The 57671-nt window shown below is 42.3% G+C and carries 50 protein-coding genes, 1 tRNA gene and 2 pseudogenes; 23 read left to right on the forward strand and 30 right to left on the reverse strand.

What is annotated here, in order from left to right; all coding sequences use genetic code 11:
• Positions 1-141 (forward strand): annotated as a pseudogene (locus V7L07_RS12235) (transposase); the annotation flags it as partial.
• A gap of 103 nt (positions 142-244) precedes the next feature.
• Here the strand turns inward: V7L07_RS12235 and V7L07_RS12240 are convergent.
• The 3 genes from V7L07_RS12240 to V7L07_RS12250 all read right to left on the reverse strand — a co-directional run bounded on the left by V7L07_RS12240 (position 245) and on the right by V7L07_RS12250 (position 2963).
• The gene (locus V7L07_RS12240; protein WP_335058098.1) at positions 245-619 is read right to left on the reverse strand and encodes a hypothetical protein; all 375 of its coding nucleotides are present in this window, start codon (positions 617-619) and stop codon (positions 245-247) included.
• A 256-nt stretch (positions 620-875) separates the two neighbouring features.
• Positions 876-2666: a translational GTPase TypA gene (gene typA, locus V7L07_RS12245; RefSeq protein ID WP_335058100.1), complete on the reverse strand. Its 1791-nt coding sequence runs from the start codon at positions 2664-2666 to the stop codon at positions 876-878.
• Between the two features lie 51 nt (positions 2667-2717).
• Positions 2718-2963, reverse strand: coding sequence for a hypothetical protein (locus V7L07_RS12250; RefSeq protein ID WP_335058102.1), 246 nt, complete (start codon positions 2961-2963; stop codon positions 2718-2720).
• Positions 2964-3066: 103 nt separating this feature from the next.
• Between V7L07_RS12250 and V7L07_RS12255 the strand changes: the two genes are divergently transcribed.
• Positions 3067-3477: a hypothetical protein gene (locus V7L07_RS12255; RefSeq protein ID WP_335058104.1), complete on the forward strand. Its 411-nt coding sequence runs from the start codon at positions 3067-3069 to the stop codon at positions 3475-3477.
• A gap of 896 nt (positions 3478-4373) precedes the next feature.
• On the opposite strand, the gene V7L07_RS12260 is transcribed toward V7L07_RS12255, so the two are convergent.
• Positions 4374-5477 carry a septal ring lytic transglycosylase RlpA family protein gene (locus tag V7L07_RS12260; protein WP_335058106.1) on the reverse strand — a complete coding sequence of 368 codons (1104 nt, stop codon included), beginning with the start codon at positions 5475-5477 and terminating at the stop codon, positions 4374-4376.
• Positions 5478-6388: 911 nt separating this feature from the next.
• On the opposite strand from V7L07_RS12260, the gene glsA reads away from it, so the two are divergent.
• The 6 genes from glsA to V7L07_RS12290 all read left to right on the forward strand — a co-directional run bounded on the left by glsA (position 6389) and on the right by V7L07_RS12290 (position 13200).
• The gene (glsA, locus tag V7L07_RS12265) at positions 6389-7372 is read left to right on the forward strand and encodes a glutaminase A (RefSeq protein ID WP_335058108.1); all 984 of its coding nucleotides are present in this window, start codon (positions 6389-6391) and stop codon (positions 7370-7372) included.
• An 801-nt stretch (positions 7373-8173) separates the two neighbouring features.
• Positions 8174-8500 (forward strand): RNA recognition motif domain-containing protein, encoded by a 327-nt coding sequence (locus tag V7L07_RS12270; protein WP_179065315.1) that lies wholly within the window; start codon positions 8174-8176, stop codon positions 8498-8500.
• A 226-nt stretch (positions 8501-8726) separates the two neighbouring features.
• Positions 8727-8915, forward strand: a complete 189-nt coding sequence (rpsU, locus tag V7L07_RS12275) for a 30S ribosomal protein S21 (protein ID WP_012407716.1) — start codon at positions 8727-8729, stop codon at positions 8913-8915.
• Positions 8916-9157: 242 nt separating this feature from the next.
• Positions 9158-10918, forward strand: a complete 1761-nt coding sequence (locus V7L07_RS12280) for a serine/threonine protein kinase (RefSeq protein ID WP_335058110.1) — start codon at positions 9158-9160, stop codon at positions 10916-10918.
• Between the two features lie 358 nt (positions 10919-11276).
• Positions 11277-11840, forward strand: coding sequence for a pentapeptide repeat-containing protein (locus V7L07_RS12285; protein ID WP_335058112.1), 564 nt, complete (start codon positions 11277-11279; stop codon positions 11838-11840).
• 175 nt (positions 11841-12015) lie between these two features.
• Positions 12016-13200 (forward strand): M20 family metallopeptidase, encoded by a 1185-nt coding sequence (locus V7L07_RS12290; protein WP_335058114.1) that lies wholly within the window; start codon positions 12016-12018, stop codon positions 13198-13200.
• Positions 13201-13403: 203 nt separating this feature from the next.
• Here the strand turns inward: V7L07_RS12290 and V7L07_RS12295 are convergent, their stop codons facing one another.
• From V7L07_RS12295 to V7L07_RS12335, 9 genes are all read right to left on the reverse strand, one after another.
• Positions 13404-14453: a hemerythrin domain-containing protein gene (locus V7L07_RS12295; RefSeq protein ID WP_335058117.1), complete on the reverse strand. Its 1050-nt coding sequence runs from the start codon at positions 14451-14453 to the stop codon at positions 13404-13406.
• Between the two features lie 36 nt (positions 14454-14489).
• Entirely contained in the window at positions 14490-14714 is a 225-nt protein-coding gene (locus V7L07_RS12300) for a hypothetical protein (protein ID WP_335058119.1), read from the reverse strand.
• A gap of 289 nt (positions 14715-15003) precedes the next feature.
• Positions 15004-16467 (reverse strand): ABC transporter substrate-binding protein, encoded by a 1464-nt coding sequence (locus V7L07_RS12305; protein ID WP_335058121.1) that lies wholly within the window; start codon positions 16465-16467, stop codon positions 15004-15006.
• A 71-nt stretch (positions 16468-16538) separates the two neighbouring features.
• Positions 16539-17909, reverse strand: coding sequence for a serine/threonine-protein kinase (locus V7L07_RS12310; RefSeq protein WP_335058123.1), 1371 nt, complete (start codon positions 17907-17909; stop codon positions 16539-16541).
• A gap of 386 nt (positions 17910-18295) precedes the next feature.
• Positions 18296-19069 (reverse strand): AIM24 family protein, encoded by a 774-nt coding sequence (locus V7L07_RS12315; protein WP_335058125.1) that lies wholly within the window; start codon positions 19067-19069, stop codon positions 18296-18298.
• A gap of 362 nt (positions 19070-19431) precedes the next feature.
• A complete protein-coding gene (locus V7L07_RS12320) occupies positions 19432-19842 on the reverse strand; it encodes a hypothetical protein (protein WP_335058127.1) in 411 nt (136 codons plus the stop codon).
• 266 nt (positions 19843-20108) lie between these two features.
• A complete protein-coding gene (locus tag V7L07_RS12325; protein WP_335058129.1) occupies positions 20109-20759 on the reverse strand; it encodes a hypothetical protein in 651 nt (216 codons plus the stop codon).
• Between the two features lie 142 nt (positions 20760-20901).
• The gene (locus V7L07_RS12330) at positions 20902-22119 is read right to left on the reverse strand and encodes an ABC transporter permease (RefSeq protein WP_335058131.1); all 1218 of its coding nucleotides are present in this window, start codon (positions 22117-22119) and stop codon (positions 20902-20904) included.
• A 205-nt stretch (positions 22120-22324) separates the two neighbouring features.
• Positions 22325-23794 carry an efflux RND transporter periplasmic adaptor subunit gene (locus V7L07_RS12335; RefSeq protein WP_335058133.1) on the reverse strand — a complete coding sequence of 490 codons (1470 nt, stop codon included), beginning with the start codon at positions 23792-23794 and terminating at the stop codon, positions 22325-22327.
• Positions 23795-24250: 456 nt separating this feature from the next.
• Between V7L07_RS12335 and V7L07_RS12340 the strand changes: the two genes are divergently transcribed.
• From V7L07_RS12340 to V7L07_RS12345, 3 genes and pseudogenes are all read left to right on the forward strand, one after another.
• The gene (locus tag V7L07_RS12340) at positions 24251-24721 is read left to right on the forward strand and encodes an NADAR family protein (RefSeq protein ID WP_335058134.1); all 471 of its coding nucleotides are present in this window, start codon (positions 24251-24253) and stop codon (positions 24719-24721) included.
• Positions 24722-24768: 47 nt separating this feature from the next.
• Positions 24769-24914: pseudogene (locus V7L07_RS33465) on the forward strand (IS4 family transposase); the annotation flags it as partial.
• Positions 24915-25226: 312 nt separating this feature from the next.
• Positions 25227-26600, forward strand: a complete 1374-nt coding sequence (locus V7L07_RS12345) for a calcium-binding protein (RefSeq protein WP_335058135.1) — start codon at positions 25227-25229, stop codon at positions 26598-26600.
• A gap of 85 nt (positions 26601-26685) precedes the next feature.
• On the opposite strand, the gene V7L07_RS12350 is transcribed toward V7L07_RS12345, so the two are convergent.
• The 4 genes from V7L07_RS12350 to V7L07_RS12365 all read right to left on the reverse strand — a co-directional run bounded on the left by V7L07_RS12350 (position 26686) and on the right by V7L07_RS12365 (position 30240).
• Positions 26686-27546, reverse strand: coding sequence for an alpha/beta fold hydrolase (locus V7L07_RS12350; RefSeq protein ID WP_335058136.1), 861 nt, complete (start codon positions 27544-27546; stop codon positions 26686-26688).
• Between the two features lie 173 nt (positions 27547-27719).
• Positions 27720-28463, reverse strand: a complete 744-nt coding sequence (locus V7L07_RS12355; protein WP_335058138.1) for a cobalt-precorrin-6A reductase — start codon at positions 28461-28463, stop codon at positions 27720-27722.
• Positions 28464-28652: 189 nt separating this feature from the next.
• Positions 28653-29297 carry a TenA family protein gene (locus V7L07_RS12360; protein ID WP_335058140.1) on the reverse strand — a complete coding sequence of 215 codons (645 nt, stop codon included), beginning with the start codon at positions 29295-29297 and terminating at the stop codon, positions 28653-28655.
• Between the two features lie 115 nt (positions 29298-29412).
• Positions 29413-30240: an ABC transporter permease gene (locus tag V7L07_RS12365; RefSeq protein ID WP_335058142.1), complete on the reverse strand. Its 828-nt coding sequence runs from the start codon at positions 30238-30240 to the stop codon at positions 29413-29415.
• Between the two features lie 667 nt (positions 30241-30907).
• Here V7L07_RS12365 and V7L07_RS12370 point away from each other — a divergent pair.
• Entirely contained in the window at positions 30908-31447 is a 540-nt protein-coding gene (locus V7L07_RS12370; protein ID WP_179068175.1) for a DUF3172 domain-containing protein, read from the forward strand.
• 127 nt (positions 31448-31574) lie between these two features.
• Here V7L07_RS12370 and V7L07_RS12375 read toward each other — a convergent pair whose 3' ends face one another.
• From V7L07_RS12375 to V7L07_RS12405, 7 genes are all read right to left on the reverse strand, one after another.
• Positions 31575-32414: an AMIN domain-containing protein gene (locus V7L07_RS12375; RefSeq protein ID WP_335058144.1), complete on the reverse strand. Its 840-nt coding sequence runs from the start codon at positions 32412-32414 to the stop codon at positions 31575-31577.
• Between the two features lie 234 nt (positions 32415-32648).
• The gene (locus V7L07_RS12380; RefSeq protein ID WP_335058146.1) at positions 32649-33131 is read right to left on the reverse strand and encodes a hypothetical protein; all 483 of its coding nucleotides are present in this window, start codon (positions 33129-33131) and stop codon (positions 32649-32651) included.
• A gap of 4 nt (positions 33132-33135) precedes the next feature.
• Complete coding sequence (locus V7L07_RS12385) at positions 33136-35325, reverse strand: cation:proton antiporter (RefSeq protein WP_335058148.1); 2190 nt, start codon at positions 35323-35325, stop codon at positions 33136-33138.
• Positions 35326-35707: 382 nt separating this feature from the next.
• On the reverse strand, positions 35708-36997 hold the full coding sequence (locus V7L07_RS12390) for a cation:proton antiporter (RefSeq protein WP_334694598.1): 1290 nt from the start codon (positions 36995-36997) through the stop codon (positions 35708-35710).
• 296 nt (positions 36998-37293) lie between these two features.
• Positions 37294-37440 (reverse strand): hypothetical protein, encoded by a 147-nt coding sequence (locus tag V7L07_RS12395; protein WP_335058150.1) that lies wholly within the window; start codon positions 37438-37440, stop codon positions 37294-37296.
• 163 nt (positions 37441-37603) lie between these two features.
• Positions 37604-38038: a hypothetical protein gene (locus tag V7L07_RS12400; RefSeq protein WP_335058152.1), complete on the reverse strand. Its 435-nt coding sequence runs from the start codon at positions 38036-38038 to the stop codon at positions 37604-37606.
• A 303-nt stretch (positions 38039-38341) separates the two neighbouring features.
• Complete coding sequence (locus V7L07_RS12405) at positions 38342-39088, reverse strand: GDSL-type esterase/lipase family protein (protein ID WP_335058154.1); 747 nt, start codon at positions 39086-39088, stop codon at positions 38342-38344.
• Between the two features lie 257 nt (positions 39089-39345).
• On the opposite strand from V7L07_RS12405, the gene V7L07_RS12410 reads away from it, so the two are divergent.
• Genes V7L07_RS12410 through V7L07_RS12420 form a run of 3 tightly spaced genes read left to right on the forward strand, consistent with a single transcriptional unit; the run spans position 39346 to position 41629 of the window.
• The gene (locus tag V7L07_RS12410; RefSeq protein WP_335058156.1) at positions 39346-39798 is read left to right on the forward strand and encodes a hypothetical protein; all 453 of its coding nucleotides are present in this window, start codon (positions 39346-39348) and stop codon (positions 39796-39798) included.
• A gap of 33 nt (positions 39799-39831) precedes the next feature.
• Positions 39832-40911, forward strand: a complete 1080-nt coding sequence (locus V7L07_RS12415; RefSeq protein ID WP_335058230.1) for an AAA family ATPase — start codon at positions 39832-39834, stop codon at positions 40909-40911.
• Position 40912: 1 nt separating this feature from the next.
• Positions 40913-41629 carry a hypothetical protein gene (locus tag V7L07_RS12420; RefSeq protein ID WP_335058158.1) on the forward strand — a complete coding sequence of 239 codons (717 nt, stop codon included), beginning with the start codon at positions 40913-40915 and terminating at the stop codon, positions 41627-41629.
• Positions 41630-41643: 14 nt separating this feature from the next.
• Here V7L07_RS12420 and V7L07_RS12425 read toward each other — a convergent pair whose 3' ends face one another.
• On the reverse strand, positions 41644-42207 hold the full coding sequence (locus V7L07_RS12425) for a Uma2 family endonuclease (RefSeq protein WP_335058160.1): 564 nt from the start codon (positions 42205-42207) through the stop codon (positions 41644-41646).
• Between the two features lie 45 nt (positions 42208-42252).
• On the opposite strand from V7L07_RS12425, the gene V7L07_RS12430 reads away from it, so the two are divergent.
• On the forward strand, positions 42253-43470 hold the full coding sequence (locus tag V7L07_RS12430) for an AAA family ATPase (protein WP_335058162.1): 1218 nt from the start codon (positions 42253-42255) through the stop codon (positions 43468-43470).
• A gap of 37 nt (positions 43471-43507) precedes the next feature.
• Here V7L07_RS12430 and V7L07_RS12435 read toward each other — a convergent pair.
• From V7L07_RS12435 to hisF, 3 genes are all read right to left on the reverse strand, one after another.
• A tRNA-Ala gene (locus V7L07_RS12435) sits at positions 43508-43580 on the reverse strand.
• A 97-nt stretch (positions 43581-43677) separates the two neighbouring features.
• Positions 43678-43869, reverse strand: coding sequence for a hypothetical protein (locus V7L07_RS12440; protein WP_104905483.1), 192 nt, complete (start codon positions 43867-43869; stop codon positions 43678-43680).
• 99 nt (positions 43870-43968) lie between these two features.
• Positions 43969-44742, reverse strand: coding sequence for an imidazole glycerol phosphate synthase subunit HisF (gene hisF / locus V7L07_RS12445; protein ID WP_335058165.1), 774 nt, complete (start codon positions 44740-44742; stop codon positions 43969-43971).
• Between the two features lie 253 nt (positions 44743-44995).
• Between hisF and ruvB the strand changes: the two genes are divergently transcribed.
• The 3 genes from ruvB to V7L07_RS12460 all read left to right on the forward strand — a co-directional run bounded on the left by ruvB (position 44996) and on the right by V7L07_RS12460 (position 48482).
• On the forward strand, positions 44996-46096 hold the full coding sequence (gene ruvB, locus V7L07_RS12450) for a Holliday junction branch migration DNA helicase RuvB (RefSeq protein ID WP_334775345.1): 1101 nt from the start codon (positions 44996-44998) through the stop codon (positions 46094-46096).
• A gap of 222 nt (positions 46097-46318) precedes the next feature.
• On the forward strand, positions 46319-47122 hold the full coding sequence (locus V7L07_RS12455) for a tetratricopeptide repeat protein (RefSeq protein ID WP_335058167.1): 804 nt from the start codon (positions 46319-46321) through the stop codon (positions 47120-47122).
• Positions 47123-47210: 88 nt separating this feature from the next.
• Positions 47211-48482 carry a glycosyltransferase gene (locus V7L07_RS12460; RefSeq protein ID WP_335058169.1) on the forward strand — a complete coding sequence of 424 codons (1272 nt, stop codon included), beginning with the start codon at positions 47211-47213 and terminating at the stop codon, positions 48480-48482.
• Between the two features lie 19 nt (positions 48483-48501).
• On the opposite strand, the gene V7L07_RS12465 is transcribed toward V7L07_RS12460, so the two are convergent.
• On the reverse strand, positions 48502-51423 hold the full coding sequence (locus V7L07_RS12465) for a GAF domain-containing protein (protein ID WP_335058171.1): 2922 nt from the start codon (positions 51421-51423) through the stop codon (positions 48502-48504).
• Between the two features lie 131 nt (positions 51424-51554).
• Here V7L07_RS12465 and V7L07_RS12470 point away from each other — a divergent pair, with 131 nt between their 5' ends.
• Positions 51555-51914, forward strand: a complete 360-nt coding sequence (locus tag V7L07_RS12470) for a hypothetical protein (RefSeq protein WP_335058173.1) — start codon at positions 51555-51557, stop codon at positions 51912-51914.
• A 41-nt stretch (positions 51915-51955) separates the two neighbouring features.
• Positions 51956-53086: a quinone-dependent dihydroorotate dehydrogenase gene (locus tag V7L07_RS12475; RefSeq protein ID WP_335058176.1), complete on the forward strand. Its 1131-nt coding sequence runs from the start codon at positions 51956-51958 to the stop codon at positions 53084-53086.
• A gap of 187 nt (positions 53087-53273) precedes the next feature.
• Here the strand turns inward: V7L07_RS12475 and V7L07_RS12480 are convergent, their stop codons facing one another.
• Positions 53274-53996, reverse strand: a complete 723-nt coding sequence (locus tag V7L07_RS12480) for a hypothetical protein (RefSeq protein WP_335058178.1) — start codon at positions 53994-53996, stop codon at positions 53274-53276.
• Between the two features lie 346 nt (positions 53997-54342).
• Here V7L07_RS12480 and ftsH point away from each other — a divergent pair, with 346 nt between their 5' ends.
• Positions 54343-56280, forward strand: coding sequence for an ATP-dependent zinc metalloprotease FtsH (gene ftsH / locus V7L07_RS12485; protein WP_335058180.1), 1938 nt, complete (start codon positions 54343-54345; stop codon positions 56278-56280).
• 300 nt (positions 56281-56580) lie between these two features.
• Complete coding sequence (locus V7L07_RS12490; protein WP_335058182.1) at positions 56581-57495, forward strand: DUF928 domain-containing protein; 915 nt, start codon at positions 56581-56583, stop codon at positions 57493-57495.
• Positions 57496-57671 lie beyond the last annotated feature (176 nt).

Raw genomic sequence — 57671 nt, forward strand, 5'->3', positions numbered from 1 at the left:
AACGTTGGGTCGTGGAGCGGACTTTTGGTTGGTTAATGGGGTGTCGGCGATTGGTTAGAGACTATGAATTATTGCCTGAAACATCGGAGACATTTTATCTACCTTGCCATGATTCGGATCATGGTGAGGCGATTAGCATAAAATTTGACCCCTCAAAACTTTTCAAACAGCCTCTAAAGGATTTAGTCCTGGCTCATACTTACTGACCCCAATCAGCAATGCTACCTTTGCCATGTTTTCCTGTCTATGCTGCAATAAAATCTTGGGCTGCTTTGATGGCGGCTTCTAGTTCTTCCCGACTGTGGGCTTTCACCGTCAACTTCTTGCCGTTGGCTTCTACCGACAATTCAATCGCTTTACCACCGAGGCGATCGCCCAGAAATCCCATCAACTTTTTCGCATTGGCTGTATTTACCTCAGTCATTAACAAACCCACCAGAAACCCGCCTAATGCTTTGTTGCCTTCTGGTGGGCTGGGATCAAGAACACGACCAACTGTATCTACCTCGTCAATTTGCTTGAGTTCAGAAATTAGTTGTTGAACCTGCTCGTCCTTTTCTTCGGCGTCCAAGTCAGGGTCGTTGAAGGCGATCGTAAATTTAATGCTATTTGCGGTCATAATTGTACTAATAAAAATTTAGTTAGTTTTTTTATAAAGACTGACAATTATATTTATTTATACCAGTAAAAACCTCATTTACTAATGAATATAACGAACATTTGTATAAATCTTCATAGAATACGAATTTGTCTTTTTGGATATAAGTACGACAAACAAAACTAGAGAGTTTTGAGGAATCGAGCAACGTAATTAGCAAAATAAAAAGCCCGGATGAGCGGGCTTTCTAAATCAATTAATTAAGTTATTGCTTTACTTACCGTTTCGCCAACTTCTTCGACATCTTCCGCAGACGAATCGATTGGGGGGTAACTTCCACCAATTCATCGGGTCCAATGTATTCCAAGGCACGCTCTAGGCTCATGTCTATCGGTGCTTGCAGTTGCACTAGTTCATCGCCACCAGCAGCGCGGTGGTTGGTTAACTGCTTGGTCTTGCAGATATTCAATTCCAAATCTTGGGAACGATTGTGTTCTCCCACAATCATGCCTCTGTAAACCTTTGTACCTGGAGTAATGAAGAATGCTCCTCTATCTTCGGCATTTCTCATGGCGTAGAAGGTAGAAACGCCCTCTTCAAAGGAGATTAAAACGCCTTTGTTACGCGCTTCAATGTCGCCACTGATTTGACGGTAGTCTAAGAAACTGTGATTCATGATGCCTTCGCCACGAGTCATCCGCATGAACTCACCCCGGAAACCAATCAAACCACGGGCGGGAATGACAAACTCTAGCTGAGTGCGATCACCACTACCTGGCTGCATATCTTGCATTTCGCCTTTGCGTTGTCCGAGGCGTTCAATACAGCTACCCACACCATCAGCAGGAACGTCTAACACCAAGAGTTCAAAAGGTTCGCAAGGTTGACCGTTGATTTCGCGGTAAATTACCTGTGGCTGAGATACCTGAAACTCGAAGCCTTCGCGGCGCATGGTTTCAATTAAGATACCCAAGTGGAGTTCTCCACGACCGGAAACGAGGAATTTATCTGGAGAATCGGTTTCTTCGACACGCAAAGCAACGTTGGTTTCGAGTTCGCGGAATAGGCGATCGCGTATTTGTCTTGATGTCACCAACTTGCCTTCTTGACCAGCAAAGGGCGAATCATTCACCCAGAAGGCCATTTGCAAGGTTGGTTCATCCACTTTAATTAGTGGTAAAGCTTGCGGTTCATTGGGGTCAGTAATTGTTTCCCCAATATAAGCATCAGCGAAACCAGCCACCGCCACAATATAACCTGCGGTTGCTTCTTCCATCTCTACGCGCTTCAGTCCATCAAAGCCCATCAACTTGGTAATTTTACCCTTGATAATGGTGCCATTTTCTGTTACTAAAGCAGCTTGTTGTCCTGAGCGAATAGTACCGTTGTGAATTCTGCCAATCACAATTCGTCCCAGATATTCAGAATAATCTAGGGTTGTAACTTGCAATTGCAGAGGCTTGTTACTGTCGCCTACTGGTGGTGGAACGTGTTGCAGAATCGCATTAAACAGGGGTTGCATATCTACCGATTCTGCTTCCAAGCTTTCCTTAGCAAAACCTGCCATACCGGAGGCAAACAGATAGGTAAAATCACACTGGTCTTCATCTGCCCCTAATTCCAAGAACAGATCCAATACTTTATCAACAGCAACGTGGGGGTCAGTTTTACCACGATCAATTTTGTTGATGATAACGATGGGGCGCAACCCTTTTTCTAAGGCTTTTTTGAGTACAAAGCGTGTTTGGGGCATAGGGCCTTCGTTGGCATCGACAATCAGAAGACATCCGTCAACCATGCCGAGTACGCGTTCAACTTCGCCACCAAAGTCAGCGTGTCCAGGAGTATCAACAATATTAATTAGTGTTTCTTTGTAGCGAACTGCCGTATTTTTGGACAGGATAGTAATACCCCGTTCTCGTTCTAGGGCGTTGGAGTCCATAACGCAATCCGGAACGTCTTCGCCTTCGCGGAAAATGCCGGATTGTTTGAGGAGTGCGTCAACCAGGGTGGTTTTGCCGTGGTCAACGTGGGCGATAATGGCGACGTTGCGAATTGGGAGCGTCATAGAAGCTTTTGGTGAACTCTAGAGGGTGTTTATAAGATTTACATTTGAATGCTAGGCTGTTTTAACAGAATTGGGGATGAGCAGCAAACTCTGTAAAGAACCTTTAATAATTCTAGCGTAATCGTCACAATTGAGGTGAGTTTTGTAAACCTGACAATGAGGATGTGTGGTAATTACGGCATTGCTGAGATAAAAAAAGCTTGCTTGGCTGGAAACTTGCTCTTGGTGGTGGACTTGTGTATACACGGTAGCCGATATATTGGAGAGGGAAGCTAGAGACAGGATGAAGTTTTGCATGTTATTTAATCCATGTTCCTAAGTGAGGTGTTGAAGCGATCGCTGTGGTAGATTTTTAACAGTGCTGTCAGCTTGCCTCATCTCCTCAATATCTATCCACACTATGAATATCGACCGATTGCAGGAACTTAAGCAAAAACTGACGAATGAAGCAGACTTGTCCCATATCTGGTTATTTTATATGGATCATTTTGCGGATTATTCAGAATTTACTGAACTGGGTGAGCCTGCTTATAATGAATACCTAGATAATGTCCTCCACAAAACTTGTCAGCAAATGTTTGACAGGGAAATAAAGATTACTGGCTTTTTCCTAATCTACATTGGGCAGTATCGTTTATTTCATGGGTCTTTCCAAGTTGAAGGACGTATTGGGGGTGTGATTTATTTCGAGGATATAAAAGTTGGGTTACTTGCAGTGTCGATGGATTATCCTACTAGCGATGCGGTTAAGTATTCACGTTTTTCTGAGATTATTTCACTGTCGGCATCTAACCACAACGATCGCAATTGAGAAAAGCACAACTTATATGTATGTGTTTTCAAAAAGTGCGATCGCTGTAGATTAACTATCCGATCAAATAATTACGAATTACGTAGCTTGCTTCTTGCCTTCTCTACGAGACGCTACGCGAATGAGGAGTATTACGAATTATTTAATCTTCTTGATTGGGTTGAGCTAAAGAGATATTTCCTAAGTAATTTACTAGATCGCTTTGACTGGAGAAATCTAACAGCGCCTCAGTTAAGTCTTCGTAGTTGAGTGATGGATAATGTGCGAATCTGCTGTTCTATCTCCAGATTAAAAGTAGGTTGAGTTTCCTGAAGTAGCAATCATGAATTGCTTACACCAGAACAGATGAAAGAGGAACTGGGGACTAGTACCGCAAGGCGGAATTAAAAATTAAAAATGAATACAGCATAAGCGTTTCATTGATTTTGAATGGTAAGGCAGTCCGGTCTTCTCCCAAAGGTAGAGGCTAGTGCCTTCTCTGCGAGAGGCTGACGCCAACGCGGAGCGTCTCGTAGAGAAGGGGGTTCCCTCCATGAGGAACTGCCGTTAGCGCAGCGTTAGCGAGTCATCGAGCGTCAGGGGTGGTTTATTTACGCCGTGTTGTACTAGTATTTTTTACTCAGCACGGGCTAAACGCCCTGCTACTGCTAACAGCACTCAGAACTTTCAAGGTGGGTGGGAAAATTTACAAGTATGTGATTGCGAGTGAAACGGGATGTAACGTTCACGTAGCGTCTCGTAGAGAAGCAATCACAAGGAATTTGACGATTTTACATTTGGTTACATAGTTAGGTTAATTTGTGTCTACCCACTTACGTCAACCCAACCTTGAATTAGGGGAATTGTTATGGGAAGTGGGAAGTAGTGATTAACTTTCTTCCCTATTCCCCACTCGATTATTTTCCTAAGACTTCGATATGTACTGGTGCTACGCCGCTACCCATCATTCCCAAAATTCGAGCTGCGCCAGCTGACAGGTCTATAACTCGCCCCCGAATGAATGGGCCTCGATCGTTAATCCGTACCACTACAGAACGACCATTGTTAGTATTGGTTACACGAACTTGCGTACCAAAGGGTAAGCTACGATGGGCGGCAGTCATCTCTTCTGGATTGAATCTCTGACCGCTAGCGGTACGATTACCAGAACCATCATAGCCGTAATAGGAAGCCATACCTCTGAAAGAGATTCGCACTCCGCCGACGGAAATCTCTTGTGGCAATTTCGGTATTGATATTGGTAAATTCGCAATTTCTTTTAAGGGAGATGCATTGCCTAGTAGTCTGCGTAGGCGATTGGTTGCTTGCAATGCATCTTGCGCTAGATTGTTGGTGGTACCTGCTAATCGCGTACCTTCATTGATTTCGACCAATTCTTCGCCATTAATTTTGATGACATAGCGATCGCCATTTTTCTGGACAGGGGCGCTTTTGTTTTGCGCGTGATTAGCAACTGTAGATTTTTCCCCCGCTTTCCAACTAACGGTAATCTTGCTGCCGTCCACATTTTCCCGATTTAACTGATTGATCTTAGCGGCTATTATACCAGCTATCTGAACCGGGTCATCGTCAACAGAGCTAATCTGGTTGCTCACAGCCATCGCGTTCTCAGCACTCACTGCTTTTGATGAGTTGTTAGCAATAAGGGCGTACAATTGTACGCCCCCAGTATTTCCAACTTCACCAACTTTTTTACTTTCAAGATTCGTATTTGATACAGAACTCAAAAATGTGAGAACAGGTATATTTCGGATAAAAAGAGTTGCCGCCTTACGTCCTCCAACGTTATGAGGATGGATTTCTGTGATCACAGCATCCAAAGTTTGCTTTCCTGCTGTTGATTGATACTCTCCCACCTTCACCGCATCAGTGATAGGAGTGATAGATGATTTTTGGGATGCTAGCGCATTCCCCCTAGTGGTTTGAGTACAACCGACTGAGGGTATACCCAAAACAGTCATAAACAGGGCAACAATAGTCCACAAATGTCTTTGATTCATGCGTCCGTTTTTAAAGCGTCTGTAGAACTTAAAAGTTTTATAATTTGCGGGATTTATTACTTTTTAAAAGTAACTTCCCTTCTGAAAAACTCGAACTCGTTCCGCTTTCACTTTTTATTTATAACTGCAACAGACTAACATGAACCTTTCGGCTTGGGGATCAGGGTTTTAGCGTAATTATTGGCCACTTTTTCAAATTTCAATTCTCATTTTGAGGGTGAAACCTTTCTCAAATGAGGACTTTGGCTATGTAACGCTTTTTTCGACAAGTCAAAAATTTCTTAAAAAAACTTTACCCTTTTTGCACCCTAAAGTGACAATACCCCATTCACATTGGTTCTAAAGGCTCGTAACTACCCGTGTATTTTATATCACATGTATTTTCGCTATTTCCTATAAGGAGATAATATACCTTTAATTAAATGGCATCGGCATAAATACTCAAAATCACTTATTTAATTAAATCTTTAGATTTCTCTATGAACAGGTCGTGATATGAGTTACGTCTTGGATATTTATGCAAATCAGTTTGAGTTTCATCTCTTTTTTCAAAGTTTGTTCTACGTACATTAATCATGACTTTGGTTTTCCATAACTAGATGAAAATGAGTACTATATATAACATACAATAACAGTGATACTGAGTATAAAATAAAGAAAGATACTCAACTTAATATTTTTTGTGATTAATCATGAAAAAATTAGGAAATCTTTGCGATCGCCTACATAACAGACTTTAAATGTATCAAAAATTACAGTAGTTATTTTATACCTTCAGTAATTGCTCAAGGATGATTTTTGAGAGCAAGCTGTTTTTGCCAAAATCTTTGCAATTGTAGGGATGTACGGCTATAGACCCCTATTATATATAGTGAATATTTTGGAATATTTTGGGAAATGCTATCAGCCTGATGACAAACCAAGCACATCAAGGGGATTTAGAAATAGAACTATCGCCATTATTAGTTGTTCTTAAAGAGTTGCATTCACAGTACAAGTCAGTGCAAGAGGGTGCAGTAGCGAAATACATTCCCGAATTGGCAAAGGCAAACCCGGACTTGTTCAGCATTTGCATTGTCACAGTAGATGGTCAGATTTATAAAGTTGGAGACTACGAGCAACTTTTTACCATTCAGTCAATTTCCAAGGTATTTGCTTATGGACTAGCCTTAGAAGATCATGGACTAGATTACGTTTTAACTAGAGTTGGTGTGGAACCGACGGGGGATGCATTTAACGCGATAATTTTGGATGAGCAATCGAAGCGACCTTATAATCCAATGGTAAATGCTGGGGCGATCGCAACCACCAGCTTAATCAAAGGTTCTGGCCCCACCGAACGCCTCAACCGAATGCTAGATATGTTCCGGCGATATATTGGCCGCGACGTGTTTGTTGACATTTCAGTTTTTACATCAGAACGTAGTACCGGGCATCGTAACCGTGCAATGGCCCATCTGATGCTCAACTTTGGCATGATTGACCGGAACATAGAAGAGGCACTGGATCTTTATTTTCAGCAATGTGCTGTGATGGTAAATTGCCAAGACTTAGCCGTAATGGCAGCTACCCTGGCTAACAGAGGTATTAACCCCATCACCAAAGAACGGGCGGTAGATAAGCGTTACATCAAAGATATTCTGAGTGTGATGTATACCTGTGGAATGTACAACTTTGCAGGTGAGTGGGCTTATAAAATTGGTATTCCAGCGAAAAGTGGTATTTGTGGTGGGATTATTGCCGTTGTACCCAATAAGATGGGCATTGGCGTTTTTTCGCCGCTGCTGGATGTGCGTGGTAATAGTGTGCGGGGGGTAAAGGTGTGTGAAGAACTTTCCCAACGCTTAGGTTTACATCTATTTGATTGTTCAGGTCAAGAGGCGAAATTTGATTGAACTGGGGATTGGGGATTGGGAACTGGGGATTGGGGACTGGGGATTAGGGATTCAGACCCCAAAATCGGGGATTATTCAAAGGAAAATAAGTTAGCACTTTATAGCTTTATCGTAAATTAAAGGGTTTAAGAACCTGCAATCTACATCTAGCACCCATTTCAGTCGGGGTTTGTCTTGAGAAATCGCTCCACTTGGGATGCATCCCAAGACCGCGTTTCTCGCTAAATCCCCGTCTGAAATGTCTTTAATTTTGAATTTTGTTAGCGCAGCGTAAAGCCTTCTCTACGAGAGGCTCCGCCAACGCTTAGAGCGAGTCTTCTCCCAAAGGGAGATGCTAAGAGCGATAGCGCCGGCGGCAAGCGAGTCATCGAGCGTCACGAGCGTCATTTTGAATTTTGAATTGTTATATATATTTGTTGCCTGACTTTGCCTTTCATATTAAAATCTTGGAGTAGTGCTTCATGGTTAATGCAGTCAAACATTCAATTCGGATATTCAAAGATGCGCTCCTGTATGCCTGATTTCCTATGTCACCCTACAGAATTTATCTTCTATTTCCAACCCTATTTTTTGGTGGGCTGTACTTAGGGTCAGTGGGGCAAGCGATCGCGTAGATGCGATCGCATCACTAATTAACTATCTACTGGATGCAGAGAGTTGGCTCGTATGTCATCCTAGATTTATGAGAGTTAATTCAGTGATGTCTTTGGTTTTAGTATTGAAAGGCTTTTTCCTTTTAGTATTTACAGACTTCTCAGAGAAATTAAAATCTCTACACAGTGATGATTTTGGAGAGAATCGATGTCAATTTATGTAGGTAACCTCTCTTATGACGTTACACAAGAAGATTTAAGTGGTATTTTTGCAGAATATGGGACTGTAAAACGAGTTCAAGTACCTACTGATCGTGAAACAGGTCGTCCGCGAGGCTTTGCTTTTGTGGAAATGGGAACTGAAGCTGAAGAAGCCGCTGCCATTGAAGCCCTTGATGGTGCTGAGTGGATGGGTCGTGACCTGAAAGTAAATAAGGCTAAACCCAAGGAAGACAGAGGTGATAGAGGTTCCTTTGGTGGCGGTAACAGAGGAGGATACGGCGGTGGCGGTGGCGGACGCGGCGGACGCTACTAACTTTGGAAACAAAAAAATTTACCTAAAGTCTTAAGGTCAGACAAGGAGTCTGTCTTTTTTTTGTAATGTTACCAAAGCAGTGCTGAGTGCCCAGAAACAAGTGCTTGTCGTTATTTCAATAATTCGACAAGCTTTGTAACTATCCCCTAGATTTATGTATGGGGTTACTCAGCACTCCTGAATGTACCCATAGCCATTGATGAAGTCAACTTAGTTAGGAGAAATAATGACCCAAGTAATTGTAGGTGACAATGAACACATTGAGTCAGCCTTACGACGATTTAAGCGAGAAGTTTCCAAGGCTGGAATTTTTCCAGACATGAGAAAGCATCGTCATTTTGAAACACCCCTAGAAAAACGTAAGCGCAAAGAAGTTGCCAAGCACAGACAAAGTAAGAGAAGTTTTCGCAATTAAGGGCTGAGATACAGCAGAATTCAGGAGTCAGGATGGGCTATGCCCTGCTGCCCTAAAAGAAGTAAAACAGGCTTTATACCTTGCTTTGAGACTTAGCTTTTGTAATTCACCTTCTTGAAAATCTGCTGTAAATATAAGCGAATGCCCTCATAAAATCTATGAGGGTTTTCCTTTTGCCTATTTTAAAATCAGGAAATCTCAAGAAACGCTAAAATCAAGTCAGCCTTTGTATTATAGCGGTTGTGTCCCACATCACTCAGAGTGCGGTTCACTGCATAAATCCTGATTGTCAACGTCCTTATCCTCAGCCTTGGGGAAACAAATTTTGCAACAGCTGTGGCGCACCGCTAGAGTTGTTAGACCGCTATGTTCCGCTTCAACCATTGGGATCGGGAGGATTTGCTCAAATCTACACAGTTTGGGATGAAAAAACTCAAACTGAGAAAGTACTGAAAGTGTTGGTGGAAGATTCGCCAAAGGCACTGGAATTATTTACCCAAGAGGCGGCGGTTTTATCTAGCTTGCAGCATCCGGGTGTCCCCACAGTTGATGCCGATGGGTATTTTAACGTAAACCTGTTTAATCCCAAACCGCACCAACTACCTTGTTTGGTAATGGAAAAAATCAATGGGCGGACTTTAGAGGAGATATTAAAAAAGTTTCCCCAAGGGTGTCCAGAGGATTTGGTTTTAAATTGGTTTGCCCAATCTCTACAAATTTTACAAGAATTACACAAACGTCAGATTATTCACCGAGATATTAAACCTTCTAATTTAATGCTGGGAACATCTTCGCCATCTATAACCCAGTCTCAAGGGTCAGCAGAAGGCGATCGCTTGGTACTAATTGATTTTGGGGGAGCAAAACAATTTACCCCTTCTAAACTGCGTTCTCAGTCTAGTTCCACCCGCTTATTTTCTTCTGGTTACAGTCCACCAGAACAAGTAACAGGAGGTATTGTTGGGCCAGGTGCCGATTTTTATGCCCTTGGTCGAACGGTGATTGAACTATTAACAGGCAAATACCCGCTAGAGTTAGAAGATCAGCAAACGGGGAAATTACGCTGGCGAACTGGAGTGAATGTCAATCCGCAACTAGCAGATTTGCTGGATGAAATGGTACAGGAAGATGTGCGATCGCGTCCGGCAAATGCAGCTATAATTCAAAAACGTTTGGCGAAGATTTCTCAACCATTACCGCCACCAGGGTTGTTTGCCCAACTGCGAAACAAGATTAAGCAAACCTCAACCCAAGTTTCCCAGAGATTTACACAGCTAATACAAGCTATTGAGCAAATTTTGGCTAACTTTAGCCAAGCTGTCACCAAAACCATTATTTTTATTGCTCAGACAATCATCAAAATTTTCCGAGCTTGTTTGGCGACGATTTGGGCAATGATCTTGAGTAGTATCGGCGCTTGTTTTGGTGCGATCGCTGGTTTTATTTTGGCCTATCACACCAGCTTAGGGCGTCAGTTTGTGGAATCTATCTCGAGTCAGCTAAATCAATTAGTGCCAAATACTCAACCCGTCTTCGGAGCAGATATTCTGGTGTTCGTTGCCGCAGGCTGGGGAACCGCTTGGGGACTGACAGTATCGGGGTGTTTTGGTCAACGGCGGCGGTTTTTAGTAGCATCCCTGATGGGCATGATTAGCTATGGCTTCGGCTGGTTGATTTTGCAATTAATCACCCCAAAAGACAGCGGTGAAGGCTTAGTGGCAGTGATTTTAGTAGCAGCTAGCTTACTCACCTTGGGCTTAGGACTTCGCAGCCATCATATAGTGTACGCGGTGTTATCGGCCTTTGGAAGTGCGATCGCCTATGCAGTTTTGATTCTTTTGAAGTTAGCACCTCCCATCTTCCAATTTACTAGTCAACCAGCCTGGTCAGACTTATACTCGCCTCTGATTTTTTTTGGTTCTGTGGGCTTCTTCATCAGCTTATGGTTAGGAGTGAGTTACTACCTAATTGTCCCTGGATTGCGTCTTTTGGGATGGCGATGAAGGGAGCAGGGGAAGTAAGGGAACAGGGAGAAGAGTTTTCCCCTCCGCCCCCCGCCCCTCTGCCTCTTTTCAATCCCCAGTCCCCAATCCCCAAAAACAAGATCCCCCTAGTCGTATTTTTCATCGAGCTAGGGGGATCACATATGTGGTAGTCTATAATTGGTTCGGTATAGTTCCTTACGAATCGATTCTATAGCCTATATTTCAGTTTGAGTAGTATTACCATTAGAATTTATAGTATTTTTACAGCTTCTTAATGAATGCTTCATCCCTGTTCTTCCTTAGAGAAGCGGTATATGTAAGTATGACAGTACGCTGTATGCGTAATTTGTCATTTTTGTAAATATCAGTAAAAAATATGAAACTTAAGATTGTTGCTACCGTCGCCCTGTTAGCTTGTTTTGGGTTTGCAGAGCAGGCCGTTGCATTAAATCAGCTAGATTTGGATCAGTTGAAGGCAACAACTGCCTGCCCTCGGTGTAATTTGAGTGGTGCTGACCTAACTAAACTGAATCTAACTGGAGCAAATTTGCGCGGGGCTGACTTGAGTCGCGCTACATTATCTCAAGCTAATCTCACCAATGCCGATCTCACTGGTGCAAATTTAGAAGGTGCAATTCTGAATAAGGCAAATCTCAGCGGTGCTTCTTTAACAGGAGCAAATTTGAAATCAGCATCCCTGGAAAGTGCTGATCTATCTTATGCCGGTTTCATTAGCGCCAATTTAGAAGCAGCAAACTTAAAAGATGCCAAATTGGAGTTTACTAATTTTCGGGGGGCTAACTTTCGACTAACAACTCTGGCTAATGGTGTCGTCACCTCTGACAAACCTTATGACTGGTCGTCAGAGCGTCAAAATCTCAGAGAATGTAACGAGTTCAAACCCGAAAATACTTTAGGCACAACCTGTTATTCAAAATAGATTGGGGACTGGGGAATGGGGACTGGGGATTGGGGACTGGGCAATAATCAATAGTTTTTCTTCCTCTGCTTCCCCTGCTCCCTGCTTCCCCTGCTTCCCTGCTTGTATAGCAAAAGCATTTTGTTTGTTAACAGTTCTTTATCATGGGAAAAAAGCCTATAGATTAATTGAATCGATGCTTACCCATATAAAAGACTTAGCAGCAAAACTAGCGCCTCGCTTAATTGAAATTCGCCGTCACATCCACTCTCACCCAGAACTTAGCGGTCAGGAGTACCAAACAGCAGCCTTTGTAGCTGGTGTTTTGTCTTCCACTGGGCTGCACGTACAAGAAGGAGTTGGTAAAACGGGCGTGATTGGAGAACTCCAAGGCACTAGCCAAAATGGCCGTTTATTGGCAATTCGCACTGATATGGATGCCTTGCCAATTCAAGAGGGCACAAATTTGGAATATGCCTCTCGTGCAGATGGGATTATGCACGCTTGCGGTCACGATGTCCACACCACAGTGGGCTTAGGAACGGCAATGGTGCTGTCCCAGTTGACTGAGGAGTTGGGTGGGAAAGTGCGATTTTTATTTCAGCCAGCTGAAGAAATTGCCCAAGGGGCAAGCTGGATGGTGAAAGATGGGGCGATGGAAAATGTCTCGGCTGTATTAGGGGTTCATGTTTTCCCTTCTATACCCGCAGGTTCTATTGGTGTGCGTTATGGGGCTTTGACGGCCGCTGCTGATGATTTAGAGATTCTGATTATGGGAGAATCTGGACACGGGGCGCGTCCCCATGAGGCAATTGATGCGATTTGGATTTCTTGTCAAGTTATTACTGCACTGCAACAAGCTATCAGCCGGACGCAGAATCCCTTGCGTCCTGTAGTATTGAGTATCGGGAAAATTAATGGTGGCAGAGCGCCAAATATAATTGCTGATAAAGTGCAGTTATTGGGAACCGTGCGATCGCTCCATCCTGAAACCCGTGCCCATCTCCCAAACTGGATTGAAAATATTGTATCTAATGTTTGCCATACCTACGGAGCAAACTATCAAGTTAATTATCGCCAGGGTGTACCCAGTGTCCAAAATGATTATACCCTAACACAATTGTTACAATCAGCCGCCGAAGAAGCTTGGAGTAGCGATCGCGTTCAAGTCTTACCCGAACCCTCCCTTGGTGCTGAAGATTTTTCGATGTATTTGGAACACGCCCCTGGTTCCATGTTTCGCTTGGGTGTAGGCTACAAAGAAAGAATCATTAATCACCCATTACACCATCCCCAATTTGAAGTTGATGAATCTGCTATTATCACCGGGGTTGTAACTATGGCTTATGCCGCTTATAAATACTGTCAACAAAATTTGTAAATAAAAACTCCCAGCAGATAAGCGCTGAGAGTTTTTATTTAACCTTTTTTAGGGACTTCCAAGAAATCAATTATCCATTTTATGGGATGGGTGTCCCCACCCGTCCCAGATTTAGGGCGCTCATGTTGCCTACCCCACAAAAAAATTTGGGATGTTTTTTTATTTGGAAGTCTCTTAGCTGATATAGAAAGCTTGAAAGCATCCTACTTTGATTCGGTAACAACACCAAGTTTTTGTTGAATTCTAGTTTTAGCGGCTTTGAATTCAGTAGCAAGTTGTTCGCTTTGCTCAGTACTCAAGTTGTTGCGAATGGCAGCAAACAGTGTGGTTTCTTCTTGACGAATATGATCGCCGAGAGCATCCAATAGCTGTTTGACTTTTTCTTTGAATTGCGGTGAAGATGGGCTAAGAGCCTTAATTTCCTCTAACGCCAGCTTGGCATGAGCTTGTTCATCAAACAATTCTTGGGTGTTATCTTGACCGTAGAAAGGACGTACTCTGGGGTAGACTACTTCCTCTTCAGCTTCAGCGTGGGCACTTAGATCCTTGTAAATTTGACCGAAGTACTCTTGGATCTTCTGAGGATCGTTGCTTTGCAGTAGTTCGGTGAACAGGGTATTTACCTTGTTGTGATCGAGGCGGATGACATCTTGGATATTCAGATCCTTTTTGTCACTGGCTTGGGTTACAGCACTACCTACCACACCACTGACTGCGGCTAAAGCGTCTTGAACACGCGCCCAAATTCCTTGATCTGCGTCTTGTCCAGTTAGTTCGCGGACACCCAGAATTTCCAGAATGCCTTTGAGTTGCTCTTGGTGAGCGCGGTTCTCAAAGTTAATGGTATTCAAAGGTGCGATCGCTAGCAACACATCAGCGCCAACTTTTTGAGCAGCTTTGTGAACTATCAAGCCAGTGATTACTAATTGATGTTTCAGCAATTCATGCTGAGATACTTTTTCATACAGGCTCAACTCAGAACCTTTGAACAATTCACGAGCTTTTTCAATGAATTGTGTGACAGTTTTCTTGGGTTCAGCTTGAATGCCATATTGAACAATTACGGTTTCTAAAACACCAAGGTTTTTTTGATCGTCATTGATAAAATTTCGGATGCGATCGGCAATTTCGGCATCAAGCCCTTGCGTCAAAAGCGATTGTTCATTTTCTATGACCAACTGTTGGAGGGCTTTAAGACTTGCAAGTTTGACAGCAATTGCATTGCGTTTCGTATCATCTAATGTAGTTACCATTCATGTTCTCCTCGGCAAAGTGTTCATAATTCTTAACTAATATAAGCTTGACATAGGGGTTAGGTATATTGCCTCTTTCTTTTGAGCGATCGCACTCACAACTATGGGTAGAGAAACGAAAGTTTTCGTTAGAGATAAATAGAAGCGATCGCTTCTATTTATGATGGCAATAAAAGTCATACCAATTTGAAAAAAGAATGCGACAAATACACCACCTGTAGAGATGCGATGAAGGGAGCATCTTAATGACTGTAAAAACACGTTTGCTCTAGCGAATGGAATTCGCAGCTATACAGACAAAACCCATCTCCGTGGGTTTCAAATCCTTTGAGTCCGCGTAGGCGGACTTGGTTTATGTAGCCGCGATTTCTAATCGCCTGGTATATTTGCAAAGATGAGATGCTCCCTGCGATTCATCGCATCTTTAGCCAAGGATATTTTGCAATCATTAATTGAATTGGTATAACCAGTTTAGTATTACATTCAAATTAAACAGATTACCTATTTACTAGCAATCTATATCTTTAGAATGAAAATTAACGTTAAAAAACTACTTCTTATTCAAGAGGGCAAAATCGTAACCAGTTCCACTAGAGCAAGACTCACAACGCTCAACTTTGACTAGCATTGCTTCTCCTTGACGCTCCCCGGAGGCTGAAAACTTAATCATTCCAGTTGCTCCAGAAGTTGAAAAATTGGGATTAGACAATACCCTTTGTAATCCTTCGCGGGTACTGTCTTGTTTTAAGCCAGCAATAATTGCTTGGAGTGCATCATAAGCTCCCGCCGTTCTCTGATTTACTTGTCCATTCCAAAGCTGAAAGGCATTTTTCGCAAAGGGATTATTTTTATTAGCATCACGATGCCAATACACAGGTAAAACTATTCCTTCGAGATCCTTGCCATTTTGTAAAGTTGTTGCACTGTACATAGTTTCAGAGGCAAACAGTGGCTTTCTACCTTTAACTTCTTGTGCCACTTTGCTAGCAAAATATAGATTTCTGATTGAAGGCATTAATAAAAAGCCACTTGCATTTTCTGTTTCTATGGCTTTATCTACAAAAGCTCTAGGATCAAAATTCTTATCTGCCAAATTGCAAGGCGTACTAATAACGTTGCTGCCATATTTTTTGATAGCTTGAGTGTACTGTTCTACAAGTATCTGATTTGATGAAGTGGTTGAATTATCTCTTGAGCTACGAACATCGCCACAAATAGCAACATTTCTTGCTTGTCGGGCAATGTACCGAGAATGAGTATCGATTAAATTATCATATAGCGGATTTACATGAAATGAGTAGTTAATTGGGGAACTATTAGGCTGACTATTTATGGAATTGTTATCTAATTTTTCTTGATTTTCGGCTTGATTTGGTCGCTCAATAGGAAACACTAACACCAAGCGATTCTGATTATAAACTACGGCGTTACGCCTAACTCCTACTGCTGCCACAATACTCTTATCTTGAACTAATTCATTATCTAGTCGGGCAAAATCTTCTCTATTTTCAGCACTTGCAATCACAATTTGCAGCTTTTTACCAGCAATTCCTCCCTGGTTATTAACTTCATTTTGAGCTTGAGCTACACCACGCAAAATTTCTTCTGATAAACTAGGATCGAAGTTAATTGATGCTATTACAGCAACTTTTAGATTGTCTGAATTATCTCGTGCAATTTTGGCATTATTTAAATAAATTAAAGTTTCTGGGTCATTAGGATTATTTTTTAGTGAAGCAGTAAACTTTTGCACAGCAGTGGTAAAATCTTTTTCAGCAAAAGCTTTAACCCCATCTGTTTTCTCAGGATATGTTTGCACTTTTAACAAAATCCTTGTACCCAAATTCATTACTGAAGGCTTATTTCCAACCGAAGATGAAGTTTGTGTGGGGTTTGATGATGTTGTTATGATAGTAGAAGAAACTTTGCTAATTAACCATAAAATAGCTGCTACCATTACCCCAGCTAGACCGAGAGAAATAAGCAGCCTCAAATTTTCTTTTTTATTTGTCATGAATAATTACCCGAATTCTACAAAATTTATCTGACATCAAGGATTTATGAGAATTAAGCCAGACCAAAAATTTAAAAATATTTAGAAATAACTTTATTAATTATTTCAGACACACCTATAATAATAACTGTCAATAAACCTGTTAGAATAACTAGCAATCCTACAAGTAGCAGTCCATTGACACCAGTTTTGAGAAGATTATTGATTAGGAGATTTCGGAAAACAAAGACAATGAGTAAATTTGCTATTATAGAAATAACAATTAAATAAGTTTTTTCTACAAGCGGCCGAGATTGAATAAAAACTAATCCTCCTAAAATTAGTAACCACAATCCAGAGCTAATCCAAGTAGTTCCGAGGAAACTGATAAGTGCGATCGCTAAAAATGAACTACCCGAACCAGCAATTATTGCTCCGAACAATAATTTAATATTAGAAAATTGCGGTAGATATCGAGTTGATTTATGTTGATTCTGTGGTTGCGAACCTGATGGCAGGGTAGGTGGAATAACTGTAGGAGCTAATGTATACTTTAGCGGTGGCAACTTCTTTAAGTCTTCTAAGACAGCCTGTGCAGATTGATAACGCTGTTCATGGTTTTCTTGTAGTGACTTATCAAGAATTATCCCTAATTCCTGACTTATGGATTGCGTTAAATGCTGCCGCCAATTAGAAATCCAACCATATCCTTGTTTCACCCACAAACTCGAAGGAGAAATATTAGTCAGCAAGTGAAAGCAAGTTATTCCTAAACTATAGATATCACTGGATGGAAAAACTTTACCCGCCTGCATTTGCTCAATTGGTGCATAACCTAATGAACCAATAATTGTCCCTATTGCAGTATTTGTTGCTTCCGTATTTTGCTTTGCCACCCCAAAATCAATTAATACTAGCTTTCGATCATTTTGACGGCGAATAATATTTTCTGGTTTAATGTCTCGGTGAATTACCTGCTGTTGATGAATGTCTACCAGCACAGATAATAAATCATTTAAAAAATCTCGAATTTTGGCTTCATCAAAAACTCCCTGCTGTTTTAACTCTTGCAATAGATTTTGCCCTTCGATAAACTGCTGCACTAAATACAGATATTCAGCTTCCTTAAAATATGCATACAAATTGGGAACTTGGAGATGTTCTCCTAGTTCTTTGAGACGTTTGGCCTCTTTTTCAAACAACTCAGTCGCTTTTTTATGTGCCTGACTACCCTGACTGCCATAAAATTGACTTAGAACAAGCTGCTTAACAACACATCTTTCATTGAGCTTATCTATATCTTCTGCGATATATGTGCGTGCAAACCCTCCTCTCCCCAACGGCGTGATAATTCGGTAACGATTTCTGAGTAGCGATACCAACTCTGTGCCACAACGGAGGCAGAATTTTGCCTCGTCAGGATTTTGGGGATTCTCGCAATTAGGATTTAGGCAGCAGACCATATAATTATCGCTGTCATTTTATTCGTTTTTAGAATATACCTTAACTAGAGGCGTTGCATTGTAAAGTCTCTACATAGGCAATGACGATCGCTAAGAATATTTTTGTAGAGATACTTACTCCATTCTAGCCAGTAAAAACAAGGCTAGGCGATCGCTTCCCTTTGATCTTCCTGGTGTCGTCGAAGTATGAATTAAGATGGGATTATTCATAGTTTTTGCTTTTCAAAAATCCTCTGCACCTACTTTACACCCGACTTGTGTATAAACGGTAGCCTTATAAAGGGGAGGGATTGAGGGTGAGGTAAACCACGGACATAAATTGCATGTTATTTAATTCTTATTCCTTAGAATTCTATATCTGCATCAAGCATCCACAGAAGAAAGTTTTAACCGAGATTAGCACTACCACCGACTTGAACTGCACCCTCAGATACAGGAGAATGATAAGTCATAGACTGCAATCCTAGCCGACCAGGGCCAGTAAAACGGTTAAGAGTGAATGAAATGCCACCAAGCATCACCCCAATTGCTCCCAAGATGCCGCCACTAGATTGCAGCGCTGTTACTGTCTCCATCTTCACTGATGAGTCTTTCCACAACCATGCCCCCGGTTCTACATCTAACATCTCTCCAGGAGCGAGGTACTTTTCAAAAACATTCCCGTAACCGTGAATTAGAAGTAGCCCCCCTTCTTGCTGACCAATAAAGCGATCGATAAATAACCCACCACTACGGCTGAAAAAGAGGTTAGCCAGCCCTCGCTGGAAAAAGAAACTGTACTCAATATTACTGGTAGCTAGCAAAAACTGATGTTCGCGCACATCCACTGTCTGTCCACGCTTTAATTGCAGCAACACAATCTGTCCTGGAGCCTCACGAGAGAAAGCAATATTCCCTGGCCCATGTGCTTCACTGATAAAAATTTGCAGTCCGGCAAAGAAACGCTTGGCTGCCCCTTTTAAACCTTTGACACCAAGGCGAACATTGGGATGTTTCCACAGCAAAATATGATGTTCAAAGTAAATTGATTGCTGTTGTCCTAGATGCACATCTACTACAGGTACTACTTCTCCTTCGATTCTTAAATTTAAGTCACCCGAATGAAAAGTTTGTTGGGGATTTCTCTTTTCTGGTATCGGTTCACCATTGAAGTCAGACATAGTATGTTCTTCTCACAGATGGTTTAAAGGAAAATTACTAGCTTACAGCTATTTTCAGGTAAATAGATGACGCGCTAGGGGTATAGCATTGCTGTGCCCTGACGACAGATGTGGTTCAAATACATGAAAACTTCTGTAACTATAGCAATCTTACTAACTGCAATTTTCGGGACAGACTCGTGAGAACATTAATTAGTAAAAGGCAGGTAGACCCTGCCTTCATTCTGTAGATTACTAAACTCAATATCGCACCTCAAATTGACAAACCCATTGCAATGTTATGTCAAGTGTGTGTTTGTATTACTTACTTGGACAGAGAATAGCAGTAGAAGTCAAAGATTACTTACCAAGTCTAGCAATTATTAATTTTTGCCATTGGTGATAAGATGAATAGCTGCTCCTGCAACTGCACCATCGACTACATCCCCAAGAGTATCTTTGCCACCGCGAGTTACCGCGCCTGTAACTGTACTGGCTGCTGCCCCGACTCCAACATCTTGACCGAGATTTCGATGCTTTCTATGATACCTAGACCTAGTACCATTGACACCATTAACAGCCGCACCAGCCGCCGCTCCTTTGATCGCATTATTCAGCAACGAACCACGTCTTCTGATGACTGTCCCAGATAATACTCCAGCACCTGCTCCGATACCAATATCTCGTAGTATATGTTCATCCGCAGATGCTTTTTGAGCCGGAACTAAGCTCCCACTTGCTAAACTTACAGCCATCAGGCTGGAAATAAATACACCTTTCCAGGTTTGTTGCATCCTGCTACCTTTGCCTTTTTCAAACTGAAAACTAATCAAATCATTATAAATATGTTTCCTCTCATTAGAAAGTAAAACTGTGGACTCAAATGAGGAATTAGCCCTCTGATTTCACTCTGGGAGGAGAAAAATAAATGTAGTTTGGGTGGAAGCTTCGCATAGCGTCCCGTAGGGAAGTGAAACCCAAAAATACCAAACTCTTTAGATGTTGGGTTTCGTGCCTCAAACGCCATTTGCTTCTCCCAAAAGGAGATGCTGTGCGTGGTTTATTGAGTAGTACCAACAGCAGATTTTAGTTGAAGTTTAATATTTGTACCTTTTTTAAGGACAACTTCTCCACCAGGACTAGACAAAACGAAAGCCGCCGCAGCTGCACCACCTGCTAGCCCACCATGCTTAAACTTGGCTTTATCACCAAGAAAACGACCTGCAATTGTACCACCTAAAATAATCCCTGCATTTTGAATGAACTTACCTTTGGTTTTTGTTTCTAACTTGGTGTTGACTAAAGTTGCATCAATGGGATAAGATGATTCATTTTTAAGCGAAATATCATCAAAAACTAAATGTAAACTTGCTTTTTTTCCTTTAGCAGCTTTGACTACATCTTCCAGGTGTCCCTGTATTTGACCATTTTGCAGAACTTTATTGTCTCCGACTGAAGAATTCTTTATTTCTAAAACAAAGCGATCGTTGTTTTGGTTTTTAACCGTAGATATCTCTTGTTTAAGAACAGTCTCAAAACTTGCTCCAGCAGGTACGGATATTTGTTGATTATTTGGCTGAGTAGCTGTTCTTTCAGCAATCGGGGTTTTGTTGTTACTAGAAGTATTGTCGGTCTGGCTATTAGTTTTATTACAACCTGCTGTGCTACTTAATAAAATAGCACTCAATAACAATGGCAATAGATTTTTCATGGGGATGGTGTTAATGCAATAAATAATCACAATACAATCTTTTTAGCAAGATCAAAACGACAGAAGCGGAAACTTAACGTTCATCCACAAATGCTGATTGATCCAGAACTATCACGAAGATTAAGTTTCGCTATTTTGATCATTAAGCACTTCTTAAGGCCACAATGGGGTCGAGTTTAGCAGCTCGACGTGCAGGAACAACACCAAAGAATAAACCAATAGCCCCAGAGACACCAACTGCCATACTAATCGCTACAGGAGAAAGACTTGCTTCTAAAGGAGTCAAAGCACTCACTAAGAGGATGCCACTAACACCAACCGCAGTCCCAACTAAACCGCCGGCTGCGGAAACTATCACAGCCTCAATAATGAACTGTAGTAAAATATCTTGCTCTGTTGCCCCGATCGCTTTTCGCAATCCGATTTCTTGGGTGCGTTCGGTGACGGAGACAAGCATAATATTCATAATCCCAATGCCGCCGACAAACAAGGATATACCTGCGATCGCTGCTAGCATAATTGTCAATGCACCTGTAATTTGACCGACAGTTTGCAAGGCATCCTTTTGAGAACGCAGAGTAAAGTCATCTTCACCATTAATTTTGTGCCGTAAACGCAGCAAATTAGTAATTTGAAACTCTGCTGCATCCACGCTATCTGAATCACGAGCGGCAGCAACGAGGTAATCTAAGGCGATACCATAGGGAGAATTCTTGCCCACAAGTCGGTTTGCTGAAGTGGTGATTGGGATTAAAGCGGCATTATCATAATCTGCTCCCACGCTGGAACCTTTGGCTATTAATGTCCCAATCACTTGAAAGCTGGTATTTCCAATTCGCAATTGCTGGCCGATGGCGTTACTATTACCAAATAGTTTTTCTGCCAAGTCTGCACCAATTACTACCACTTGGTTACTTCGCTTGATGTCTACCTCAGAGAAAAATCTGCCTTTAGCAGTTTCAAAATCCCGCACCGATAGAAAGCTGGGAGTTGTGCCAATGATATTGACATCAGTGTTTCTGTTGCGGTATGTAACCACCTGTCTTCTGTTTAACTCTGGCGCAACTCCTACTACTGTTGGTACTTGAGAAGCGATCGCTTCTGCATCTTGCAACACCAAAGTTTTTGGTACTTCAAAGGAGATTCGCTGAGTTTCTTGATTACCTGGCAGTACAAATAGCACATTTGGCCCTAGTGACTCCAGCTGTTTATTAACGAATTTTTGCCCACCTTCGCCAATACCAATCATGGCAATCACTGAGGCGTTACCAATAACTATACCCAACATGGTGAGGGCGCTACGTAGTTTATTTGACAGCAGGGTTTTCCCCGCCATATTCATACTTTCTAGGAGATTCATGCCAATTTTGGATTTTGGATTTGAGATTTTGGATTAAAAGTCTGTATTAAAAAGCTGTTCGGTGAAATTTCAAACAATACTACCTATTCAATTTGGGTTTATCGTAAATTAAACGGTTTAAGAACCTGCAATCTACATGTAGCAGCCATTTTAGTTGGGGTTTCAATCTCCTTATGTAATGTCTTTAATTTTGAATTTTGAATTGTTAATTATTCTGTTTCTCTTTGGCCTTTTCGATTTTGTAGTCTTTGGGTGGGTTCACAAATATGCGATCGCCTGCTTGAACTCCCCCTAAAATCTGAGTTTGGTCTTGGATTTGTGCCCCGACTGTAATTTCGCGGAACTGGGGTTTATTCTTGGCATCGGGGATGAGTACACCCGTTTTACCCTTTTCGGTGACAATTGACACCGTTGGTAACACTAAAGCATTATTAACGCGATCGCCTAAAAAAGTCAGATCCACATTTAAGCCAGAACGTAGTTTATCTGTGCCAGTATCGAGAGCAATCCGCACCTGGAAGGATGTTACACCTTGTTCCACCACTGCTTCGGGAGCAATCAAGCGCACATGACCTTTAAAAACTTGATCGGGATAGGCATCAGCAACAATTTCCACCTGCTGTCCCGATTTAATTCTGCCAATATCGGCTTCGGGAACTTGAGCTAATATTTCTAAACCCCTGGCTACGGCAACAATTGAACTGGAAGTTGCCGATGCACTAGTAGAAGCAGAAGTTGTGGGTGTGACAAACGCCCCTGGTTCTGCATACTTTTGGGTAACAATTCCCGAAAGAGGAGCGCGAATAATAGTATCTTCCAACTGCACTTGTACACCCTTTAATTGAGCCTCAGCAGATGCAACGGCGGCTTGACGTTGGGCAATTTCTTCAGAACGAGTGCCATCTTGCAACAGAACTAATGCGGCTCGTGCTTCGTTAACAGCGGCTTGGCGTTGGTCAACTTCCTCAGTCCGAGTGCCACTTTTAACTAACGACAATCGTTTTTTAGCTTCTTCTAAATTGGCTCTAGCACTCTTGTCGTCACTGATGGCTTGATCGAGTAATTGTTTTTTCTCTGCTCCTTCTTGATATAGATATTGATAACGCTTTACCTGTTCATTGGTGTAATTCACCTTTGCTTGAGCCGCATCCACTTGCGATTGAGATTGAGCAATCTCTTGGGGACGATTACCAGCCTTAGCTGCGGCTAACTGGGCTTGAGATTGTGCTAACCGCGCCTTTGATTGAGCGATTTCTTGAGGACGACTACCAGCAATGGCTTGGGCTAGTTGTGCTTGACTTTGGGCTAAATTGGCACGATATTGACTCCTTTGGGCTTCAATACTTGCACTATCCATACGGGCGAGAATTTGCCCTTGTTGAATGCGATCGCCTTGTTCTACATATAATTGCGATAGCACTCCAGGGTTTTTCGGGCTAATATTTACGCTTTGAACTGGCACAACTTTACCACTAGCTGTAATTCGTAACGTTACGTTTTGTGCTGTAACTGGAACAGTTAGTTCAGCAATATCTTCTTTGCTTGCCCCTTGATTTATCAATGTGTAAGTTGTTACTGTACCCACAACCAACACACTCCCTGCCATCAGCCCAATCAGCCAGCGTAATGGATACTTAACTTTGCCAATAACTGGAATTTCTATGTGAGTAGCCATATTATAAAAGCCTGTAAATATTCCTGTACAAGAGTAGCCTTTTGTTAGATTTTGAATGTAGAATACGGAGATATTAAAGCTTTAGGATTAAATTTTTATGAGTCAATTAACAACTAGACGCATAATTAGCTTCATCATTGCTTAATCTTCCTTCATACTAGGCATTGCTTTTTCTGTATGTCTTCACCTGAATGGATGACTTTTGCCACTAGTACCGCCTCCCTCGGAAATACTTTGGCGTACTTCTAAATCATTGAAATACTTAGTTCTGACTCTGCAACTACAAATAGCGATACCAATTACGAAAAACTTTCTCTGACCTAAATTAAGGCAAAAAACAGTCCTTTATAAGACAATATGAAGCTATTCAATTGACCGAAAATGAAAAGTATACAAGCCCCTAAATTTATTTATGGGGATCATTAATTTTTAATTTTTAATTTGGAGCAAAGCGACGTGACAATCTACTTTTATAGTACTCGTGAAGAATATGGCTGTTTCTCCAATTTTTCCTCCCACGGCTTTGAATTAGATGGATTGTATTGGTCAACTAGCGAACACTACTTTCAAGCGCAAAAGTTTGTGGGTACACCTCATGTAGAAAAAATCCGTCTAGTTAAAACACCCAAAGATGCGGCAAAAATGGGGCGTGAGAGAACTCGTCCCCTACGTCAAGATTGGGAAAATGTTAAAGATGACATTATGCGGCAAGCTGTACTGCGTAAATTTCAAACTCATACAGATATCAGAAATATTTTACTTTCCACAGGCAATGCAGAAATTGTTGAGAACTCCCCCATTGATTTTTACTGGGGTTGTGGAGCCGATGGTAGTGGGAAAAATATGCTAGGAAAAATTTTAATGGAGGTGCGAGAGATCCTGCACCATACATACAGTGCAGATGTTGATAATAGAAATTTTAAATAATATTGTTGCTATGAATGCTTGCCCCAATGTAGTAAACCCAATAGAGATTGTTATGGGTAGAGCGAATGGAAGTAAGTGCCCAAGCAGTTTCCAAAAGATTGCAAGCACTACCAATTGAATTATTTGCACAAATTTTTGAGCAAGTAATACAAACAATCACTCTTCACCAAAACATCAAGCCATTCGAGAGAATAAATCAAATTGATCTGAATTTATCAAAAATTCTGCGATCATCAGGTTTCGCTAAAAGTTTTACTCTTTTTATTTGGGTCAAGCCATTTTTAGACCCCAACAAAAAATGCATTAATAAAAAAGATCGGGAGATTTGCATAAAGATACTTGATTCCTATGAAGTAAATAAGTACCTGTTCTAAAGGCGTTATTGCACGTACAGGGAGAATGGTAAATTATTCCTTTCCTGTAATGTTCAGTACTTAACCGCAATGATTTAGTTAGGTAAACCGAACAGTTAAAAGTATCACACTCAATTCAGGAAAATTATATTATGCCCAGACTAATTGTTTCTTCACTCTTACCCATAGGCACTGCGAATTCCGATCTAGTGGTTGGCAAAGAGGATAATACGGCGTTGCCAACAATTCCAGCAATTGGAATCGAGGTTAGAACAAGGGGAGTCATTAATACTCAAGCTGGTAACGATACTATCTCTGGTACAGGCATTGGTGGCGGCGACGGCTTTGACGCAAGCACGGGCACTGGCATTGCTAACAGTGGCATCATCAATGCAGGGCTGGGAGACGATACTATCTCTGGCACCGGCACTGGTGGTAGCGGGTATAGAACCACTGAGCCTGGTACAGGTATCTTCAACACTCAGGGTGGCTACATTTATGGAGGAGACGGAAATGATTTGATCAAGGGAACCGGAACAGGAGGCGACGGTTTCGGAACAGGCATCACTACAGGCATCAATAATACTCAGTATAGCCGCATTGATGGAGGAAAAGGGAACGACTCTATTTTTGGAATTGGTAGTGCTATAGGAATCTCTAACACTCAGCATGGCCGCATTGATGGAGGAGAAGGAAACAATTCTATCAAGGGAACTGGTGGGGGTACTTACTTTGGAGTAAATACTACAGGTATCCTCAACAGTGGTGGCAGTGTCATTAATGGAGGCATCGGAAGCGATTCTATTACTGGTATCGGCAAGGGCGGTGATGGACTAGTAGATCCTTTTCATCCTAATACCCCTGCGGGGAATGGTGTAGGCATCTCCAACAGTGGTGGTAGTGTCATTAGTACAGGGCTGGGAAATGACTTGATTTCTGGCAAGGGTACAGGCGGTGCAGGGGACTCGATCCCTTCTTATCCTGAAGCTGGGACAGTTGCCCCTGGTGTAGGTATAGGCATTGTTAACAGTAGTACTATCGACTTAGGCGGCGGTAACGATACCATCACTGGTACTGGCATTAGTAAAGGCATAGGTATTCTTAATACTAATGGCATTATTTATGAAGGGGCAGGAGCCGATATCCTTACTGGCTATGGCACTAGTGTTGGCATTCAAGGCGGCACGATTGATGGCGGAAACGATAACGATTACTTCAAAGCTCGTCGAATTGATGCTAACGGTAATTCCGTTTCAAACCAAGGGGGTGCTATTGCCAATGTCTTGATTAAGGGTGGCAGTGGAAACGACACATTTGATGTTGGTTACGGCAATGCTACCATCGATGGTGGATCGGGATGGGACAAGGTAATTCTGCCTAATTTCAGAAATAATTATATTATTACAGGCAGCTCCAACAATTACACCATTAGGCGCGATCAATTTACCCTGCATGTCTTGAATGTTGAGCAAATTGCCTTTATTGGAGCTGCTCAACAGCAGAGTGTATTTGGGGTTCCTAGTTAGGGATATACAGCAAATACAAAAATTCCTCTTCTATCTGGAAGAGGAATTTTTTTGGTAGCGTTTTGTGTCTGCTTGTATTATCGATCTAACGTTTGTAAACTAAGAAACCTGCGATCGCATCCAAAAGTGCTTCTGGCTCATCTGCGCGGATCAAATGACTGCTATTCTCAAAAATTCTCAAATCGGCGTTAGGAATTGCCTGTGCAATTTCTTCCGAAAATTCTGGGGCGCAAATCCAGTCATAACGACCTGCAATTACTAAAGTGGGTGCAGTAATTTTGTGTAACTGGTCAAGAATATTGTAGTTGCGGAGAAAACCGCCAAAAGCAACATTAATCGCATCAACTGAGAGGATATTCCGCTGCCAAGCAATGCCTGACGTGGTAGGCTCATGTCTTAGCGAATACATTGGCCCCAACACTTGAAAATACTGTCTTAGCTGTTCCTCATTTTCAAAGTTACCATCCCAAAGCCTTTGAGCGTTTGCTTTTTGTTCTTCAGTTCCCTTTGATGCAAGGATTTCCCTAGCCCGTTCTAAAAAGCCACTATGGGCTGCTGTGGCAATCACAATCAGATGAGAGACATTCTGAGGATAGCGGACTGCATAAGTCAAAGCCACCATACCACCGTAAGAGCCGCCAATCACAACAATTTTGTCCAGACCAAGGTGTTGGCGCAAAGCTTCCATATCTTCAACATTATTGTCTAGAGTATAGGTTTCTTTAGGACCACGGGCAGACCTTCCTTGACCGCGATGGTCAAAATAGACTAGTTGTAGTTTTCGGCTTAAAGCCGAGAAGGTTGGTTTGAAGGAAGTATGATCTGCACCAGGCCCCCCGTGAATTAGAAAGGCAACAGGTTTAGAGTAGATGTTCGCGCCATCCACCACTAATGCAGAACCTTCCACATCAAAGAAAATTTCTGTATCTCGTATTTTCGCTCGCATTTTCGGGATTGTATAAAATCAGATGACTTCAATTCAAAATAGTAACAACTTGCGTAGGAAGTCCTTTGCTACTCAAATGCACTATCTTCTATCAGATTTTTAGCGCGCGCTACTCAAATGCTACTCATTGTTGCCCAGTGGACTGTCTGTCATGTCCGCTGGGTAGTAAATTACTAATGACGTGGCAAGGTTAAAAGCCATGCCAAGGCAGCATCAACATTACTAACCTGTTCCCCTGGCGGTATGGCTGGGCGATTTACCATCACAACCTTTATACCAAGTTCTCGCGCGGCAATAATCTTGGGCTTTGTGGCATTGCCACCGCTATTTTTACTGACAATAGTATCAATGTTGTTGTGAATTAGAATTTGTCTTTCATTCTTGAGGGTAAAAGGCCCGCGATCGCACAATACCATCCCCGGCGGTACTAAAGCATCATCGCCAGGAGGGTCAATCATCCGCATCAGAAACCAAATTTTCTCTAGGTGAGCAAAGGCAGCAAGTTCTTGTCTGCCAACTGTTAAAAAAACTCGCTGTGCCTGGTTTTGCAGGGCTGTTGCTGCGGCTTTAACGCTATCAACTTCAATCCAGCGATCGCCACTTACTTTTTCCCAAGGCGGACGAATTAACATCAGACGGGGTACTCCGACTTCTGTTGCGGCATCGGCGGCATTGAAGGAAATTTGAGTCGCAAAAGGATGAGTTGCATCAATTAATAAGTCGATTTGCATGACTCGCAGATAATTAGCCAATCCAGCCACACCACCGAAACCTCCAACCCGTAAATCGCCCAAGGGTACTGACGGTTCACGGGTGCGACCAGCTAAAGAGGTGATTACTTCTAACCCTTGGATAGTCGCAACTTTGGCAGCTAGTTCTGCTGCATCTCCCGTCCCACCCAGAATCAAAACACGCATGATTAATATAAAATTAGAGTACTCTATGTAAAAAAATCCCCAATTGTCATTGCGATTGCTTCGCTTCGCTCTCTACGAGACGCTACGCGAACGCAATGACGTGTTTTGGATCATTTATTTCTTGGAAGTCTCTTAATATAGTTTGAACCCAGTTCCCTGCTATATTTATTGACATACATTGAATTTCTCTCACCGACTTAATTCGGCAGACTGTTCCAAAATCCACGCAGCCTGAAAAAAGTCGCGCTCAGAAAACATCGCATAACGATAGGTTGAATGCACAACAGCATTGTTAATGGCATAATTATCAACTAAACTTTCTAATTGTTGTGTTAGTGGTTGAAAGTCTGCGCTGCTGTAAGTACGAATCCAGTCAGCATATTGATGATTCGGAATACCGTTACGAGCTAATTTTTCTCCTAAAAAGGCATACAAACGCATACAGGGAGCCATTGCCGCCGCAGTTAAACCTACATCTCCACCCCAAGCAGTTGCTAACAAAAAGTCCGTATAGCGGCGGGTGGCAGGCGCAGATTCTACGGAATGCAAATTGACTCCCCACTCAGAGGCATAGCCACTATGCAGCCGCAGTTCTTCTAAAACTCCACTAGCTAAGTTATGAAATGTGGTGAAACCTAACCAGTCTGGTGCTTTAGCTGCGGCGATACTGTAGGCACGGGCAAAAGCTTCTAAGAAAAAAGCATCTTGCCCTACGTAGTAAGCAAATTTCACCTGTTCAAGAGTCCCATCACCAATGCCTTGAACGAAAGGATGCTCTAGGCAAGCTTGTGCTAAGTCTTGATTTGCTGCCCATAATTCGTTAGATAAAGTCACGTCGCTTCGCTCCGAATTCAAAATTCAAAATTCAAAATAAATGATCCGCATAAATAAATTTAGGGACTTGTATCATGAATCGTTTTCGGTCCTTTGAGGTGGAAAATACGATATTTTAGTCTTGTTGATGGGCAAATTTATAACCACCCCACAGAGAAAGAGCGATCGCAACCACCAGTAAAATCGGTATGCTGTACCAAGGAAATTGGGACAATGGTAAATGAGCAACTGCACGTAATCCCATGCTGGCGTAGGTTAGTGGCAACAAGTAAACTAATACTTTGAAAGCCGTTGGTAATGTCGCTGGGTCAAAGAAGGTCGCTCCTAAGAATGACATGGGGATGATGATAAAATTGTTGTAGAGTCCTACTGATTCTAGCGATCGCACACTCAACCCCACAATCACCCCTAACCCGGCAAATACTGAACAATTCAGCGCCACCAACAGCAGAAATAGTGGATTGATCAAATTCCAGTTTCCAGTCAACAGCAGCGCTACCAAAATCACCGAACCGGAAGTCATCAACCCCCGCACGACTCCCGCCAGCATTTTACCGATATACAACGCTAAGGGATGTATGGGAGTTAACAACAATTCCTCAAAGGTTTTGGTAAATAATCTGTCTCCACAAATGGAAAATGTCGTTCCAGCAAAGCTAACTGTCATCGACGACAGCGCTACCATTCCCGGTAAGATAAATTCCAAATAGTTGTTATAGCTACCACTAATTCCTGAGCCTGGTTTAATGGAACTACCCAAACCCAAGCCAAAAGCTAAAATATATATCAGTGGAGATATTAACCCTGATGCCGCAATTGGTAAGATTCTCACACGTAAATCTAACCAATCTCCCCAAAAAATAGTCAGACTATCAGCTAAGAAGATTTGCAGTTGCGAAGTTTTGAACCTCTTGCCCGAAGATAGCGCTTTTTGAGATATCACGTGCTTTCAATTACTTATCAAAATTTTATTAAGTATTAACTTACATTGTTTTACACCTCAATTACTAGGGGTAACAAAAATATCTCATCTTAAAAATTTAAAATTAACAACAAAATCTAGATGTTTTAAGCATTATTACTACATTAATTGTGAAAATTCAGTTAACTGTATCTGATACCAATGAAAAATATGATATAATTCACAAATAAATTGTTTACAAGTGATTAATCAAATCAAGCAGTGCATAACAATTCGTTAACGATTAAATAAACAAAGATACTCATTAATTTTTCCAGATAGAAACAATAACAGACTAGTACTACTTGGCTTAAGAGAATGTTTGAAAAGTCTTAGGCGACTAGAAGTCGCTATTATACAAACAAAGTCCACCTCCGTGGACTAAGAGAAAATCAAGAGTTTTTAACCCACGGAGGTGGGTTTGGTCTGTGTAGCTGCGACTTTCAGTCGCCCGGTGAGTAATAAATTAGACTTTTCAAACAACCTTAAAATTCTGTCCAGATATCTAGATAAGCTCCTATTTTTCGCATTTAACAAGAATATTGCACAGAAAGTTGCAGGCAATTAAAGTCAAGAATAGGCATACTTAAAGAGGGAGAAAACTTTAGACAACTCCCTGCCAAATCGGCGTGAAGGTGATTAAGCAACAATGAGACGTAAATCTACTGGTAGATCGGCTACTACTTCTAAACCCTCTGTTTTCCAATCCCCTCTATTTAACTTCACCACCATCGCAATTATGGGAGGGGTGTTAATTTTGGGAATTGGGATTGGTATTGCTTTTAGTTCTACAACCACGTTAGCCCCATCGAATGTGGCTTCTCGTGAATTTATTGACACCAAAGCACCAAACCCTGAAATTTGTGTGCAGTACGGAGCCAGCGCGATGGTGATGGACGCTAGACTCTTCGTCACCCTCAACCCCTTCAATGTCTATGTTGCCCAGCCTAGTATGCGTCCTGGATGCGTGATCCGACAAAATAACTGGGCGCTTTTAGAGCAACGTAAGCTGGTGACATCCGATCAGGTAAGAGATTGCAAAAATCGCCTGAATACCTTTGGTTTTACAGGGAACTTGGACAGTGACAAACCTGATATTAGGTGCATATATCAGAATGAAGCTGCTCAAAACTTCTTTACAGCTCAACCAGGAGCAGTTGGAACACCTCAGGAAACGGACAGATTTTAGAATTGGGCATTTATAAAGAGGCAGAAGGGCGGGGTGCGGGGGGCGGAGGGGAAAACTCTGCTCCCCGCTCCCTGATCCCTGCCCCCTGCTCCCTTCCTTCTTCCCCTACCCCCCATCTCCTCACTCCTTATCTATTTTTAGGAAGAGGTTGACCAAACTCAATGATCTGGGGATCGGGAGCATTGGGGATTGTTGGGACTGGAAATTCCGATATCCCGACAGGGGAAATATTATTCAAATTATTGGGCTGATTTGGGAAAGAAGGGGGGGGAAGACTCAAAGCAGGTTGTTGAGAGGATGTATTTGGAGTTAGGGGGGGTACGGTGACAAAAGGCTGCCCTGAGTTGGTAATAATTGCTGAGGGTAGTTCATTGGATGGAGGCGGAACTGTGAGTAAGGGCGGTTGTTGATTAGTAGTGCTTACGGGTAAGTTACTTGGCGGTTGTGACTTATAAGGTGTTTGAGGTTGTTTCTTGGGTGAAGGTGAGGAGTTTCCTGCTTTCACGGCAGTAGTTTTACCAGAAATAACCGGACGTAACACCCAACGAGTGGAGTTTTTGCGGGAAACGGGTTGCAGTTGTATCTGTTTGGGATTAAAAATAGTCCCTGGTGCTAAATCTAAGACAATGCGTGTGTCGTTTGCGTTCAGTTGAGAAACGCGAATGCTTTTAATTGCTCCAGAATAATTTTGCAGTGTGGTAACTTTGCCCAACTTAGTATTCGGTAAATCTACAACCAGACGCGAGGGTTGGGCCAGGTAGAAATAGCGGGGGGTTGTGCCTGCTGAGAGGGTGATTTCAAGTTGCTGTGTCTTGGGGGAAAAACGCCAATTATCTAGCTTGGCCACTGGTGTAGCAGCAGTAGTGCAAGTTTCAAGGGCGATCGCTGCGTAAAAGCCTAATATACTGATGCTAAATAGCTGCTTACCCCATTGGCAAAATTGCTTGGTCTTTAGTCCCTGATCCATTCTTTTTATTTGCTCCATAAAACCCATACAATGCGCTCACATTGCTGTTTACTTCGCGCTGCCAATCCCGTAAATGTGATTAATCGCGTCTCTACATGTCGCGCCAGGATTCCCAGGCTGGGGACTGGGGACTAGGAAGAGTTTTCTTCTCTACGAGACACTGCGCGAACAAAACTTGGGTAGTTATCTGAATCCCCGAACAATTTTCCCAGTCCCTAATCCCCAGTCCCTTTTTCAATTAACTTTTTGAGGCACGGCGGTAAATTTAAGAGTTTGGGGAATGCCCTGTACGGTTAATTCACCTGTCATATTACCTTTATCCACAAGTTGCATTTGAATTGTCACTGAGTTTAGAGGCTCATTTTGGGGGCGAGGAATATTACAAAGGATTGAACTACCAACTTTCCCAGATAAATTTAACTGTTGATTTCTAAAGATGCCTGCCAGAGAGTGCTTTTCGTCAGTGTCGGTCTTAGCGTTTGCCGGTAATACAGAGGCATTTAAGTAAATACCCGACTGTTCAATATTTAACGTCAGGGTATCCGATTTTTCACAATTCGGCAAATTCTCCGCTAGGGTTAGACGATATCGCCCGTTAACTGGGGGAGGAGCCTTGAGATTGTTTTCTCCGTAAACACTGACAGTTTTAAACAACACTAGCACTGACGTGATTGCGACTCCGTAAAAAGCCAAAGATTTGAAGTTGAAATGATTCATGCTCTTAATTTTTCAGTGTTGGCTCTTGACTGCTAATGTCAGGAAGCATGGAAGCTAGATGAGCGGTGACTTGACTGTAGCGACGGGTAATCAGCAGAGAGGAGCAACATTGGATGGCTAGTTGATCTGTATATCTTCCCAAGGTTTGACGTTCGATACCCCAAGTGCGGCTAGTACCAGCAATTGTCAAGTCTACATTTTTTGAGGCTTCGACTACTGTTTGGATTGCCTCTGGAACCTGGACAATTTTGATTTCTATGCGATCGCGTACACTACTCGGTAATTGCTCCATCATTATGTCCAACTCATAATTCAATTCATCTTTGAGGCGATTGTCGGGTAATACATGTAAAATCTGCAACGTACAAGTTTCATGATTGATGAGCAGTCTGAGCGCCAGGATCAGGGCTAAATCATCATGGATATTGGCAGAATAAGGCACTAATATGCTTTCTAAGCGATCGCTTCCTCGGTCTACAAATACTGCTACATCCACTGGTGCAGTGCTGAGAAGTTGACCGACTCTTCCACCTAAACGATTGCTACTAAAAGCTGGGCGATGCCATCCCACCAGAATTAAATCAACTTGCTCTAGTGCGGCTATCTGTGCGGTTTCCCGTGCGACATTGCTAGATATGCGAACGATGGGATGCACATGAGAGCGTGTTTCTAGCGGTTCGAGAGTATTAATCAATTCTTCTAGCTGCTGACGGCGCTGGGCAATTAATCGGTCTGCTTCAACTGGTGTACTTTCAAAGGCATAATCTTCTTCAAATTCAATCAGGCTCAGAGGGTTAACCACGGCGGGATGTCGAGAGTTAAGAGCAATGCTGACTGCTAACTGTAGCAAGCCTTTTTGGGTACTCGGATTAGCCACAGGCACTAAAATTCGGTAAGGACGAATGTAAGTGTCGGCATTATTAGCGCTTGTAGCTGTTTCTGCTTCCAACTCTGGTTCTACTACATCTAACCTGATTAGCTTCTTCGGATATGTCCATTCCAGCAGTGGCGAGGTCATGAATGTAGTTACCAATGCCATAATTACCAACATGGTAAATATTAAGGGGGAAATTACCCCTAACTCTAAACCAATGTTTAGCACTATAAGTTCGGTCAAGCCGCGAGTATTCATTAACCAACCCAGTGCCGAGGCTTCCCGTTTATTAATGCCACTGACACGGGCTGCTACATAAGTACCAATATACTTGCCTGCGATCGCCACTCCTAAAACCAACGCACACAAAAACCACAATTCGGGACGGTTGAGCAAGCCAATCTCTGTTCGTAAACCACTGTAGGCGAAAAATATTGGTAGCAAGAAAATCAGGACAAAATCTTCCGTTTTTACTGCCAATTCCCGCACTAAATCTTCATTTTTGGGCATGGCTGCTCCCAGTAAAAATGCCCCAAAAATTAAGTGAATCCCAATTAGTTCGGTGATTAGTGCCGACGCAACCACACCCATATAAATCCCAGCTAGCAGTAATTGGCTGAGTCGTCCTGCACGGAGGTAGTGTTTGGCAAGGCGTTGCAGGAACCAACGTCCCACCGTCAACATCAAACCGATGTAAACTATACTGGCGATAATTGTGGGTATAGCACCAGCAAAGTCGCCAGTCCGAGCAACTGCGATCGCTACTGCTAATAAACACCAAGCTGTCACATCATCCACTGCTGCACAAGTTAACGCCAACGTTCCTAAACGCGTTCCTTGTAAATTGTTTTCAGTAATGATTCGCGCCAACACTGGAAAGGCAGTAATCGACATCGCCGCCCCTAAAAATAAAGCAAAGGCGGTGAAAGATACACTTGCATTGGAAACTAGGGGATAAAGTAGCACCGCTAGCAATGTTCCCAGAGAAAACGGCATTAAAATGCTGACATGAGAAGTTAAAACTGCTACTTCTAATTGTCCGGCGAGGTATTTGGGATTTAGTTCTAGCCCAATCAAAAACATGAAAAATATTAGTCCCACCTGAGACAAAACATTGAGAAAAGGAAAAGTTTCTGGTGGAAACAAGGTAACTGCTAGATGGGGAGCAACTAAACCAAATAAAGATGGGCCGAGCATAATTCCGGCAACAATTTCACCAATTACCAACGGTTGCTTAATAGAACGGAATCCTAGCCCTACTAGGCGTGAAAGTCCAATAACAATCAGCACCTCAACCAGAACGAGAACAACTATGTGCATGGTTTCCTCACAATTAACTATCTGGTTTCCCTAAGATAATTCTTTAAAAGACTGGAAAATGTCAAGCTTGTTAGATACAACCAAGAGTAATTTGTGCTTCGTGGTTATATGAATTATTGTTACGATCCAGTTACAGCCGTGAAATATGAATTCTGATGATTTTAGGAACTACATCTAAAATAACTGCCAAATTAACGATAGCAAGAAAATTAGCGTTATATGGTAATACTATTTGATTTGCTCTCTACCGAGAGGCTCATATCCCCGACTTCTTGAAGAAGTCGGGGGTCTTTTTGTTCGTAACTTATTTAGGATTGCTATAGCCAGAGTCAAAGCAGAGAATTACCTGATTAATAGGTAATTAATTTTGTATTTAATTTGCTTAAATGGAAGATTTTTCATAGCTTGTACCGTGCAAGAAAAAAGCAATCAGTGGTGATGCCATCAGGGTAGTAATGACTGCCATAATAACCATTATAGTGAATAAAGTTGGGGTAATTATACCTTGTTCTAGACCAATATTCAGAATGATTAACTCCATCAAACCACGAGCATTCATCAGAGCGCCGATAGTTGCAGATTCGCGCCAATTTTCCCCGCCCAATTTTGCAGCCAGCATACAAGCAACACCTTTACCGAGAATGGCGATCGCAATAATTAAGAGCGTAATTCCCCACAAAGTAGGTGTGTTTACCAATCCAATTTGAGTGTTCAGTCCAGAGAAGACAAAAAATATCGGTAACAAAAAAGAACTAGTTAAAAACTCCGTATATTGGCGAATTTGCTGGGCGAATTCTCCCCGTGGTGTGACTGCTCCCAACACAAAAGCACCGAATATTGCATAGATGCCTGTGACATCAGTAAACCATGCACAAAACATCAAAATTATCAACATTAAAGTCAGGGTTTGTCTGTTCACACCTGCATCGCGTTTCGTCATCCGTGTGAACGCTTTCAGTAGAGGTTGACCGAGAAAAATTGCAAAGAGGACGTAGCAAATGCCACCACCAATTGCTAATATGGCAATACTCAGAGAATTTTTGACGCTAGCAAGCACGATCGCCAGCAAACACCAGGCAACTCCATCATCTACCGATGCTGCACCCAAAGCCAAAGTACCGAAGCGAGTTTGTGCAAGACCGCGTTCGTAAAGAATGCGAGCTAACATGGGAAAAGCCGTAATTGTCATCGATGCACCCAGATACAGGGCGGCTGACCACGGCGTTACCTTTGGTTGAAAGAAATCACCATTGTGATAAAACCAAGAAGATGCGATCGCTCCTAAAATAAAAGGAGTAATAATTCCAGCCGCAGATAGCAAACTTGCACTTTTGATATGATGTTTTAACAGTTTAGTGTTGAACTCTAAACCAATTAAAAACATATAAATTACCAACCCAATCTGGCTAATAGCATATAAAATCGACATTGATGGATTGGGTATCTTGAGTCCGACAGCTGTAATGATGGGAAGCTTAGGAAACAGCCATTGCTGAAAACTTGGTGCAATTAATCCTAAAAGCGATGGCCCTAGCATGACACCTGCAATCATTTCGCAAACAACATCAGTTTGACCAAGATAGCGGCGTCCTAAAATCGTGACAATGCGACAAGTAGCTAAAATAACTGTGAGTTGCAGAAATAGCTGAATAACCAGATCAAAATTTGACATTATACTTCCTTAATTTGCGTCTCTGCATTGAAGAATCTCCCCAGACTTCAAAGCTTGTCCTGTTTTTTTATATACAGCAGGGAATAGGGAACTCTTAACTGAGGTGAAACTCTATTGATATATGGCTTTGTGCTTAGAATTTGTACCTCACTTACCTGCAATCTGCTGTATGACTACTACATCAGCACAAGTGTCAATTTGGGAAATATCACATAGCTGTTTTTAATTTGATTAGACATCTCCAGAAATTAAAGATGCGTTACCCAGAACCCTTGTAGAGAAGTAGCATTGCTACGTCAAAACAATTCTTTTTCGGAGATGTCTATTAGATGTAATAGGCAATGTGCTGCTTTGGTTTCCAAAGTTGTAGCAACTACCATGTTGTATTGACGCACACAACTGTACGTCAATACAACATATTGCATCCAAACTAAAACCGCCATATATAATTTTTTATGATTTGTTAATTTGTGATTTATCACATTTTTCATCTATTTAAACCACCATTGGCTGTAAGTACGCATATACATGCGCCTCTACTTTACGGTTTAATTACCTGAAAATTACTGTAATTTTTGATTAAATTAGTTACGAATATTTAAGATATTACAACCATTCCCCACCCCGAAAACGCCAACGGAGAAAGATAATTCGCATCAGGCTTTGGGAAGTAATAAAAACTGCTAGCCACACGACGCTATAGTGGAATAGAAAAGCTCCCACTGATAGTTCTTCCTTAGGTATAGGTATTGGTAAAAAGCCAAACAGTTTGACTCCACAAAACACAAACACCAATTCCCATATACCAGCTAAGAGTTGATAAACTGCGGGCCAATCTCTATCCCAACGCGATTTTTGCAGATAGTCATAAAGCACATCCCAGCCTAAGCCAAAGATGGCAACATAAGCAAGTATCCAAAAATAAACCGAGTTAGCACCAGGGCCAATCCAACCCATTGCAAAAGGCAAAGATACGAGTACGCCGACAGTTGCAAGTAATAATAATCGAGTTTGCCAACGGCCAAATAAAGTTGGTGTCATAGGAGTGCTGAGTGCTGAGTTAAGAGTTAGGAGTTAGGAGTTAGGAGTTATGAATAATATATATAGAGAAATTAGAGTTTTTATCAATAGATTTTGACTCGCTTCATTAAAAGTTTAGGAAGATTGTGGTGCTTTTTGCAAGGATCGCAAATAAGACAATATTAAATAGTAGAACACGGCATAAATAAACCACCCATTTAAAATAGCTAGAAAGCTTACAAAATAAGCATTCTTTCTTTTTACTTTTGCCTTTTTACTTTTGCCTTCTTGTACTAGCCCCAAAGCACCAACACATCTATGTTATTAGGATGGTTTCAGGTGATAATCAAATTTAGAATGGTAAGCTGCATTGGCAAAGTCCATTGAAGGTATTGCTTCCCAATTGATTACATCTTCTAATAAAGCTTGATAACCTAGTGTATTGGGATGAAGACCATCTTCACTCAAGCGTTTGATCCGCCAAGTTTCACCGCGTTCCATCCACTGCTCAAAAATATCTAAATAGGGAATCTGACGTTTATTGCAAGCAATTCGAGTTGCTTCTTTGTAGCGGTACTGATCGGCATGATTATAATAAAAACAATCTAAAAATGGCATCTTGGTTTCATCCACTGGCACCATGCCCACAAATAATACAGGACAGAGTTGCTGTGCCAAATCTAGCAGAGAAGCAATTTCCTTTTCAAATACGGCAAAATCTGTGTAGCTTCGGCCATCAGGACGCGCCAACCGCGCTGAGTCGTTCACCCCTACTGATAAAATAATTAAATCAGGAACGCGATTTCGCAGTTCACCCCGGTGGCGAAATTCAACTTCTAGCCTTTGTGCCACTTGTTGCGTGCGATCGCCTCTTACCCCTAAATTATAAAGAATATGACCCGCGCTATCCGGCAACATCCACCATCGCCGTAGTTGCTCGATCCAACCTCCTTTTTCCGGGTCGCCGAATCCATAAATTAAGCTGTCCCCCAGCGCGACAATCTTCATAGGCTGAAAGTGATTTGGTGGTACAGACAGCTGCATTGAGGAAGAAGCTAAAAATGTGTGCATTTAACAACTATATTTTATATCTTTACAAGATTCTATACATTTCTATACCATAGATGACTATCTTTAGTGTGCAAACTATGTGGTTTCTATGGTTGCAAGGTTAATATTGCCGCCGTTGAGCCTCTGAGATAGAGAAGAGCGCAAAGGGAGAGATTAGAGGGAGCGATCGCCATATAATAGCGATGGATGGGGTAAATTTTGCCATCTGTCGTTAGGATAGGTTATAGGTGTAAAAATTATCTCTACCATTAGTGAAGATGAGTATTGACTTAGTAGTTAATGCCCTTAAGAGTATTGCTAAACCTGCGACTTCTCTAGTTATCAATCAAGCTCAACGCAATGAAACTGTAGTCAGAACCTTAAAACAATTCAAGTTTGACCCAGTACAACCACCTAAAGATGTTGATGGTGTTTATGTTTACTCTTTAATTGAGTATGGTGTCGATAAGCCGGAAGTACTGCTGAATCTTTTTCGAGAAAAAGAAATTAAAAATGCTTTTTGGAGTGCTTATACTTCAAATAATCCCTTGGGTTTCTACAAGGAAGTAGAAAATTTTTTGCAGGGTAAGGATTTAGAATTTGATATTCGATTGTTGAGAATTGAACTGCGATCGCAGTTAGAGGAGTTTGGGGAAATATTTATTAAGGTTGCTAAAAAAACTAAATCGAAAGAGTTTGAGCCTTTTCCAGAATGGAATTTAGACGAGTAATCAGCAGAATTTAAGTCATTAATTAAAGAAAAAATTCGCTCATTTTGTGGTCGTCAGTTTGTTTTTGACGCATTTAAGCAATTTTGCAATAAAAATCGTAGTGGTTATTTTACAGTAGTGGGTGATGCGGGGATGGGGAAGAGTACCATTGCTGCTAAATACGTCTGGGACAATAAATCACCATGCTATTTTAATATTCGCTCTGATGGTCGCAATCGAACGGAGCTATTTCTGGAAAGTATTCGCAAACAATTAATTAAGCGTTACCAGTTGCAGAATGCCGATAAGGCTAATTTAGCAGATTTACTAGAACAGGTTAGCAAAAAACTGACTGCTGGCGATCGTCTGGTAATTGTGGTTGATGCGCTGGATGAAGTCGAACAAGAAACAGGGGGGAATCTTTTAGATTTACCGCCGTCGCTTCCTGAACGTGTTTATTTTCTGCTGACTAGACGACCATATACCATAGATAAAAAACGCTTGTCTGCACCAGATGTCCCAGTCGATGAGCTAGATTTAAGCGCAACTAAGTATGTTGGTTTGAGTCGTGAAGACATTAAGGAGTATATTCAGTTCTTTTTGAATGTCGATGAAGACTATAAGAAGGCACTTAGACAATGGATTCAAGACCGCAAAATTGATGAAAATGATTTTGTTGAGCAGGTAGCAACTAAGAGTGAAAATAATTTTATGTACCTGCGTTATATTTTGCCAGGAATTGCTAAAGGTGACTATAATGACCTGACTTTAAAGCAATTACCCGATGGTCTAAAGGATTATTATCAAGTTCATTGGGTACGTATGGGGATGGATGAAAAGCCCCAAGAAGTAAAAGTATTTATCCTATTTATTTTAGTGGAGATTGGCACACCAATTACCTGTGAGATAATAGCGGATATTGCCGATCAAGATGAATATGATGTGCAATCAGTTTTAGAAGAGTGGATTGAATATTTGAAGAAGCAGCATATAAAAGGAGAAATCTGCCACAGCATCTATCATGCAAGTTTTTTGGACTTCTTGAAAGCAAAACGGGTTTTGGATTCAAAACGGAAGCTATTTCAAGAGGTTAATCAACGCATTGCGGACTACCTTATCAGGAAGATGGCGTGAAATGGGAGAATTTGCTGACAAATTAGCGGCACAAAGTCCTGCATTTCAACGTGCTTACTTGGGTAGTTTAGCGCCAAGCTTGGTGAAGTCGGCAAATTTAGAGAAGTATTACAAAACCCTGACTGATTTTGATTTCATCACTGCCAAGATTAACCATCCTGAGTTTGGGGTACAGCCGCTAATTGAAGATTATGATTTGATTGATCATAGGGAGATGTCTAATAACTCAGAATACAACTTTAAAAAAGGCACAAGTCTGGAATTGATTCAAGGTGCATTGAGACTGTCAGCGCATATTTTAGTCGCGGATAAGCGGCAATTAGCGAGTCAATTGCACGGACGGTTACTAAATCAGAAAATGCCAGAGGAGATTCAGACATTATTGGCACAAATAAAGCAAGTAAAAACTTTCCCTTGGCTGTGTCCCTTGACCACTAGCTTAACCCCACCAGGAGGACGCTTACTCCGCACCCTCAATGGTCATAGTGACTCGGTATTAGGAGTCGCTGTCACCCCCAATGGGCAACAGGTGATTTCTGCCTCCAGTGACAAGACTCTCAAAGTCTGGAATCTGGCAACAGGGGAAGTGATTGCCACCTTCACAGGGGAATATCCCATTTCTTGCTGTGCAGTTGCACCAGACGGCATGACAATTGTGGCAGGAGATACTTCAGGTAGGGTGCATTTTTTGCGTCTTCAAGGGATGAGAGAGGAATAATGGGAGAAGTAATTTTATCTCCCAAAGATTTCATTGACGGTAATATTCACATTAGGGAAAGCTTTAATTGATAAAGTTTGACCGCTAGCGAACTTTTGCATAAGCTGATATCCTGCGGCTGTTGGTTGTTGATAAACTTCCACAATTTGCTCGTTAATATCTACTAACCAAACTTCAATTATGTTTGCTTCTGCATATAAAGGAATTTTCTCTTCCCGGTCATACATCACAGTGGAATCAGCTACTTCAATTAATAAAAAAATATCCTGGGGTTGGGGGTGTGCAGTGGCGTAGAAATCATCACGGGGTTTAAGTAATGCGACATCTGGCTGAGGTTGTGAGTTATCGTTCAACGCGACCGGATTTTGAGCCGCAACTATGACGCGCTTACCTAACAACTGCACCAACAAATTAATCAGGCGATTTACACAAGCCGCGTGTTTTGTCCCAATAGGCGACATATCAATAATCTCTCCCCGAATCAATTCCACTCGGTCATCTTCTGTGAGAATCCCCGACTCAACCATCTTATGATATTGCTCAATTGTGAATTTCCGTCTTAGCAATTGTACAGTCATGATCACCTCTACTGTTGCCTTATCTTTTAATTATTCCTCACAATTATGAACTCACCACCCAAACCACCCACTACAATCAATTCCAGAGGACATCCCACGGAGTTTGAGGAAATCATTCAAGAAAAAAGCCACAACTTTGTCGATCGCAAATTTGTCTTCACGGCTATTAACAACTTTCTCCACCGCCACAACCAGGGTTACTTTACTATCATTGGCGCACCTGGTAGTGGTAAAAGTGCCATCCTCGCCAAATATGTGACGAACAATCCTCAAGTTATTTATTACAATGCCGAACTTGAGGGTAAAAATCGTGCTGACGAATTTCTCAGAAATATTTGCACGCAACTCATTAATCAATACTCGCTTAATTACACCTCTCTCCCTGATAACGCCACAGAGGGAAGTTGGTTTTTTTCTAGTATTCTCCAGCAAATCAGCGATGAGTTAGAACCTCATCAAAAACTGATAATTGCCATTGATGGGTTGAATTGCATTGACCGCAACAGCCAACCACCTGGTACAAATCTGTTTTATCTCCCCCGCTATCTCCCGGATAAGGTCTATTTCCTCCTCGCTCGTAGACCTTTCTTGCGGGAGAAGTCAGGTTTATTAATTGAAACGCCGTCGCAAAGTCTTGATTTAGCTAATTATCCAGAAGAAAATCGGCAAGATATCCAAGCATATATTCAAAATTATCTAACCCCCCTAACCCCCCTTCCCTACGAGGGAAGGGGGGGACAAGATTACTCCCCCCTACAAGGGGAGGGGTTGGGGGAGAAGTCAAATCTTAAATCTTGGTTGAGTAATCACCAGATTAATGAGGAAGAATTCTGCGATCGCCTCACCACTTTGAGCGAAAATAATTTGATGTATCTCACTCAGGTAATAAGTGCGATTGCAGAAAATTTCTACCCGATACCTTTCCAGTACAATCAACCCCCACCTGGTTTAGAAGCATATTATCAGCAGCATTTACATAAAATGTTTCCACCCGAACAAGACACGGAACATAGCACAGATGTGTTAAATGTCTTAATACAGCAGCAAAAAGCAATATCAGTGGAAGCGTTGGCGCAGACCGCCGCAGGCATCGCACAAATCATTGATACTGATGAGTATGAAGTTGAGGAAGTGCTAGAAAATTGGCTAGAGTTCTTACAGAAACAACAAATCGCTCTAAAAACTCATTACAGTCTTTATCATTCCAACTTTCGAGACTGGTTAGGTAGACAGCAAATAAAACCCTCTAAAAAAATTCCCTAACCCTCTCAATTAACTTAGAGGATTAGGGTGTGAGGAATGGAGCTAAGCGGATTCGAACCGCTGACCCCCTCAATGCCATTGAGGTGCGCTACCAACTGCGCTATAACCCCTTAAAATCCATTATACATAATGTCCTAATTATTAGTACTTTGTCAAGCTTTTTGTAGAAACTAAATTTTAAATATCTTCTCTAGCACTCAGCATTGTCTACGACACTCTCAATAAGTAGGTCATGCAGTGCCCCATCAAAAAGTAAACTACTAACATGGCAGCAGCAGCCAGAGCAACTAATGTACCAGCCAACATTAAAGAAAATTCTTTACTCTCGTAGGCTTTTTCCATTAAGTGCAGCGACCACGCTACCAGGGCTACATCAAAAAGTAAAATAGGAAGCAACATATTTCTTAATATTTGTTAATACTTGTAAAATAATATTAACACCCTTTTAGGGAAGTGTGTCTAACCTTAGATGGATGTCATTAAATGGGAAATGGTGGATCAATATAATCTTCTGACCGGCACATTGCGATCGCACAAGTAACTTTTAATTTCTGCTACGCTTAATTGTCCGTAATGTAACAGAGATGCGAGTAATGCTGCTTCCGCTTTGCCTTCAGTTAGGGCAGTGTAGATATGTTCACAATTACCTGCACCACCAGAAGCAATGACTGGGATTTCTACAGCATCAGCGATTGCCCGTGTAATCTCGATGTCATACCCGGCTTGGGTTCCATCAGCATCCATACTTGTGACTAGCAGTTCTCCGGCCCCCCGTTTTTCAACTTCCTGTGCCCAAAGTAGGGCATCTAAGCCTGTATTTTCCCTGCCACCCCGCACATACACATCCCAACCTGGATTTTCCGGGTTATTTCTGCGTCTGGCATCAATAGCAACAACTATGCACTGATTACCAAAGCGATCGCTAGCCCGATTAATCAAGTCTGGTTCCCGCACTGCCGCAGAATTAATACTAACCTTATCTGCGCCGGCTCGTAACAAAGCTTTAACATTTTCTAAGGATTGAATGCCACCACCCACAGTCAATGGAATAAAGACCTGTTCAGCAGTTCGGTAGACCACATCTAAAATAGTAGCTCGATCTTCATGAGTAGCTGTAATATCCAGAAATACTAACTCATCAGCACCGGCTTCGTTATAAACCTTGGCCAGTTCTACCGGATCGCCTGCATCTTGGAGATTAACAAAGTTAACTCCTTTTACAACCCGTCCCGCCTTGACATCTAAGCACGGTAAGATTCTTTTAGATAACATAATAACTTTTGTACTTCTGGGTAATTGACCGGAATTTAAATTTTAAATTGGCGCGGGTATTCTCTAACGAAAATTTTCATGGATATTGGGCATTGGGCATGGGGCATTGAAAAGAGGCAGAGAGGCGGGGTGCGGGGGGCGGAGGGGAAAACTCTTTCTCCCTTGTTCCCTACTTCCTTGCTTCTTCCCACCTCCCCCAGTCCCCAATCTCCAGTCCCTAGTCCCTAGTCCCTTAAAAATAGATAGCTGAATTATGGCGATAATCTCCTCGAAAAAACAACCTCCAGAACCCAATGGAGAACCAAAGCAGCGTCGAGAGTCTGTGAAAGCACCATCCACAGAAAATATTTTGAAGCCGGAAGCTGCTATTGATGAGCAAGAACAGCAAGAAGAAGGTATTCGACCACACCGATTTGCTGATTACATTGGGCAAAAAGATTTAAAGGATGTGCTAGATATTGCCATCAAAGCAGCTAAGTCTCGTGGTGAGGTGTTGGATCACCTACTGTTATATGGGCCGCCGGGATTGGGCAAAACTACAATGGCGATGATTTTAGCATCGGAAATGGGGGTAAACTACAAAATTACCAGTGCGCCAGCCCTAGAACGTCCACGGGATATTGTCGGGCTACTGGTAAACCTGAAGCCAGGTGATATTTTATTTGTGGATGAAATTCATCGCCTCTCGCGGATGACGGAGGAAATTCTCTATCCGGCAATGGAAGATTATCGCTTAGATATTACCATTGGTAAGGGTTCTAGCGCTCGAATCAGAAGTTTGCCGTTGTCAAAGTTTACCCTAGTTGGGGCTACAACGCGTGTAGGTGCTTTAACTTCACCACTGCGCGATCGCTTTGGTTTAATTCAAAAACTCCGATTTTACGAAGTTGACGAACTGACTAAAATTGTACTGCGAACCGCTCAGTTACTCAAAACCCCGATCACAGAAGATGGTGCCACAGAAATTGCCCGACGTTCACGGGGAACACCACGGATTGCGAATAGGCTACTAAAACGGGTACGTGATTATGCGGAAGTAAAAATATCTGGAGAGATTAATGAAACCATTGCATCCGAAGCATTGCAACTATTTCAAGTAGATCCTTGCGGTTTAGATTGGACAGATCGCCAGATGTTGAGTGTGATAATTGAACAATTTAATGGCGGGCCAGTGGGGTTAGAAACAATGGCAGCAGCGACGGGTGAAGATACTCAAACAATTGAAGAGGTATATGAACCTTACCTGATGCAGATTGGGTATTTAACTAGAACTCATCGTGGCAGGATGGCGACCAAGGCTGCATACAAGCATTTAGGATTCACGCCACCTAATGAACAGTTGTCATTATTGTAATTATAGGTATGGGGCATTGAAAAGATGCAGAGGGGCAGGGGGCGGAGGGGAAAATTGTTTTCTCTGCTCCCTTGCTTCTTCCCCACTCAGCACTCATTACGGGCTAAACGCCCCGCTACCGCTAACAGCACTTTTGAGGGGTATTGGGCATTGATACTCGTAAATGAGTCTTTGAACTCCATTCCTCTGCTCAATGACAAATGACAAATTAGGTAAACCTAGATGATTAAGTTGATTGGTATTTTTCTCAGTCTGTTAATTGTGTTTGGCTGGGGTACACCGGTCATGGCACAATCTCAAGCGCCCATTACTCAAGAACAGTTAAAGCAAGGCGATGAGTGGGCCAATCGAGCATTTGCAGCGACGAATCAAGGTGATTTTGCGACGGCTGAAACTTACTGGACAAAGATTATTGAGCAATTTCCCACTAATGCAGGGGCGTGGAGTAATCGGGGAAATTCGCGAGTGAGTCAGAACAAATTGCAAGAAGCGCTGGCAGATTATAACAAAGCCATCGAACTAGCGCCGAATGTTACCGATCCTTATTTGAATAGAGGTGCGGCGTTAGAAGGGTTAGGAAAATGGGACGATGCGATCGCAGATTATAATCATGTCTTAGAACTCGATCCTAACGATGCGATGGCGTATAACAATCGCGGTAATGCCAAAACAGGTTTAGGAAAATGGTCAGATGCGATCGCAGATTACAAAAAATCTAATGAGATAGCCCCAAATTTTGCCTTCGCCCGTGCTAACTATGCTCTCGCTCTTTATGAAACAGGTCAAAAAGAGCAAGCAATCCGCGAAATGCGAAATATCGCCCGTAAATACTCCAAATTTGCTGATGTGCGTGCCGCCCTCACAGCTGCATATTGGGTAAATGGAGAACAAGGTGAAGCCGAAAGCAACTGGGTAGCAGCTTATGGATTGGATAGCCGCTACAAGGATATCGACTGGGTAAAAAATATCCGCCGTTGGCCTCCCAGTCTAGTTACAGCTTTAGATAAGTTCTTGAAAATCAAGTAGGCACTTGTAACTCAGCAAAAATTTCTTTTCTTTGCCTATATAACTGTTTTCTGGTATACATCATTGTAAATATACAGAAACAGCATTTATGACTCATTTTGGGCTGATCTGTCCAGCAACAACTGGTCATCTCAATACTATGCTCCCTTTGGGTAAAGAACTCCAAAAACGGGGTCATCGCGTCACCTTATTCGGTATACTTGATGCTAAATCTAAGACACTAGCGGCAGAGTTAGAATTCCAAGCCGTTGGTGAATCTGAATTTCCCACTGGAGCGATCGCTGAATCGATAACTCAGTTAGGTAAACTGAGTGGACTCGCCGCAATGCAATATACCGTCAACTTTCTTAAAGATCAGGCGGCTGTTATGCTCAGAGATGCACCAACAGCAGTCAAAGAAGCAGGTGTGGAGGCACTTTTAGTAGATCAGGTTTCACCAGAGGGAGGTTCTGTTGCAGAATTTCTGGGCATTCCTTTTATTACAGTTTGTAGTGCTGTGGTACTGAATCGAGAACCGAGCGTCCCACCTTATTTTAAAACCTGGGACTACAATCCAGTCTGGTGGGCGCGATTACGTAACCGAGCCGGCTATACACTGCTGAGTCGCACCGTAAAACCCATTACAGGGGTAATCAATCAGTATCGCCAAGAGTGGAAATTGCCCCCACAGTTTAGCTCTAATGATCGCTATTCCCAACTAGCTCAGATTAGTCAACAGCCTGCACAATTGGAATTCCCAAGGGAAAATTTGCCCCACTGCTTCCATTTCACAGGCCCTTATCATAGTCCAACTGGTCGGGAAGTTCCTGATTTTCCTTATGAAAAATTGACCGGACAACCATTGATTTACGCCTCAATGGGGACTTTACAAAATCGCCTATTGGGAATTTTCAAGTCTATTGCCGAAGCTTGTAATGATTTGGATGCCCAACTAGTAATTTCTTTAGGTGGTTCTGCAACTCCAGAGTCTCTGGGAAGCTTGCCAGGAAATCCTCTGGTAGTTGGTTATGCACCCCAATTGGAATTGCTTAAAAAAGCATCTCTTACCATTACCCATGCAGGTATGAATACTACTTTAGAGTCCCTAAACAATGGGATACCAATAGTAGCAATACCAATTGCTAATGACCAGCCAGGAGTAGCAGCACGTTTAGCTTGGGCTGGTGCTGGTGAAGTAGTGCCGCTTGCTCCCTTGACTGTTCCCAAGTTGCGAAATGCTGTACAAAAGGTGTTAATGGAAGATTCTTATAAAAAAAATGCAGTTAGGTTACAAGAGGGGATTCAACGAGCCGGTGGTGTGAGTCGAGCCATTGATATTGTGGAACAGGCTGTTTCTACAGGGAAGCCTGTTTTGGCTTAAGAAAATTCTGATGAAACATTTAGGAATCATGAACAGCTAACGGCAAAAGTAAGCGGTTAACGACTCGATTATCTGGTAATTGATAAAAATTCAACTCTCCTCCTAGTTCCTGCATGAGATTTTGGCAGATCAGTAGATGCAAAGCTGGTGGTTGATCGAGGTTGGAGGGAGCAAGTATATCTTTTGGTCTATGATCGTGTAGTTCCGTGAGTAACTGTGGTTCGATCGCACCGTTATATGTGATCGACAGTTCTAGGGATGTCTGACGATCAGCCCCTCCAGTTGTAGAAGAATGCTTTGTATCTGAGGATTTTGACGCATCTAAACGTCGACACCAAATATCAATTCTACCGCCGATTTGAGAACGGTTACAGGCAGTAACCAATAATTCATGGATAACTAATTCAATTTTGACAATATCACCAGCGATCGCCATTGCAGATTGAGCGCTGGAGGTAGGAACACCTCTAACTAATGAAGAATTCTTGGGCGATTCTTGCTGGTCAATTGATTGTCCCAAGCCATGTACGCCAATCCATAGCTTTTGTTGTTTAAGTAAATTATCGATGCGTTCGAGCGATCGCTTCAGTAAACTGGCTATGGACATAGTTTCCCAACTTATATGTAGCTGCCAGTTCTCAAGTTTTAGCATTCCACTCATGGAGGTGGCTGTATGGTCTAACTGCCGCAGCAATAGCTGGTAGCGCATCTGAGTTAGTTCATTAGCAGGAATGCCCAAATCATGTATTTGTTTCAGGGAATGGGCCGTTATTCTTTGAATTTCCTCTAGACGACGATGTTTGTACCAATTAAGTTGTCGTAATTCTTCTGTTGTGGATTCTAGAAGTCGGGTAATTTGCTTTTCACGACGCCACCAGGCTAATTGAGAAATCAGAGTTGCTGTTGCACTCAGATTTTGTTCTGACCAGCGACGCTCTTGATAGTCTACTAACAAAACTACACCAGTGATTTCATAATGAGCAGTTGTACGTAATGCCATTACCAAAATTTGACTTTTGTCTGGAACATTCAACCATTTTCGGGTTTCCGGGGGTAAATTATTCGCCTTCAAAGTCAGGTAATTCTCTGTAGCAAGTGCCCACTGAATTAAGGCTTCTGACTGGATAAGAATAGATGCCTCAGAAAAAATCCCAAAGTGGCTATTGTCAATCACTCCAGGGATAATTTCTGCCCAACTTTGACCAGGTGCCCAAGATAGCATTATCGCTAGGGGACAACCCAAAATTGATGCTATTTGTTCGAGTGCTGTACGTTCTAAATGTTTTTTTTCTACCTCGATGCTGTTCTGAGATTGTGTCAGGATGCGTAAGCATTGCTCAAATGCCTGGGAAGTTTTTTGCTGTTGGGTGGTGCGGTTATGTAATTGCCACTGACGAACAATTACCCCAATCTGTTGACTGACGGCCCACAGCAATTCCTTTTCCAGAGTTGTCCAAGAACGATTGGTTTCGTGAGTGATAACTAAAAGTGGTGCTGGTATCTGAGCGTGAGTGCATTTACAAATAAGTAGCGATCGCACACCATTCTCTAACAACGAGGGTCGCCAGTTAAAAAAGCGTAAATCTTCATCTAAGTTTTCAATTTCTACCGCTTGAGTTGAACGTTGCAAAAGTTGTCCATCTAATTCTTTGAGGGTATTGAGGGTAAATGTCAATGGTCGGCGATTATGGGGCTGGCTTTGATAAATAAATTGATAATTATTTTGCTCAGAGTCATACTGCAATAGCAAAAAACGGGTGGCAGCTAGGCGAGCTAAAACTCTTTTAGCACAGCTTTGTAAAGTTTCCTGGAGGTCGTTGTCGCTATAAATACCTTGGGCAACTTGTCCAGTCAGTTGGGCATCTTCTTGAATCTGTTTGATCGTGCCTTCCATGTTTTCGGTAGGTGCAACGAGGGAAATTAAACCAGCAACACCCTGGACGAAATTTCTGTCTGTGTCCGTCCAGATGCGAGGTTCATTGCTTTCTACCGCCAGAAAACCGACTAAATTTTTTTGCCAAATAATTGGAGCTGCCAAGAGCGATCGCACCTTCAATCGTTGCAGCAATTTTGCCGTGAAATGGCTCTTTAAGGAACTGCGGGCATCACCAATGGAGACAATTTGGTTCACTGCCAAAGCATAATAAAAGTCGCTCAACTCCTGTACGGTAATTCCTGCTGATTGCTGAGTGCTAGAATTGCGATCGATTTTGACCAGATGATTACTCATCCGACACCAAAAGTAGCGCCCTTCCCGCTCAAACCAATAAACATTTGTCCGGCTGGGGGAAACAAATTTATGAGTTGTTTGTACTGCTGCTTCAAGTCTTTGATTCAGATTACTGAGGTTGCGTAAATTTTCTAGCAGTTCTAATAATGGCTCGTCGCTTCGCCTGGTTTGCTTTTGCTGCTTATGCATCTCATTTTGATAAAGCACTGCCCCCAGTTCACCTAAAACCATCATCAAACGCGCTTTTGTTTCTCCTGTGAGCAGGTAGCCCCAGCGTTCTGAACCCAATAATACCAAGCCTAAGCAACGGTCTTTATAGCGAATTGGTAAAATGACCGTTCCCTGGATGTGAAATTTTTCGGCAACTTTGTGCCATTCGGTGGCGCGGATTTCTGTTTGTAAATCAGCTACGCCCAAAGGATGCTGTTCAATTACTACTTGCTCTAATAAATCCCCAGGACTGAGAACAACCCTTTGCCGTAAAAAGCTCTGATCGCGATCAGGTGTCATCCCCCCTTGGCCAAATAATATGTGATTCCGGCGATCGTAAAGAGCAATCCAAATCAGTTTGTAGTCAAACTGTTCTTTGAGATAAGAAATAGTAGTTTCAATCAGAACGTCAACATCTTCTTCTTCTCTGAGGCTCTGGAGGACGCGCCCCAAAGAGAGGATCTGCTGTTCGGCGGCTATAGGTTTTTGCGGCTGCCCCATCTGATTTATTGGTTAACATAACTTGTAATATATAAGATGCCCAGAAAAGCACCCTGAGTAATATTGCCACGAGTGTTTGCTGAAAGTTCTAGGTAAGGGGTCTTGAAGTTAGATTATGGAGTGTTAGAGAAATGGTCGATACTTCGTCTTATGCTCAAGATGATGCTCAAGAGGAGCAGAGACAAGTCTCAGAGGAAAAGCGAGAGTCTGCTGAAGATACCAGGCTCTTAGAAGAGAAGCAGCGAGAGTCTGCTGAAGATACCAGGCTTTCACAAGAGGAGCAGCGGCAGCTGGCTGAAGAAATGAGAAATTCTGCCGAAGAAATGCGGCAGCTGGCTGAAGAAATGAGAAATTCTGCTGAAGAAATGCGGCAGCTGGCTGAACAAGCGCGGCTATCTAAAGAAGAACTCCGACAAGCTAAAGACGAACTCCGACAAGCTAAAGACGAACTCCGACAAGCTAAAGACGAACTCCGACAAGCTAAAGAGTAGGCGCGGCAGTCTACCGAATTCGCGTAGTGTTAAGGATTGAAATGGATATTTATCAACTTGCGATTCGTCCGCTTTTATTCAATGTGCTAAAAACTGATTCAGAGTGGTTACACCAGCAGACGATTCGCAGTTTTAGCTGGCTATCGCAAACCCCTACTAATTGGGTAAACCAACGCTTAAAGCAGTCTTTATGTCTGTACGATTCACGCCTAGAACAAAATTTTTTTGGGCTAAACTTCCCAAATCCTGTAGGGTTAGCAGCTGGCTTCGACAAGGATGGAGTCGCTGCTGGCATTTGGTCTAACCTGGGTTTTGGCTTTGCGGAATTAGGAACTGTAACTTTTCACGCACAGCCAGGAAATCCGTGTCCTCGTTTGTTTCGCTTACCGTTGGATAAAGCTGCTCTCAATCGGATGGGCTTTAATAACAGTGGTGCAGCGGTAATGGCGGCACGATTGGTACAAGAAAAACAGGATTCAACCCACTTAATACCCATAGGGATAAATTTGGGTAAATCTAAAGTAACTCCCCTAGAAGCAGCCGCACAGGATTATGTCGATAGTTTTCGTTTACTCAAGGATTTGGGAGACTATTTTGTTGTTAATGTTTCTTCTCCCAATACACCGGGGTTACGATCGCTCCAAGATGCTTCTATGCTCAGTGCCATTTTGAATTTATTACAGCAAGAGAATAATACACAAAAACCAATTTTTGTCAAGATAGCACCAGATTTATCATGGGAAGCGATCGCTGACATTATAATTCTTGCTAAAACCTACCAATTGGCGGGAATTATCGCCACCAATACCACCATCAGCCGTGATGGACTGAAAACCCAGGTAATTGACCAAACTGGCAAATCACCCCAGGATGAAGCAGGCGGAATTAGTGGTGAACCATTGCGCGATCGCTCCACTGAGGTAATTCGTTTTATTTGGCAGCAAACTCAAGGCCAAATCCCGATTATTGGGGTTGGTGGTATTTTTTCCTCAGAAGATGCTTGGGAAAAAATTACTGCTGGTGCTAGCTTGATCCAGGTTTATACAGGCTGGATTTACGAAGGCCCACTGATGGTACGCCGTATTCTAGCTGGTTTACTTTCCAAACTAGAACAAAACGGATTAAATTCCGTCAACGAAGCTGTGGGTTTAGAATTCAAAAATCAAAAGTAATTAATATTTTTGAACTAGGGATTGGGGGTTGGGGACTGGGGATTGGGGATTGGGGACTAGGGATTGGGGATTAGGAAGATAAGTATGTGGATTCAGACCCCAACCAAACCTTAAAGGAATTTCTTAACCAATCCCCAATCCCCAGTACCCAGTACCCAGTCCCCAGTCACAAAGCGTCCTGCCTCCTTCAACCTTCTTCTTCCAGTGGGAAAAATTCTTTAGTTTTTTCCGAGTATGACCAGGCAATGCCATCAGGGTCTTTGCTACGACTCCACTCAGGAAACTCTGGATCGTTTCGCCGTTTATAAACCGTGCTGGAATAGACATTTAGCCGTTTAGCAAGTTCAGATTGGATGAGAGAGCCAAAAATTAACTGTTTTTCTAGCGATCGTTGAGCTTCCTCATGTGTTTGCTTTGGAAGTGATTCGGTTTCTGGTTCTTCCTCCTGTGGGGTTGGTGGTGCTAAGAGCGATCGCGCAGTTTTAGTAACCGTTTGAGCCGGAAGTTCTTTAACAGGCTCACTACTGTCAAGAATATTGCCGAGAATACTGGCAGTTATAAAGTAATAAGATTGCCCCGACTCTTCGGAGTTAACTATACTGGCACCAAATTCCGAGGCTTTACCATCCAAGTAGCGTTTTGCTGTTGTTCCGGGAAAATTGCCCTTGATTGCCAAGTCCATTGGCGTAAGTCTGCCTTGATTTTCGCGAACTAATTGATGAAAAATTGGGTTAACTCGTACAGTCCACTGTTGCCATTGATATTCCTGCCAAACCTTGAAGCCAATTGCCAGCACAATTAGCGCTAGTAAAATTCTCCAAGTGGCAACTAGGAAAATAATCAAAAACGAGATGGGCAAAAGTAGAACGAGAAAAGCCTTGCCGTTATCTTCTATGGGTTTCTCACTCATGCTGATTTTTGCCAAGTGAATTTTGGGAAATAATATTATATTGGCAAAAATTGAGACACTTTTTTGTATCTTTTGGCAAAGTTGCGGCAAATTTGTCGGCAAAACCTTTATTCGGCTGTGTTATAGGCTTATTACCTTTCTGCTTATCTACGACGGGCTACGCCTACGCAGTGGGAGCAATCCAGGTTGCTCGACTTTATAGAATAGCCGGCAGAAAATTGGGAATGGTTTTATCTGGAAGTTAGACTAGATAAGAAAAGTGTAATTTCCAGTTATTACAATTTTTAATAGAAGAATAGCCATAAACCATAGCTCAACTTGTGCCAGCAGACAAAGGGTAATTATTATGACAAACTTGGGAAAAAAAGCATTGATAAAAAAGCAGTCCTCGAACCGCGGCGCTTGGATTGGTGCGTTGGCGTTCGCGCAACGTCTCGTAAAGAAGCCCACCATAGGCATTGCTGCTAGTTTGATTATGTTACCAGGAATTTTCGCTAGTACTCCTGTCATGGCACAAAAAGCAGATAGCAGCAGCACCTCTCTAAATTATGGTGACTTGATCAAAAAAGCCAAGGCGGGAGAAATCCAAAAAGTAGAGCTTGATGAAACCGAACAGCTAGCAAGGGTTTATCTCAAGGGGCAAAAGGATGATGCACCACCGCAACAGGTGAGACTTTTGGTGCAAAATACAGAGTTAATTAACATTCTCAAAGAGAAGAATGTTGATTTTGGTGAGGTTTCCTCTGCTAACAGTCGAGCTGCTGTTGGACTGTTAATTAATTTGATGTGGATTTTGCCACTGGTGGCTTTAATGCTACTATTCCTCCGACGCTCTACGAATGCTTCTAGCCAAGCGATGAATTTCGGCAAATCCAAAGCCCGCTTCCAAATGGAAGCAAAAACTGGAGTTAAATTTGAAGATGTCGCCGGGGTTGAAGAAGCTAAAGAGGAACTCGAAGAGGTTGTTACTTTCTTGAAACAGCCAGAAAGATTTACTGCTGTGGGCGCACGTATTCCCAAAGGAGTGCTGTTAATTGGCCCTCCTGGTACTGGTAAAACTTTACTAGCAAAAGCGATCGCCGGGGAAGCAGGTGTCCCATTCTTCAGTATTTCCGGTTCGGAATTTGTGGAAATGTTCGTCGGTGTGGGTGCGTCTCGTGTGCGCGACCTCTTCAAAAAAGCCAAAGAGAATGCCCCTTGCCTAATATTTATCGATGAAATTGATGCAGTCGGTAGACAACGGGGCGCTGGTATCGGTGGTGGTAACGATGAGCGCGAACAAACCCTCAATCAACTGCTCACCGAAATGGATGGTTTTGAAGGTAATACAGGCATCATTATTATTGCTGCTACAAACCGCCCAGATGTTTTAGATGCAGCCCTACTCAGACCAGGACGGTTTGACAGACAAGTGATGGTGGATGCACCGGATCTCAAAGGGCGACTAGAAATTTTGAAAGTCCACGCCCGGAACAAGAAAATTGATCCTACCGTATCATTAGAAGCGATCGCTCGCCGCACTCCTGGTTTTACTGGCGCAGACTTAGCCAACTTACTCAACGAAGCCGCCATTCTCACTGCGAGAAGACGCAAAGAAGCTGTCACCCTTTTAGAAATTGATGCGGCTGTAGATCGAGTTGTTGCAGGTATGGAAGGTACTGCCTTAGTAGACAGCAAGAGCAAGCGCTTGATTGCCTATCATGAAGTTGGACACGCTTTAGTGGGCACATTGCTTAAAGACCACGATCCTGTGCAGAAAGTCACATTAATTCCACGGGGACAAGCACTGGGATTAACTTGGTTTACTCCCAACGAAGAACAGGGGTTAATTTCCCGTTCTCAACTTAAATCCAGGATTACTGCTACTTTGGGTGGTCGCGCCGCCGAGGAAATCGTTTTTGGGAAACCAGAAGTGACTACAGGTGCTAGTAATGACTTGCAACATGTGACAGGGATGGCGCGGCAGATGGTGACACGCTTCGGGATGTCAGAATTAGGCCCATTGTCACTAGAAAATCAGAGTGCAGAGGTATTTTTAGGACGCGACTGGATGAATAAATCAGACTATTCTGAGGAAATTGCCGCCAAAATTGATTCACAAGTACGCGAAATTGTCAGCAATTCTTACATCAAGGCCAAAGAACTGTTGCAAGAAAACCGCATAGTTTTGGAGCGTTTAGTTGATTTGCTAGCTGAACAGGAAACAATTGAAGGCGATTTATTCCGTAAAATTGTTGCCGACCACGTTCAGGTAGCCGATGAACAATTGGCTGTACCTCATTAGATTTATGAGTGAGAAATAATGTAGAGACGTAGCAGTGCTACGTCTCTACAAGGGTTCTGGAAACGCATCTTTAATTTCACCAGATATCTATTAAGGAATAGTCCATCGACTTTAAACTACTGAAAATCCAAACGTTAAGATTCCCAACTTTTTTCAGAAGTTGGGAATTTTTTTGTAAAAAAATTACAAGACTACCTCAGCCTTCCCAGAAAGTAGCACACATCAAGTCTTGTCACTGTAAAGCTTACGCTATTGTATTATATATACCCAAATAATGTACTACAAGTAAACATAAACATCATGAAACATAGATTTTGGGCAAGCTATCTGCTTGCTGCTTTAGCATTTCTCCCTTTCGAGCCTGTAAGTACTACTCAAGTTTTGGCAACAGAGTCAGTTTACCAACTAGCACAAGCTAAAGCAACTTACACCCAATATATGCTGCTTGGTTATAATGAAACCAAACGGAGAAACTATAGAAAAGCTTTATTGAATTTTCAGCAAGCAGAACGCCTACGTCCTGGAGATAAGTATGCTACTTCTGCAATTAGAAATGTTACAAGTTACATCCAACGCGGTAAAAATCGTATTGCCTTTGTCCCAGGTAGACCTGGTAGGGTCAGGTCAGCAGGAACACGGGGAAGTTGCTTTCAAGCTGGACAACATCTTATTCCCCTGACGCCAACAGATAAGGAAGCTCAACGAACCACAGCAGAGCATCCCACATTTTTTTTCTACCTTCCTCAAACCTCTACAACAGTGCAGGCACTAGAATTTGTTTTGCGGGATGGTGATAGCATTGACCCATTATATAAGGGAACTTTCAAACCAGTTGGGCAGAATGGTATTGTTAGTGTAAATGTACCTGTCGATCAGCCATCTCTACAAATCGATAAAGAGTACAATTGGACTTTTTCAATGATTTGTGATACTAATAACCGCGATAAAGATTCTTATGTAGAAGGTACAATTGTGCGATCGCAAGATGAAAACCTATCTCTTCAGCTAAATCAACCAACCACAGATTTGGATCGTGCTGTTTTATTTGCCACCGCTGGATTTTGGGAAGATGCTCTGAGAACTTTAGCTAATTTACGCCGCCAGCGCCCTAACGATCCTGAAGTTGAGAAATATTGGGAAGATTTATTGAATTCAGTAGACATTAAAGAAGTTGTAAACAAGCCTTTATTGCCCTGTTGTACTGCCCAGAAATAAGTTAACAATTATTTAAAAACCCGGTTTTCATAGAGAAGCTGGGTTTTTTACGCTTCAATTTAAAATTAAGCGATGTCTACAACGGGCTACGCCTACGCAAATACTTATGGCGTGGACGGTATCAATTCTCGATAATTACTATTGTAAGTCAAGCTGGTAGAGAAGCAGGAAGTGTG

It is taken from the genome of Nostoc sp. (assembly GCF_036916985.1).
Taxonomy (GTDB): Bacteria; Cyanobacteriota; Cyanobacteriia; order Cyanobacteriales; family Nostocaceae; genus Nostoc.

What these genes read in the sequence shown, in the direction of transcription:
- V7L07_RS12250 (WP_335058102.1), bottom strand. Translation starts at nt 2,963, where the DNA reads ATGCAAAACTTCATCCTGTCTCTAGCTTCCCTCTCCAATATATCGGCT.
- V7L07_RS12430 (WP_335058162.1), top strand. Translation starts at nt 42,253, where the DNA reads ATGAACTCACCACCCAAACCACCCACTACAATCAATTCCAGAGGACAT.
- V7L07_RS12335 (WP_335058133.1), bottom strand. Translation starts at nt 23,794, where the DNA reads ATGGCTACTCACATAGAAATTCCAGTTATTGGCAAAGTTAAGTATCCA.
- V7L07_RS12320 (WP_335058127.1), bottom strand. Translation starts at nt 19,842, where the DNA reads ATGCAACAAACCTGGAAAGGTGTATTTATTTCCAGCCTGATGGCTGTA.
- V7L07_RS12315 (WP_335058125.1), bottom strand. Translation starts at nt 19,069, where the DNA reads ATGTCTGACTTCAATGGTGAACCGATACCAGAAAAGAGAAATCCCCAA.
- hisF (WP_335058165.1), bottom strand. Translation starts at nt 44,742, where the DNA reads ATGTTATCTAAAAGAATCTTACCGTGCTTAGATGTCAAGGCGGGACGG.
- V7L07_RS12310 (WP_335058123.1), bottom strand. Translation starts at nt 17,909, where the DNA reads ATGGTCTGCTGCCTAAATCCTAATTGCGAGAATCCCCAAAATCCTGAC.
- glsA (WP_335058108.1), top strand. Translation starts at nt 6,389, where the DNA reads ATGACAAACCAAGCACATCAAGGGGATTTAGAAATAGAACTATCGCCA.
- V7L07_RS12400 (WP_335058152.1), bottom strand. Translation starts at nt 38,038, where the DNA reads ATGACACCAACTTTATTTGGCCGTTGGCAAACTCGATTATTATTACTT.
- V7L07_RS12350 (WP_335058136.1), bottom strand. Translation starts at nt 27,546, where the DNA reads ATGCGAGCGAAAATACGAGATACAGAAATTTTCTTTGATGTGGAAGGT.
- V7L07_RS12385 (WP_335058148.1), bottom strand. Translation starts at nt 35,325, where the DNA reads ATGCACATAGTTGTTCTCGTTCTGGTTGAGGTGCTGATTGTTATTGGA.
- V7L07_RS12290 (WP_335058114.1), top strand. Translation starts at nt 12,016, where the DNA reads ATGCTTACCCATATAAAAGACTTAGCAGCAAAACTAGCGCCTCGCTTA.
- V7L07_RS12355 (WP_335058138.1), bottom strand. Translation starts at nt 28,463, where the DNA reads ATGCGTGTTTTGATTCTGGGTGGGACGGGAGATGCAGCAGAACTAGCT.
- typA (WP_335058100.1), bottom strand. Translation starts at nt 2,666, where the DNA reads ATGACGCTCCCAATTCGCAACGTCGCCATTATCGCCCACGTTGACCAC.
- V7L07_RS12370 (WP_179068175.1), top strand. Translation starts at nt 30,908, where the DNA reads ATGAGACGTAAATCTACTGGTAGATCGGCTACTACTTCTAAACCCTCT.
- V7L07_RS12410 (WP_335058156.1), top strand. Translation starts at nt 39,346, where the DNA reads ATGAGTATTGACTTAGTAGTTAATGCCCTTAAGAGTATTGCTAAACCT.
- V7L07_RS12270 (WP_179065315.1), top strand. Translation starts at nt 8,174, where the DNA reads ATGTCAATTTATGTAGGTAACCTCTCTTATGACGTTACACAAGAAGAT.
- V7L07_RS12405 (WP_335058154.1), bottom strand. Translation starts at nt 39,088, where the DNA reads ATGCACACATTTTTAGCTTCTTCCTCAATGCAGCTGTCTGTACCACCA.
- V7L07_RS12440 (WP_104905483.1), bottom strand. Translation starts at nt 43,869, where the DNA reads ATGTTGCTTCCTATTTTACTTTTTGATGTAGCCCTGGTAGCGTGGTCG.
- V7L07_RS12470 (WP_335058173.1), top strand. Translation starts at nt 51,555, where the DNA reads ATGGTCGATACTTCGTCTTATGCTCAAGATGATGCTCAAGAGGAGCAG.
- V7L07_RS12375 (WP_335058144.1), bottom strand. Translation starts at nt 32,414, where the DNA reads ATGGATCAGGGACTAAAGACCAAGCAATTTTGCCAATGGGGTAAGCAG.
- V7L07_RS12325 (WP_335058129.1), bottom strand. Translation starts at nt 20,759, where the DNA reads ATGAAAAATCTATTGCCATTGTTATTGAGTGCTATTTTATTAAGTAGC.
- V7L07_RS12395 (WP_335058150.1), bottom strand. Translation starts at nt 37,440, where the DNA reads ATGGCGGTTTTAGTTTGGATGCAATATGTTGTATTGACGTACAGTTGT.
- V7L07_RS12455 (WP_335058167.1), top strand. Translation starts at nt 46,319, where the DNA reads ATGATTAAGTTGATTGGTATTTTTCTCAGTCTGTTAATTGTGTTTGGC.
- V7L07_RS12465 (WP_335058171.1), bottom strand. Translation starts at nt 51,423, where the DNA reads ATGGGGCAGCCGCAAAAACCTATAGCCGCCGAACAGCAGATCCTCTCT.
- V7L07_RS12380 (WP_335058146.1), bottom strand. Translation starts at nt 33,131, where the DNA reads ATGAATCATTTCAACTTCAAATCTTTGGCTTTTTACGGAGTCGCAATC.
- V7L07_RS12345 (WP_335058135.1), top strand. Translation starts at nt 25,227, where the DNA reads ATGCCCAGACTAATTGTTTCTTCACTCTTACCCATAGGCACTGCGAAT.
- V7L07_RS12490 (WP_335058182.1), top strand. Translation starts at nt 56,581, where the DNA reads ATGAAACATAGATTTTGGGCAAGCTATCTGCTTGCTGCTTTAGCATTT.
- V7L07_RS12480 (WP_335058178.1), bottom strand. Translation starts at nt 53,996, where the DNA reads ATGAGTGAGAAACCCATAGAAGATAACGGCAAGGCTTTTCTCGTTCTA.
- V7L07_RS12255 (WP_335058104.1), top strand. Translation starts at nt 3,067, where the DNA reads ATGAATATCGACCGATTGCAGGAACTTAAGCAAAAACTGACGAATGAA.
- V7L07_RS12420 (WP_335058158.1), top strand. Translation starts at nt 40,913, where the DNA reads ATGGGAGAATTTGCTGACAAATTAGCGGCACAAAGTCCTGCATTTCAA.
- V7L07_RS12425 (WP_335058160.1), bottom strand. Translation starts at nt 42,207, where the DNA reads ATGACTGTACAATTGCTAAGACGGAAATTCACAATTGAGCAATATCAT.
- V7L07_RS12305 (WP_335058121.1), bottom strand. Translation starts at nt 16,467, where the DNA reads ATGACAAATAAAAAAGAAAATTTGAGGCTGCTTATTTCTCTCGGTCTA.
- V7L07_RS12285 (WP_335058112.1), top strand. Translation starts at nt 11,277, where the DNA reads ATGAAACTTAAGATTGTTGCTACCGTCGCCCTGTTAGCTTGTTTTGGG.
- V7L07_RS12475 (WP_335058176.1), top strand. Translation starts at nt 51,956, where the DNA reads ATGGATATTTATCAACTTGCGATTCGTCCGCTTTTATTCAATGTGCTA.
- rpsU (WP_012407716.1), top strand. Translation starts at nt 8,727, where the DNA reads ATGACCCAAGTAATTGTAGGTGACAATGAACACATTGAGTCAGCCTTA.
- V7L07_RS12240 (WP_335058098.1), bottom strand. Translation starts at nt 619, where the DNA reads ATGACCGCAAATAGCATTAAATTTACGATCGCCTTCAACGACCCTGAC.
- ftsH (WP_335058180.1), top strand. Translation starts at nt 54,343, where the DNA reads ATGACAAACTTGGGAAAAAAAGCATTGATAAAAAAGCAGTCCTCGAAC.
- V7L07_RS12330 (WP_335058131.1), bottom strand. Translation starts at nt 22,119, where the DNA reads ATGAATCTCCTAGAAAGTATGAATATGGCGGGGAAAACCCTGCTGTCA.
- V7L07_RS12295 (WP_335058117.1), bottom strand. Translation starts at nt 14,453, where the DNA reads ATGGTAACTACATTAGATGATACGAAACGCAATGCAATTGCTGTCAAA.
- V7L07_RS12260 (WP_335058106.1), bottom strand. Translation starts at nt 5,477, where the DNA reads ATGAATCAAAGACATTTGTGGACTATTGTTGCCCTGTTTATGACTGTT.
- V7L07_RS12390 (WP_334694598.1), bottom strand. Translation starts at nt 36,997, where the DNA reads ATGTCAAATTTTGATCTGGTTATTCAGCTATTTCTGCAACTCACAGTT.
- V7L07_RS12460 (WP_335058169.1), top strand. Translation starts at nt 47,211, where the DNA reads ATGACTCATTTTGGGCTGATCTGTCCAGCAACAACTGGTCATCTCAAT.
- ruvB (WP_334775345.1), top strand. Translation starts at nt 44,996, where the DNA reads ATGGCGATAATCTCCTCGAAAAAACAACCTCCAGAACCCAATGGAGAA.